The 56,883-nt window shown below is 59.3% G+C and carries 55 protein-coding genes and 1 riboswitch (2 of these 56 running past the window's edge); of the genes, 30 read left to right on the top strand and 25 right to left on the bottom strand.

The features are described from left to right. A protein-coding gene (locus ACR0CA_RS04600) for a mechanosensitive ion channel domain-containing protein (protein WP_480897560.1) crosses the window boundary here: on the top strand, window positions 1-1,686 show its 3' portion. It extends 687 nt beyond the left edge of the window; 1,686 of the gene's 2,373 nt are visible here — the last part of the coding sequence; the start codon falls outside the window, past its left edge; it ends in the stop codon at window positions 1,684-1,686. Window positions 1,687-1,774: 88 nt separating this feature from the next. Here ACR0CA_RS04600 and ACR0CA_RS04595 read toward each other — a convergent pair whose 3' ends face one another. From ACR0CA_RS04595 to ACR0CA_RS04575, 5 genes are read right to left on the bottom strand one after another with little or no spacing between them, the layout of a single operon-like run. Beyond that, window positions 1,775-3,130, bottom strand: a complete 1,356-nt coding sequence (locus ACR0CA_RS04595; RefSeq protein WP_480897559.1) for a CoA transferase — start codon at window positions 3,128-3,130, stop codon at window positions 1,775-1,777. Then, window positions 3,127-4,281 (bottom strand): ABC transporter permease, encoded by a 1,155-nt coding sequence (locus ACR0CA_RS04590; RefSeq protein WP_170782950.1) that lies wholly within the window; start codon window positions 4,279-4,281, stop codon window positions 3,127-3,129. Before ACR0CA_RS04590 ends, ACR0CA_RS04595 begins: the two co-directional genes overlap by 4 nt. Then, a complete protein-coding gene (locus tag ACR0CA_RS04585) occupies window positions 4,278-5,306 on the bottom strand; it encodes an ABC transporter permease (RefSeq protein ID WP_170769881.1) in 1,029 nt (342 codons plus the stop codon). The genes ACR0CA_RS04590 and ACR0CA_RS04585 overlap by 4 nt, the downstream gene beginning before the upstream one ends. Before the next feature lie 13 nt (window positions 5,307-5,319). After that, on the bottom strand, window positions 5,320-7,230 hold the full coding sequence (locus tag ACR0CA_RS04580; RefSeq protein ID WP_170769882.1) for an ABC transporter substrate-binding protein: 1,911 nt from the start codon (window positions 7,228-7,230) through the stop codon (window positions 5,320-5,322). Further along, window positions 7,223-8,995: an ABC transporter ATP-binding protein gene (locus ACR0CA_RS04575; RefSeq protein WP_170769883.1), complete on the bottom strand. Its 1,773-nt coding sequence runs from the start codon at window positions 8,993-8,995 to the stop codon at window positions 7,223-7,225. Before ACR0CA_RS04575 ends, ACR0CA_RS04580 begins: the two co-directional genes overlap by 8 nt. Before the next feature lie 233 nt (window positions 8,996-9,228). On the opposite strand from ACR0CA_RS04575, the gene ACR0CA_RS04570 reads away from it, so the two are divergent. The 7 genes from ACR0CA_RS04570 (at window position 9,229) to ACR0CA_RS04540 (ending at window position 17,196) form a co-directional block, all read left to right on the top strand. Continuing rightward, entirely contained in the window at window positions 9,229-9,726 is a 498-nt protein-coding gene (locus tag ACR0CA_RS04570) for a class I SAM-dependent methyltransferase (RefSeq protein WP_331252079.1), read from the top strand. Between the two features lie 11 nt (window positions 9,727-9,737). Next, a complete protein-coding gene (locus ACR0CA_RS04565; protein ID WP_480897558.1) occupies window positions 9,738-10,367 on the top strand; it encodes a glutathione S-transferase family protein in 630 nt (209 codons plus the stop codon). A gap of 111 nt (window positions 10,368-10,478) precedes the next feature. Continuing rightward, window positions 10,479-12,881, top strand: coding sequence for a GcvT family protein (locus tag ACR0CA_RS04560; protein ID WP_480897557.1), 2,403 nt, complete (start codon window positions 10,479-10,481; stop codon window positions 12,879-12,881). 2 nt (window positions 12,882-12,883) lie between these two features. Beyond that, complete coding sequence (locus ACR0CA_RS04555; protein ID WP_480897556.1) at window positions 12,884-14,434, top strand: trimethylamine methyltransferase family protein; 1,551 nt, start codon at window positions 12,884-12,886, stop codon at window positions 14,432-14,434. Next, window positions 14,435-15,109, top strand: coding sequence for a TetR/AcrR family transcriptional regulator (locus ACR0CA_RS04550; RefSeq protein ID WP_480897555.1), 675 nt, complete (start codon window positions 14,435-14,437; stop codon window positions 15,107-15,109). After that, window positions 15,106-16,410, top strand: a complete 1,305-nt coding sequence (locus ACR0CA_RS04545) for an NAD(P)/FAD-dependent oxidoreductase (RefSeq protein ID WP_480897554.1) — start codon at window positions 15,106-15,108, stop codon at window positions 16,408-16,410. Before ACR0CA_RS04550 ends, ACR0CA_RS04545 begins: the two co-directional genes overlap by 4 nt. Before the next feature lie 54 nt (window positions 16,411-16,464). Then, window positions 16,465-17,196, top strand: a complete 732-nt coding sequence (locus ACR0CA_RS04540; protein ID WP_480897553.1) for a hypothetical protein — start codon at window positions 16,465-16,467, stop codon at window positions 17,194-17,196. Here ACR0CA_RS04540 and ACR0CA_RS04535 read toward each other — a convergent pair. Further along, entirely contained in the window at window positions 17,193-17,552 is a 360-nt protein-coding gene (locus ACR0CA_RS04535) for a DUF3307 domain-containing protein (RefSeq protein WP_480897588.1), read from the bottom strand. The genes ACR0CA_RS04540 and ACR0CA_RS04535 overlap by 4 nt on opposite strands. A 244-nt stretch (window positions 17,553-17,796) precedes the next feature. Between ACR0CA_RS04535 and ACR0CA_RS04530 the strand changes: the two genes are divergently transcribed. Further along, entirely contained in the window at window positions 17,797-20,793 is a 2,997-nt protein-coding gene (locus tag ACR0CA_RS04530) for a cyclic nucleotide-binding domain-containing protein (RefSeq protein WP_170790499.1), read from the top strand. Here ACR0CA_RS04530 and ACR0CA_RS04525 read toward each other — a convergent pair. The 9 genes from ACR0CA_RS04525 to ACR0CA_RS04485 form a co-directional block, all read right to left on the bottom strand. After that, the gene (locus tag ACR0CA_RS04525; RefSeq protein WP_170770588.1) at window positions 20,790-21,077 is read right to left on the bottom strand and encodes an ArsR/SmtB family transcription factor; all 288 of its coding nucleotides are present in this window, start codon (window positions 21,075-21,077) and stop codon (window positions 20,790-20,792) included. The genes ACR0CA_RS04530 and ACR0CA_RS04525 overlap by 4 nt on opposite strands. Window positions 21,078-21,186: 109 nt before the next feature. After that, window positions 21,187-22,419 carry a mandelate racemase/muconate lactonizing enzyme family protein gene (locus ACR0CA_RS04520; protein ID WP_480897552.1) on the bottom strand — a complete coding sequence of 411 codons (1,233 nt, stop codon included), beginning with the start codon at window positions 22,417-22,419 and terminating at the stop codon, window positions 21,187-21,189. A 6-nt stretch (window positions 22,420-22,425) separates the two neighbouring features. Then, complete coding sequence (locus tag ACR0CA_RS04515) at window positions 22,426-23,520, bottom strand: Zn-dependent alcohol dehydrogenase (RefSeq protein ID WP_480897551.1); 1,095 nt, start codon at window positions 23,518-23,520, stop codon at window positions 22,426-22,428. 82 nt (window positions 23,521-23,602) lie between these two features. Then, window positions 23,603-24,802 (bottom strand): TCR/Tet family MFS transporter, encoded by a 1,200-nt coding sequence (locus ACR0CA_RS04510; RefSeq protein WP_480859679.1) that lies wholly within the window; start codon window positions 24,800-24,802, stop codon window positions 23,603-23,605. 61 nt (window positions 24,803-24,863) lie between these two features. Next, window positions 24,864-25,598 (bottom strand): alpha/beta fold hydrolase, encoded by a 735-nt coding sequence (locus ACR0CA_RS04505; protein ID WP_480897550.1) that lies wholly within the window; start codon window positions 25,596-25,598, stop codon window positions 24,864-24,866. Window positions 25,599-25,610: 12 nt separating this feature from the next. After that, a complete protein-coding gene (gene pcaD, locus ACR0CA_RS04500) occupies window positions 25,611-26,399 on the bottom strand; it encodes a 3-oxoadipate enol-lactonase (protein WP_480897549.1) in 789 nt (262 codons plus the stop codon). A gap of 59 nt (window positions 26,400-26,458) precedes the next feature. Beyond that, complete coding sequence (locus ACR0CA_RS04495) at window positions 26,459-27,433, bottom strand: threonine ammonia-lyase (RefSeq protein WP_480897548.1); 975 nt, start codon at window positions 27,431-27,433, stop codon at window positions 26,459-26,461. Beyond that, on the bottom strand, window positions 27,430-28,257 hold the full coding sequence (locus ACR0CA_RS04490) for an alpha/beta fold hydrolase (protein WP_480502844.1): 828 nt from the start codon (window positions 28,255-28,257) through the stop codon (window positions 27,430-27,432). Before ACR0CA_RS04490 ends, ACR0CA_RS04495 begins: the two co-directional genes overlap by 4 nt. Next, the gene (locus ACR0CA_RS04485) at window positions 28,254-28,943 is read right to left on the bottom strand and encodes a haloacid dehalogenase type II (RefSeq protein WP_480897547.1); all 690 of its coding nucleotides are present in this window, start codon (window positions 28,941-28,943) and stop codon (window positions 28,254-28,256) included. Before ACR0CA_RS04485 ends, ACR0CA_RS04490 begins: the two co-directional genes overlap by 4 nt. Before the next feature lie 108 nt (window positions 28,944-29,051). Here ACR0CA_RS04485 and ACR0CA_RS04480 point away from each other — a divergent pair, with 108 nt between their 5' ends. Next, a complete protein-coding gene (locus ACR0CA_RS04480; protein WP_480897546.1) occupies window positions 29,052-29,480 on the top strand; it encodes an FKBP-type peptidyl-prolyl cis-trans isomerase in 429 nt (142 codons plus the stop codon). A 17-nt stretch (window positions 29,481-29,497) separates the two neighbouring features. Here ACR0CA_RS04480 and ACR0CA_RS04475 read toward each other — a convergent pair whose 3' ends face one another. From ACR0CA_RS04475 to fabA, 4 genes are read right to left on the bottom strand one after another with little or no spacing between them, the layout of a single operon-like run. Further along, window positions 29,498-29,689 carry a hypothetical protein gene (locus tag ACR0CA_RS04475; RefSeq protein ID WP_480548986.1) on the bottom strand — a complete coding sequence of 64 codons (192 nt, stop codon included), beginning with the start codon at window positions 29,687-29,689 and terminating at the stop codon, window positions 29,498-29,500. A gap of 59 nt (window positions 29,690-29,748) precedes the next feature. Beyond that, entirely contained in the window at window positions 29,749-30,540 is a 792-nt protein-coding gene (locus ACR0CA_RS04470; RefSeq protein WP_170782930.1) for an enoyl-ACP reductase FabI, read from the bottom strand. A 5-nt stretch (window positions 30,541-30,545) separates the two neighbouring features. Then, entirely contained in the window at window positions 30,546-31,775 is a 1,230-nt protein-coding gene (fabB, locus tag ACR0CA_RS04465) for a beta-ketoacyl-ACP synthase I (protein WP_480897545.1), read from the bottom strand. Between the two features lie 31 nt (window positions 31,776-31,806). Next, on the bottom strand, window positions 31,807-32,316 hold the full coding sequence (gene fabA, locus ACR0CA_RS04460) for a bifunctional 3-hydroxydecanoyl-ACP dehydratase/trans-2-decenoyl-ACP isomerase (RefSeq protein WP_170326986.1): 510 nt from the start codon (window positions 32,314-32,316) through the stop codon (window positions 31,807-31,809). 188 nt (window positions 32,317-32,504) lie between these two features. Here fabA and irrA point away from each other — a divergent pair, with 188 nt between their 5' ends. After that, on the top strand, window positions 32,505-32,921 hold the full coding sequence (irrA, locus tag ACR0CA_RS04455) for an iron response transcriptional regulator IrrA (RefSeq protein WP_170769903.1): 417 nt from the start codon (window positions 32,505-32,507) through the stop codon (window positions 32,919-32,921). A 2-nt stretch (window positions 32,922-32,923) separates the two neighbouring features. Here irrA and ACR0CA_RS04450 read toward each other — a convergent pair whose 3' ends face one another. Next, on the bottom strand, window positions 32,924-33,814 hold the full coding sequence (locus ACR0CA_RS04450; RefSeq protein WP_480897544.1) for a LysR family transcriptional regulator: 891 nt from the start codon (window positions 33,812-33,814) through the stop codon (window positions 32,924-32,926). Between the two features lie 86 nt (window positions 33,815-33,900). Here ACR0CA_RS04450 and ACR0CA_RS04445 point away from each other — a divergent pair, with 86 nt between their 5' ends. Next, window positions 33,901-34,698, top strand: a complete 798-nt coding sequence (locus ACR0CA_RS04445; RefSeq protein WP_480897543.1) for a phytanoyl-CoA dioxygenase family protein — start codon at window positions 33,901-33,903, stop codon at window positions 34,696-34,698. Between the two features lie 68 nt (window positions 34,699-34,766). Here the strand turns inward: ACR0CA_RS04445 and ACR0CA_RS04440 are convergent, their stop codons facing one another. Then, window positions 34,767-35,630: a glycosyltransferase family protein gene (locus ACR0CA_RS04440; RefSeq protein ID WP_480877817.1), complete on the bottom strand. Its 864-nt coding sequence runs from the start codon at window positions 35,628-35,630 to the stop codon at window positions 34,767-34,769. Between the two features lie 120 nt (window positions 35,631-35,750). Between ACR0CA_RS04440 and miaB the strand changes: the two genes are divergently transcribed. The 10 genes from miaB (at window position 35,751) to ACR0CA_RS04390 (ending at window position 46,293) form a co-directional block, all read left to right on the top strand. Continuing rightward, window positions 35,751-37,070 (top strand): tRNA (N6-isopentenyl adenosine(37)-C2)-methylthiotransferase MiaB, encoded by a 1,320-nt coding sequence (gene miaB / locus ACR0CA_RS04435; protein ID WP_170769906.1) that lies wholly within the window; start codon window positions 35,751-35,753, stop codon window positions 37,068-37,070. Between the two features lie 218 nt (window positions 37,071-37,288). Further along, a complete protein-coding gene (locus tag ACR0CA_RS04430; RefSeq protein ID WP_237217224.1) occupies window positions 37,289-38,020 on the top strand; it encodes an outer membrane protein in 732 nt (243 codons plus the stop codon). Between the two features lie 156 nt (window positions 38,021-38,176). Next, complete coding sequence (locus tag ACR0CA_RS04425; RefSeq protein WP_480548976.1) at window positions 38,177-39,199, top strand: PhoH family protein; 1,023 nt, start codon at window positions 38,177-38,179, stop codon at window positions 39,197-39,199. 38 nt (window positions 39,200-39,237) lie between these two features. Beyond that, window positions 39,238-39,732 carry an rRNA maturation RNase YbeY gene (gene ybeY / locus ACR0CA_RS04420; RefSeq protein ID WP_170782924.1) on the top strand — a complete coding sequence of 165 codons (495 nt, stop codon included), beginning with the start codon at window positions 39,238-39,240 and terminating at the stop codon, window positions 39,730-39,732. Between the two features lie 36 nt (window positions 39,733-39,768). Further along, on the top strand, window positions 39,769-40,656 hold the full coding sequence (locus tag ACR0CA_RS04415) for a hemolysin family protein (RefSeq protein WP_170769909.1): 888 nt from the start codon (window positions 39,769-39,771) through the stop codon (window positions 40,654-40,656). Then, a complete protein-coding gene (gene lnt, locus ACR0CA_RS04410; protein ID WP_480897542.1) occupies window positions 40,653-42,149 on the top strand; it encodes an apolipoprotein N-acyltransferase in 1,497 nt (498 codons plus the stop codon). Before ACR0CA_RS04415 ends, lnt begins: the two co-directional genes overlap by 4 nt. A 42-nt stretch (window positions 42,150-42,191) precedes the next feature. Further along, window positions 42,192-42,240, top strand: a riboswitch (SAM-SAH riboswitch). A gap of 5 nt (window positions 42,241-42,245) precedes the next feature. Beyond that, window positions 42,246-43,427 (top strand): methionine adenosyltransferase, encoded by a 1,182-nt coding sequence (gene metK / locus ACR0CA_RS04405; RefSeq protein WP_170782922.1) that lies wholly within the window; start codon window positions 42,246-42,248, stop codon window positions 43,425-43,427. A gap of 125 nt (window positions 43,428-43,552) precedes the next feature. Beyond that, a complete protein-coding gene (trmB, locus tag ACR0CA_RS04400) occupies window positions 43,553-44,263 on the top strand; it encodes a tRNA (guanine(46)-N(7))-methyltransferase TrmB (protein ID WP_480502835.1) in 711 nt (236 codons plus the stop codon). Between the two features lie 69 nt (window positions 44,264-44,332). Continuing rightward, on the top strand, window positions 44,333-45,679 hold the full coding sequence (gene aroA, locus ACR0CA_RS04395) for a 3-phosphoshikimate 1-carboxyvinyltransferase (RefSeq protein WP_480897540.1): 1,347 nt from the start codon (window positions 44,333-44,335) through the stop codon (window positions 45,677-45,679). Continuing rightward, window positions 45,676-46,293, top strand: a complete 618-nt coding sequence (locus ACR0CA_RS04390) for a (d)CMP kinase (RefSeq protein WP_480897539.1) — start codon at window positions 45,676-45,678, stop codon at window positions 46,291-46,293. The genes aroA and ACR0CA_RS04390 overlap by 4 nt, the downstream gene beginning before the upstream one ends. A gap of 31 nt (window positions 46,294-46,324) precedes the next feature. On the opposite strand, the gene ACR0CA_RS04385 is transcribed toward ACR0CA_RS04390, so the two are convergent. Continuing rightward, the gene (locus ACR0CA_RS04385) at window positions 46,325-46,804 is read right to left on the bottom strand and encodes a YHS domain-containing (seleno)protein (RefSeq protein WP_170769915.1); all 480 of its coding nucleotides are present in this window, start codon (window positions 46,802-46,804) and stop codon (window positions 46,325-46,327) included. Between the two features lie 218 nt (window positions 46,805-47,022). Between ACR0CA_RS04385 and ACR0CA_RS04380 the strand changes: the two genes are divergently transcribed. The 8 genes from ACR0CA_RS04380 to trpB all read left to right on the top strand — a co-directional run bounded on the left by ACR0CA_RS04380 (window position 47,023) and on the right by trpB (window position 54,569). Then, complete coding sequence (locus tag ACR0CA_RS04380; RefSeq protein ID WP_170790351.1) at window positions 47,023-47,556, top strand: hypothetical protein; 534 nt, start codon at window positions 47,023-47,025, stop codon at window positions 47,554-47,556. A 121-nt stretch (window positions 47,557-47,677) separates the two neighbouring features. Next, window positions 47,678-49,357 (top strand): tryptophan halogenase family protein, encoded by a 1,680-nt coding sequence (locus tag ACR0CA_RS04375; protein ID WP_170769917.1) that lies wholly within the window; start codon window positions 47,678-47,680, stop codon window positions 49,355-49,357. Window positions 49,358-49,498: 141 nt separating this feature from the next. Further along, entirely contained in the window at window positions 49,499-49,792 is a 294-nt protein-coding gene (locus ACR0CA_RS04370; RefSeq protein WP_480897537.1) for a DUF6525 family protein, read from the top strand. 225 nt (window positions 49,793-50,017) lie between these two features. Further along, entirely contained in the window at window positions 50,018-51,694 is a 1,677-nt protein-coding gene (gene rpsA, locus ACR0CA_RS04365) for a 30S ribosomal protein S1 (protein ID WP_170769919.1), read from the top strand. A gap of 270 nt (window positions 51,695-51,964) precedes the next feature. Beyond that, window positions 51,965-52,249, top strand: a complete 285-nt coding sequence (gene ihfB, locus ACR0CA_RS04360) for an integration host factor subunit beta (RefSeq protein WP_050603110.1) — start codon at window positions 51,965-51,967, stop codon at window positions 52,247-52,249. A 6-nt stretch (window positions 52,250-52,255) separates the two neighbouring features. Next, the gene (locus ACR0CA_RS04355; RefSeq protein WP_170770593.1) at window positions 52,256-52,606 is read left to right on the top strand and encodes a LapA family protein; all 351 of its coding nucleotides are present in this window, start codon (window positions 52,256-52,258) and stop codon (window positions 52,604-52,606) included. Window positions 52,607-52,612: 6 nt separating this feature from the next. Beyond that, on the top strand, window positions 52,613-53,254 hold the full coding sequence (locus ACR0CA_RS04350; RefSeq protein ID WP_480897536.1) for a phosphoribosylanthranilate isomerase: 642 nt from the start codon (window positions 52,613-52,615) through the stop codon (window positions 53,252-53,254). Window positions 53,255-53,321: 67 nt separating this feature from the next. Then, window positions 53,322-54,569 (top strand): tryptophan synthase subunit beta, encoded by a 1,248-nt coding sequence (gene trpB / locus ACR0CA_RS04345; protein WP_170790354.1) that lies wholly within the window; start codon window positions 53,322-53,324, stop codon window positions 54,567-54,569. A gap of 120 nt (window positions 54,570-54,689) precedes the next feature. Here the strand turns inward: trpB and ACR0CA_RS04340 are convergent, their stop codons facing one another. From ACR0CA_RS04340 to pth, 3 genes are all read right to left on the bottom strand, one after another. Further along, the gene (locus ACR0CA_RS04340; RefSeq protein WP_170769922.1) at window positions 54,690-55,067 is read right to left on the bottom strand and encodes a DUF2237 family protein; all 378 of its coding nucleotides are present in this window, start codon (window positions 55,065-55,067) and stop codon (window positions 54,690-54,692) included. A 9-nt stretch (window positions 55,068-55,076) separates the two neighbouring features. After that, entirely contained in the window at window positions 55,077-56,240 is a 1,164-nt protein-coding gene (locus ACR0CA_RS04335; RefSeq protein WP_480897535.1) for a serine hydrolase domain-containing protein, read from the bottom strand. 82 nt (window positions 56,241-56,322) lie between these two features. Beyond that, window positions 56,323-56,883: the 3' portion of an aminoacyl-tRNA hydrolase gene (pth, locus tag ACR0CA_RS04330; protein ID WP_480897534.1), read on the bottom strand. 120 nt of this gene lie beyond the right edge of the window; 561 of the gene's 681 nt are visible here — the last part of the coding sequence; its start codon lies beyond the right edge, outside the window; the stop codon is at window positions 56,323-56,325.

The raw sequence follows: 56,883 nt of genomic DNA, 5'->3' as shown, positions 1-56,883 counted from the left end.
GCGATATTCGCGGCCTTCTTCCTGTCGCGCACGGTGTCCGATCTGTGGCGTATGGTGCTGTCGCCCTATCTTAGCCAGTACCGCCTGCCGCCGTTTTCGGACCGGGACGCCAAACGGCTTTATATCTGGGCTTCGGCGATTGCGACCTATGACATCTCGGTCGTGATGTTTTCGACCTGGGTCGCGGATTTCGGGCTGAACTATAACGTTTATGCCATGGTCTATGGCGGCCTGACCATGTTTGGTGCGTTGGGCAATTTGCTGATGATCGCGTTCAATGGGCGTGCCATTTCCCATGCCATCCGGGGCGGACGTACCAAGGAACAAGTGTCGTGGATCCTGCGTTTCATCTCGCTGGCTTGGGCACCTGTGCTGATCGTCTATATCGTGTTCAGCTGGTTCAAACTGGCTGTCGATCTGGTGCTTGAAAACCAGAACTCGATCCCGATCGTGGCCAGTAGCTATGCCATCTTTATGTCGGTGGTGATCGCTTACGGTGCGATGAACTATCTGCTTGAGCGGTATTTCGACCGCAACCGTCAGATGGAGGAGATGAACGCCGAAGACGCCGATGCGCCCGAGGAGGAGTTAATCGAGACCCCTCTGGCCGAAAAACGCGCGCATTCCATCGTGACGTACGAGGATCTGGCGCGCCGTGTGGCTGGTATTCTGGCCTTTGTGGTTGGGCTTTATGCGCTGGTCGTCATCTGGAACCCGGATGCCAGCTGGAGCGAGGAACTGCCTATCGAGCGTTTCCTGGACGTGATGGTGATCATCTTCATTGGCTATGTCCTGTTCCATTTCTTCCGCATCTGGATTGACAGCAAGATTGCTGAAGAGATTGACGATGGCGGGGCCGAGGCCGAGCTGGGCGATGAAGGTGGCGAAGGCGGGCAAAGCCGTCTAGCCACTCTGCTGCCTCTGTTCCGGGGGGCGATCTTGGCGGTGGTTGTCGTAACCATCGCGCTGATCGCGCTGATGGAAATGGGCATCAATGTCAGCCCCCTGTTTGCGGGCGCGGGTGTTGTGGGTCTGGCCGTTGGGTTTGGATCGCAGACGCTGGTGCGGGATATTTTCTCGGGGGCGTTTTTCCTGATGGATGATGCGTTCCGCAAAGGGGAATATATCGACATTGGTGATGTGAAAGGCACTGTCGAGAAAATATCGGTCCGGTCGTTCCAGCTGCGCCACCACTTGGGTGCGCTGAACACCATTCCCTTCGGTGAGATCAAAGTGCTGACCAACTATTCCCGCGACTGGGTGATCATGAAGCTGCCTTTGCGTGTGACTTATGACACCGATGTCGAGAAGGTGCGCAAGCTGATCAAGAAGTTGGGACAGCAATTGCTGAGCGATCCGGTCATCGGCGACAATTTTATCCAGCCGCTCAAGTCGCAGGGTGTGATCGAGATGCAGGATTCAGCGATGATCATCCGCGTCAAGTTCATGACCAAGCCGGGTGATCAGTGGTTGGTGCGCAAAAAGGTCTATCAGGAAATCCGCGAATTGTTCGCCCGCGAAGGTATCCGGTTTGCGCACCGCGAGGTAACGGTGCGTCTGGCCGATGAGAAAGCGCCCGAAGACCTGACGCCGAAACAGCGCGAGGCGGTGACAGGTGCGGTGCAGGCCGCGATTGACGAAGATTATCTGGACGATATCGGCCCCGGCGGAGGGGATGACAGATAGGACGTGCTCCCGCCCCTTTGGGCCGCGTTTCTGACGAAACGCCACCCAAAGCGTTGGGCCGGGCCGCGCGTACCGCGCGGCGGATGCGCTAGGGCTTCAGCGTTGGCCAGACGGGTTGGGACGTGCCCAGTTTCGATGCAGGCAGAGGCCAGTGCATGTCCGTTGTGCTCAACCTCAGGGCCGGTTTTAGACGATGACCGACACCCCAGCCGGATTCCTCGGGTGTGCGGGCATAGTCGGTCGGGTTGGCATTTTCGATATCCTCAGACGTTTCGGACTTGCTGAGAATGGCCAGCAATTCAGCAGTTCGGGCAAGGGACAAGCGGGCCTGCATGATTGAGTTACCTTGGGCGGCCTCGGCCAGAGCAGAAAGCACGGCGGCGGCCATCAGATAGCCGGTTGCGTGGTCCAGCGCCTGCACCGGCAGGGGCGTCGGCTTGTCTGCCTTGGCCCAGATGCGGCCAGTATCGGCGATGCCTGCGCTCATCTGCACAAGGCTGTCAAATCCGCGCCGGTTCGCCCATGGCCCCTGCCAGCCATAGGCGTTCAATGTAACTTCGACCCGGTTGGGCGCAATCGCGTCCCGTTTCGCTTGCGTCAACCCCAGCGCATCCAGCGCGCCTGGGCGATAGCCATGCACGAACACATCCGCCTGAGACAGCAATTCCTGTAATGTCTCCATTCCGTCGGGCGACTTTAAATCCAGATAGGCACAGTGTTTGCCCAGCGAGACATCCGGGATCACGCCGGGTTCGTCCCAGCCGGGCGGATCAATACGCAAAACCTCGGCCCCGACCCCGGCTAGAGTGCGGGTGGCAATGGGGCCTGCCAGAACGCGGGTCAGGTCCAGAACGCGCAGGCCCTGAAGCGGCCGTTTGGCCGTGGCCTTTGGACGGTCGCGCAGCATGATCTGGCGGGGGTTGTGCCAGCCGATCAACGGATCACGCGACACCGCCCGGCCTTGGGGATGCTCCAGCCATTCGGCCCTGCTGCGCATCGCGGCGGTGGCGCCGCCCTCGGCTACGATGGCGGTTTCCAGATCGGCGATAGCCCATGTTTTGAGGGCCTGAGCGACAGCATCGCGGTCTGCATCGACCTTGAGCACGTTCAATGCGGCCTGCCGGTGGCGGGCCAGGTTGGTATGCAGCCTGATCCACCCGTCAGAAGCTTGATAATCCCCGGCGATGGCGTCCCAGAGGCTCGGCATCTCCCACCCTTCGGGCTTGAAGGAAAATCCATACCACAGTGAAGCCAGCCGGTGATCAACCGTGACGTCGGGCGCGCTGGACGTCAGGTTCAGGGACACCATCAATCGCGCCAGCTCTTGCCCCACCGCCGCAAAGCTGGCGGTTGCCAGTTCAGATACCGCAAAGGCGCTGGGCCGCGCTCCGCTTCCGATTACCCGATAGCTTTCCGGGTCAGGAAGCGCCGAAACCAGTGTCATTGCTGATAGGGGTCGAGACTGTCGCGCAGCCCGTCGCCAAGGAAGTTGAAGGCCAGCACCACCACGATGATCGGCAGCATCGGGATTGCCGTCCACGGGTAGATCTCGATCGAGGCGAGGTTCTGTGCATCGTTCAGCATCACGCCCCAACTAACCGCTGGAGCCCGCAGGCCGAGGCCCAGGAAAGACAGCGCCGTTTCCCCCAAGATCATCGCCGGGATCGACAGAGTGGCCGAGGCAATAAGGTGGGACATGAAGTTCGGCAGCAGGTGCTTGCGGATCACACGGCCCGAGCTTGCACCCATCATTTCGGCTGCGCGCACATATTCTTCCTCGCGCAACGACAGGAACTTGGCGCGCACAGATCGGGCAAGGCCGGGCCAGTCGAGTATCCCGAGGATGATCGAGATTATGAAGAACACTGCCACTGGGCTCCAGTTCGAGGGTACCGCTGCAGACAAGGCCAGCCACAATGGCAGTTCGGGCAGTGAGCGTAGAATCTCGATGACGCGGTTGATGACCCAGTCGATCTTGCCGCCGAAATAGCCCGCCATCGACCCGAACAGGATGCCCAGGAAGAACGACACCGAGATGCCGATCAGGCCCACGGTCAGTGACAGTTGCGCGCCATAGAGAATGCGGCTGAAGACATCCCGGCCCAGACGGTCGGACCCCCACAGGAACAGCGTTGCCCCTTCGGGCGCACAGAACAAATGCGTGTCCGACTTGATCAGCCCCGCCAGCCTGTACTCGGCCCCTTCACAAAAGAACTGGAGCGGGCGCGGATCGCTGGTGTCAGTCACGGCTTTCCACTGGAAGGTCTCAAGGTCGGCCTCGATCACCGTCGGGTAGACAAACGGACCGACGAATTCGCCTTCGTGGAACCAGTTGACGCTTTGGGGCGGGGCATAAAGATGCTCGTCATTGCGTTCATTCGCACCATAGGGGGCAATGAACCCGGCAAAGGGCAGCATCAGGTAGCACAGCAGCAAGAAGATACCCGAGATCAAGCCCAGTTTGTGGGTGCGGAATTTGCGCCAGACCAGCAGCCAGTTGGGGGCGTCCAGATCAGCTCGCTCGAGCTGTTGCAGGGCGGCGTCTGGATCGAAGGGGGCATCGTCGACATAGCGACCGTCAGAGCGTTTGGTCATGCTTCACGCCCCTCATACCGAATTCGCGGGTCCAACATGACCAGCAAGATGTCCGAAATCATTGTCCCGATCAGCGTCAGCAGTGCGACGAACATCAGGATGAAGGCAGACAGGAACTGATCCTGCGTCTTCAGCGCGGTCAGCAAGGTCGGGCCGATGGTTTGCAGCCCTAGCACCACCGAGACCAGAACCGACCCCGACACCATTGAGGGCAGCAGGTTGCCGATATCGGCGACAAAGGGGTTGAAGGCCACGCGCAGCGGATATTTGGTCAGCATCCGCGACGGAGCCATGCCTTTTGCGATGGCGGTTTCCACATAGGGTTTACCCAGCTCGTCCAACATATTCGCGCGCAGCCGTTGCATCATCGCCGAGGCGCCCGAGGTACCGATTACAAAGGTTGGCACAATCAGGTGGAGAAGTATGGATTTCATCTTGTCCCAGCTCATCGGCTCACCCTCGTAAATCGGGTCCATGAGCCCGCCGATGGGCAGGTTGAAATATTGGTGGCCGTAGTAGAACAGGATCAGGGCCAGCAGGAAGTTCGGCGTGGCCAGACCCAGATAGCCCACAAAGGCCGAGGTATAGTCGATCCACGTCCGCGACCGCGCCGCCGCAAGGACACCAAGCGGCAAAGCGACCGCGTAGACAAACAGGATTGCGGCAAGGTTCACCACAACGGTCAGCCACAGTGTGTCGCCCACAATCTCGGCCACCGGGCGGTCAAATTCAAAGGACCAGCCGTAATTGCCTTGAATCAGCCCCTCAAACCCATGGGGGCCGGGCCAGAAGCCCATCCAGATCAGGTATTGCTCCCACATCGGACGGTCCAGCGCGTATTCGGTCCGCAGGAATTCGGCCTTGGCCACACCGGCGGATTGCCCTGAGGCCTGAAGCTCGGCGATTTGGTTGCTGAGGTAATCGCCAGGCGGCAGGTTGATGATCACGAAGATTAGAACCGACACCACAAGCAGTGTCAGCAGCATCGTGAAAAAGCGATACACCGCGTAGCGCAGCATTACCATTTAGCTGCTCCTGTCAGTCGGCGAAGTAGAACTCGTCAGGGCGATGGATGCCGAAATGCGCGCCGGGTTCCCATGCCCACATGGCCTGTTCGGGCACGTTGCGCAGGCGGTTGGACACAACGATGGGCTGCGGGGCGCCATTCAGAATGCCGATGGCATAAAGCTGATCGGCGTGGATCTTCAGCATCTCGGACCAGACGGCCTTGCGTTCGTCATCTGATGTGGCGATTTCCCAGTCATGGGCAAGTTCCATCAGGCGCTCGGCCTCGGGCATATCGGGCGCTTCGCCGACATCGCCGCCGGTCTGGTAATACTGCCCCCATTTCGGCCAGGCCAGAAACACCTGATCGGTGGGCGCCAGATAGGCGGGTGAGGTGTGGGCCTGCGGGATACCGTCATCCCAGCCAAACCAGACCGAGGCCATGGTGTTACCCGCAAACACCCGGTTCCGCAGGATGTCCCGGTCCAGCGGGCGCATCACCAGATCGACGCCTATCTCGCGCCATGTGTCGGTAACGATCTGCAAGGCGTTCTCGACCTCTTGCCGCTCACCGGCGGTTTCAATGATCAGCTCCATCGGGCGGCCATCGGGTAGCAAACGAATACCATCCTTGTCGCGCTGATTCAGGCCAGCTTCGTCCAGCAAAGCGTTTGCGGTTTCGATGTCATATTGCGCCCAGGCCTTGGCGTTTTCCTCGTCATAGAAGGGTGAGGCAGGCAGAACCGACATCGCGCCCGGTTGCGCCAGTTTGAAGTACAGCGCCTGATTGATCGTCTTGCGGTCAATGGCCAGCGACAGCGCGCGACGCACGCGCACGTCGCGCAGAACTTCTCGCCATCCGTCATCGGCAAAGTTCAGGTTGGGATAGATCGCAATCTGCGAGGCAACACCGGTTTTCCACAGCAGGGTTTTGTAATTCCCCCCGGCTTCACCCTTTTTCAGGATCGAGGCGTCCCGGAACGCCAGCCCACGCCCTTGCAAATCGGTCTCGCCCGCATTGGTCTTGGCGGCGACCAGACCGGGTGCCACGATCTCCATCTCGACCACGTCGATATAGGGTAGTTGCACACCTTTGCTGTCGATGCGGTGGTAATAGGGGTTGCGGACAAAGTTGTGCCGGATCTTTTTGCCCGAGCTGGCATTCAGCCAAGGTTGCAGCGTCGGCAACTCGTGATTGTCGAACTTATAGAGGTTATCCAGCTTGTTATGTAGCGCCGCCCAGCTTTTGACGCGGGCGTCTTCGACCTGAAAGGCCAGCTCATCGGCGTCAGCGAAGCTCTCGTGATATTGTTTCAGAAACGCGGATGGGCGGTAGATGAACGGCGGGCGTGCCTGTGCCAGTGATTGCAGGAAATCAGGGTTCGGGTCGGCCCATTCGAACACGATGGTCGTTTCATCAGGGAAAGTGACGGTCGGGCTCTTGCCTTCGACAATCAGGAAATCCGGCGGCCCCGACGGGCTGAGCAATTCGTTATTGGCTACGTCCTCCCACCAGTATCGAAAATCTTCGGACGTAAAGGGCGACCCATCGGACCATTTGTGGCCTTCGCGCAGGTTCAGGGTGAATTTGCGGTTGTCTTCATTGGTGAAGGATTCCAGCAGATCAGGGACAATTTCGTAATCTTCGTCAAAACCGACCAGGCGGGCATAGCCATAGACCACCATCTGCCGAATGTCCTTGGATCGCGTCACCATGGTGCGCAACGTGCCGCCCGGCGTTCCGAACTCACGCCCCTTGGCGGCCAGATCGACCACCAGCGGCTCAGCCGGTAGGCGTTCTGCGACGGGAGGCATGTTTCCGGCGGCCACTTCGTCTTCCCAGAACGCGCTTTCCTGAGGGGTGGGGGTCTCTGCCGTGGCGGGCAGAAACCACAGCGCCGACATTGCGGCTGCCAGGATCAGGGGGCGAGTGGTCTTAAACATGGCATCGTACCTTATGGCCGGGCTCCATTTCCACCAATGATGGTATCACGGAGTCGGTAAATCGGAAGGCGTCATCCCAACTGTCGGGCGAACCGGCGCCCAAAGCAACCAAATTCAGGTCGATGGGCCGGTTGATGTCGGGTTCCGGTTGTGCGGCGATCAGCGCCTTTGTGTAGGGGTGGTGCGGGTTGTAGAACAGTGTCTCGGGCGGGGCTTGTTCCACCACAAGGCCCCGGCGCATCACTGCAACTTCGTCTGCGATGCGCGCCACGACGGCAAGGTCGTGCGAGATAAAGAAATAGGACAGTTTCAAGCTGTCTTGCAGGTTTTCCAGCAGCGTCAGGATCTGTTCCTGCACCGAGACATCCAAAGCCGAGGTCGGCTCGTCACAGACAATCAGCTGTGGGTCCAACATCATCGCCCGTGCGATGGAAAGGCGCTGTCGCTGACCGCCTGAAAACGCATGAGGATAGCGTTTCAGCATGTCGGCGTTCAGCCCGACCCGTTGCAGCATCTCGGCCGCTTTGTCCCGTTGTTCAGCGGGCGAGCCGATCTTGTGGATCTCCAACGGCTCGGTCATCGCGTCCTGAATGCGCATCCGCGGGCTGAGCGAGCTGTAGGGGTCCTGAAACACCATCTGCGCCTTGCGCTGAAACGCAGTGCGCTGGGCGCGGGTCATGTGGTGAACCGTGATCGGGTCGGCGTCTGGCGCGGTGCGAAACAGAACCTCTCCGCCCGGATCGGGGGGCTCGGCCCCGAGCGCAATGCGGGCGGCCGTGGTTTTGCCTGATCCGCTTTCGCCGACAATGGCCAGTGTCTTGCCACGTGCTAGATTCAGATCGACACCGCGACAGGCATGGATCAGCCGGTCACCTTGCCACCCTTTGCTGGAGCGCATGGTATAGGTTTTGGAGACACTGTTCATTTGCAGGATTAGGTCCTCGCCGGGCATCGGAATGCCAACAGCTTCCTTGTCGGGAATCTGGGGCGCGGCGTTGAACAATTGCTGGGTGTAGGGATGCGCAGGGGTGGTCAAAATAGGCGCGGCCGCCCCGGATTCCATCACCCTACCCTTGTGCATAACGACCACTTGTTCGGCCATATTGGCAACGACGCCCAGGTCATGGGTCACAAGGATCAGCGCCATGCCCGTCTCGCGCTGCAACTCTTTGATCAACCCCAAAACCTGCGCCTGCGTGGTGACATCCAGCGCGGTGGTTGGCTCATCCGCGATCAGCAGTTCCGGCTTGGCAACCATTGCCATGGCAATCATCGCACGTTGGCGCATGCCGCCGGACAGCTCGAACGGGTAAGAATCATAGGCGCGCTGGGGGTCAGGAAAGCCCACGCGCTCGAACTGGGTCAGAACCTCTTTGCGGGCCTGCGCCTCGGACGCGCCGCGATGCAGCCACAGAACCTCGCTGACCTGATTGCCGATCTTGTGCAAGGGCGACAGCGACCGCATCGGTTCCTGAAAAATCATCGAGACCCGATTGCCGCGAATGTCACGCATCTGGCGCTCACTGATTGCCGTCAGGTCTTCCAATCCTTTGGAATCATTCAGAGTAATGGTGCCGCTGCGTATCTGGGCCGTGCGCGGCAGGATGCGAAGCGCCGCGCGGCACGAGATGGTTTTTCCAGACCCGGACTCGCCCACCAACGCCAAAGTCTGCCCGGCCTCGACGTCGAAACTGACGCCCTGAACCACGGCCTCACCCGCACCGAAGCCGATGCTGAGGTCCCTGACAGACAACAACGCAGTCATGCGGGTTTCCCACCCGTTCGGCCGTCACTCGGCATAGGCTTGATCAACTCCCCGTGTTTTTTGTCGCAGTTTCGCGCGGTTGGGCCTGATTAGTCAAACCCGTTCTTGGGCTGAAATGTCGCGGGAATATGAAACTGAGGCGAAATTGCCTACACAAACCCTTGAGGATTTGTCATCACAGGCGGCGTCGATGCCTGATTAAGCTTCGGCAACTATCAAGGAGAGATTTTCCCGTGCCCGATCCCCAAAGCCGCCTCGATCTGTTCATTGACCGCATGGTCTCGCAACGGGCCTGTCTGGACTATGCCATCGCTCAAACGCAGGGGATGGACGGGCCGGTTTTCGAGCTGGGCTTGGGTAATGGCCGTACTTATCACCACATGGTGCAGTATGTGCGGAACCGCCCGGTCTATGTGTTCGAACGCGCCGTGGCCTCGCACCCGGATTCGACCCCGCCGGAAGATCTGGTGATTTTGGGCGATGTGCGCGAGACGTTGCCCGCATCGCTGGATCGATTCGGCGCTACGGCCAGTTTGATCCATGCCGATCTGGGCGGGCATAACCGCGAAAAGAACGACGCTTTTGCCCGGTTCGTGTCCCCGTTGATCGAGCCGCTTCTGGCCGAGGGCGGATTGATGGTCTCCAGCGATCGGATGTATTTCGATGGGTTGACTGAACTGCCCCTGCCAGACGGAGCAGTTGAAGGGCGTTGTTTCATTTATCGCCGCTGAAGGGGGCTCTAATGCTATTCTACGATTGCTCGACTGCCCCGAACCCACGCCGCGCGCGGATGTTCATTGCTGAAAAAGGGCTGGAGATTGAGACCCGCGATATCTCGATCGCAAAGGGGGAACAGCTGGCTGAGGACTTCCGTGCGATCAACCCCAATGCCACGCTGCCCGTGCTGGTGACAGATGAAGGGACGGTATTGACCGAAAACCTCGGAATCGCGGCCTATCTTGAGGCGCAGTTCCCAGAACCGCCGCTGATGGGGCGTACCCCGGATGAAAAAGGGTTGGTTTTGATGTGGAACAGCATCGTCGAACAGCAAGGCGGTGCCCCTGTGGCCGAGGCGCTGCGCAACGCGCATCCAGCTTTCGAAGGACGAGCGATTCCCGGTCCTGCAAACTATGCCCAAATTCCCGAGCTGGCGCAGCGCGGGGTCGAGCGGGTGGAACGGTTCTTTGCGATGCTTGAAAATCGGCTGAAAGACAGTGCCAATGTGGCTGGGCCAGAGTTTACGCTGGCCGATATCTCGACCTTTGTGTTTGTGGATTTCGCTCGGGTGATCAAGATGCGGATCCCGCAGGAAAATTCGGCGACGCTTGCGTGGTTCGATAAGGTCGCCGGCCGTCACAGCGCCCAGCTTTAAGGCCCATTGAACCCCGAGAGGCGTTCTAAAGTTCAGAACTGTACAGAAATGTCTAGACAGATATGAACAGTGCGTCTAGCGTTCCCCGCGAGCCATGCAGGGGAGGGCAAGATGAAATCTCAGTATCGCGTAGTGGTCATTGGGGGCGGCGTCGTGGGGGCGTCTGTATTGTATCATCTGGCCAAGTTTGGCTGGTCGGATGTGGTTATGCTGGAGCGGCGGCGGTTGGCCTCGGGGTCGTCTTGGCATGCGGCGGGCGGTATCCATGCGTTGAACGCCGATCCCAACATGGCGGCGTTGCAAGCCTATACAATCGACCTGCTGAGCGAGATCGAGAAAGAATCCGGCCAGAATATCGGCCTGCACATGACTGGTGGTCTGACTTTGGCTGGTACACCCGAGCGTTGGGAGTGGTTGCAGGCCAATTACCGCATCTTCCAGTCCATCGGTATTGATGATTGCGAGTTGCTGACCCCGGAAGAGGCGCAGAGGCGTTGTCCGATCATGTCGACCGAGGGCGTGTTGGGCGCAATGTGGGCTGATCGCGAGGGATATATCGACACAACCGGCACGGTGCAGGCCTATGCGACAGCAGCCAAAAAGCGCGGTGCGGAATATTACGAGGAAACCAAGGTCGAAAGCCTGACGCAGACGGCCGATGGTTGGTTAGTTGTCACCGACAAAGGCACCATCACCTGCGAGCATGTGGTCAACGCAGCGGGTCTGTGGGCCAAACAGGTGGGGCGCATGGCCGGAGTCGAATTGCCGGTCTCGCCGCTGAAACACCACTACCTGATCACCGACACGGTACCCGAGGTCGCGCAAGCGGATTTCGAGATGCCGATGACCGTGGACCTAGAAGGGTTCACCTATATGCGGCAGGACCAGAAAGGCGTTCTGGTCGGTATTTATGAAGTTGAGCATGAACACTGGGCGATGGATGGCGCGCCGTGGAACTATGGCGAGGAACTGTTTCAGGAACAGCTGGATCGGATCGAGAATGAGCTGACGCTGGGCTTTGAGCGGTATCCGTCGATCCAGAATGTGGGCATCAAGACCTGGGTGAACGGCGCGTTTACCTTTGCGCCGGATGGCAACCCTCTGGTCGGGCCGGTGCCCGGCAAGCGCGGCTATTGGTCGGCCTGTGCGGTGATGGCCGGGTTCTTGCAGGGCGGCGGCGTTGGCAAAACACTGGCCGAGTGGATGATCCATGGCGAGCCCGAGGCGGATGCGTGGCCGATGGATGTGGCGCGTTTCGGGGATTTTGCGCAGAACAAGCGGTATATCCGCGAAACCACGGGGCAGTTCTATTCGCGCCGCTTCGTGATGACCTATCCGAACGAGCAACTGCCCGCAGGCCGCCCGCTGAAAATGGCCCCCGCGCACGACGCGATGACCGAGGCCGGGTGCAAGTGGGGCGTCAGTTGGGATCTTGAGGTGCCGCTCTATTTCGCGCCGAAAGGGTTCGAGGAAACGCCGACGCTCAAACGGTCAAACGCGCATGACATTGTGGCCGAGGAATGCAAGGTGATCCGCGAAGGTGCGGGTCTTTTGGATATTTCCGGCTTTTCGCGTTTCGAGGTCAGCGGCCCCAATGCGCAGCTTTGGCTGGACAAGGTCATGGCTTCGAAACTGCCTGCGCCGGGGCGTGCCAAGCTTGCCCCGATGCTGGGCGAGAACGGGCGGCTCAAAGGTGATCTGACTGTCCTTAACTGGGGCGACGGAACGTGGTGGATCATGGGTAGCTACTACCTGCGGGCCTGGCACATGCGCTGGTTCGATGACCACATGATTGACGGTGTCTCGGTCCGCGATCTTGGTGAGGAATATTGCGGATTCGCCGTGGTTGGACCGAAGTCGCAGGCGGTGGTCGAGAAACTGGCCGAGCAGGATATCGCAAGCCTTCCTTTCATGGGCTGTGGGGATTTCGACATCGGTCTGGTCCGCGCGCGCGTGGCCCGCATGTCGGTGACGGGCGAGAAAGGCTATGAGATCAATTGCCGCTATGGTGATCACATCAAACTGCGCCGAATTTTGCTTGAGGCCGGGGCTGACGAAGGCATCCGCGAATGCGGTTTTAACGCGATGCTGTCTACGCGACTTGAGAAAAGCTTTGGGATCTGGTCGGCTGAATTTACTCAGGCGTACACGCCGGGCATGACCGGGATGGATCGTTGGATCGACTGGGACAAATCCTTTGTGGGCAAAGAGGCCGCCATGGCCGAACGCGACGGCAACGGACCAGCGCAGGTTCAGGTCACGCTAGAGGTCGATGCGCTGGATGCGGATGCCAGCGGGTATGAACCGATCTGGTCGAGTGATGAGCGGGTGGGTTTTGTGACCTCGGGCGGCTACGGGCACTACACCGGCAAATCTCTGGCGATGGCCCTGGTTAACCGCGACAAGGCCGAGCCGGGGACCGAGTTGTCCGTGCATGTGGTTGGCGTCGAGCGTCCCGCGCGGGTCATTTCTGCTTCGCCCTACGATCCGCAGGGCAAAGCGATGCGGGGTTGAACATGAACGCGCAAACGTCTGAACGGGGCCGAAGACGGCGTGGGCGCGGTGGGGACACCGCGCCACCGCCCAGTCGCGACGTCAACTACCGCCAGCTCAGAAATCCCTTTCCGCAGATGGAAGTGTTCCCTGCAGATCAGATCGCGGACATTCACAACACTGCGCTGCGCATCCTGCAAGAACTTGGGGTCAAGGTCCTGCTGCCGGAGGCACGTCGTATCTATGCCGCTGCTGGAGCGCGCGTGGATGAAGGCAGTGAAATGGTTTTTATCGGTCGCGACATGGTTGAGGCCGCCGTCGCCTCGGCCCCCAAGTCGATTGCCTGCCGTGCCGGGTCACGTGGTCGCGATTTCACGCTGGAGCTGGGCTCATTGGTGTTTCAGCCAGGGGCGGGGGCGCCAAACGCCACCGATCTGGAAAGGGGTCGCCGCCCTGCGACGGGGCAGGATTATCTGGATTTCCTGAAGCTGACGCATCATTTCGATGTGTTCCAGATGATCTCACCCCAGGTAGAGCCGCAGGATGTGCCGACCAATTTGCGGCACTATTTCACCACGCAGGCGCAAATGGAACTGACAGACAAGTTCCCCTTCTTCTTCTCGCGCGGAACGCCGCAGGTGATGGATTGTTTCGAAATGCTCTCGACCGCGCGGGGGCTAAGCGATGACGAATTCCGTACAAACCCGCATTGTTACACGATCATCAATACCAACAGCCCGCGCACGCTGGATATCCCCATGGCACAGGGGCTGATCGATTTTGCGCTGCATGGGCAGATGTCGATTATCACGCCGTTTACCCTGATGGGAGCAATGGCCCCGATCACCGTGGCGGGCGCGATTACACTGTCCCATGCCGAGGCTCTGGCGGCATTGACCCTGACCCAACTGACCAAACCCGGCGCGCCAGTTTGCTATGGCACGTTCACCAGCAACGTGGACATGAAATCGGGCGCCCCTGCTTTCGGGACGCCCTCGCATTTTCAAGCGTCACTGGCTGCAGGGCAACTCGCGCGGCATTTGGGCTTGCCATGGCGATCCGCTGCGGGATCGGCTTCAAACATTAACGATGTGCAGGCGGCGAATGAGAACCAGTTTGGCCTGTGGGGCTGTCTAATGGCCGGGGCCACCGTGATCATACACGCGGCAGGATGGTTGGAGGGCGGGCTGTCCGTTTCATTCGAAAAGCTTGTCTGTGACGCCGAGGTGCTGAACATGGTGGCCGAGCTTTGCGCAGGCGCTCAGGCCGGCGCTGCCGAGATCGGTTTTGACACCGCGCTGAGCGAGGTCGACCCTAGCGGGCATTTCTTTGCCTCAACCCAGACTATGGAACGGTACAACACCGAATTCTATCAGCCCCATGTCCATGACTACGCCAATTTCGGGACGTGGACCGAGCGTGGCTCGGTCGATGCCAATCACCGCGCCACCGAAGTTTGGAAGGGTATCCTTAATGATTTCAAGCCCCCCAGCAGCAACAGCGACCAGCTGGGTGCCTTGCAGGATTTCATCGCGCGCAGGACCGCCGAGGGCGGCGCGCCGCCGGAGAGTTGAATGAACACCAAACCCATTCTTCACCGTGATGATCCGGATGCCGAACCTTTGGTCGGCAATATCAAGGTCACGCGGGACGACTGGCTGAATGTCGCGATGGACGTGCTGATCTCGGACGGGGTCGAGCAGGTCAAGGTGATGAACCTGGCCGAGCGTATGGCCGTGTCGCGGTCGTCTTTCTATTGGTATTTCAAGTCCCGGCAGGAGCTTTTGGATGCGTTGCTCGCCAAATGGCAGGCGACCAATACGGCGGCCCTGATCGCCCAATCCGAACTCCCTGCCGCAACGATCACCGCCGCTGTTTGCAATGTGCAGCGTTGTGTCGTGAACTCTGAGCTCTTCGATACCGCGCTGGATTTTGCCGTGCGCGACTGGGCGCGGCGGTCGGGCAAGGTACGGCGAATGCTGGATCAGTCGGATGCACGGCGGCTGGCGGCGCTGCGGGCAATGTTCATCCGCTATGACTATGATGAGACCGAGGCCGAGACGCGGGCGCGCGTGCTCTACTACATGCAGATCGGGTACGATTTGGCGCAGCTAAATGAGCCGATGTCGCTGCGGCTGTCGCTGGTCTCTCACTACCTGTTTGTTTTCACTGGTGTTGAACCGCTCGACGAAGAGATCGACGAGTTCAGCGCCTATTCGCGGTTTTACTGGGAGAAGAACACGTCATGAGCCAACCTGACGCAATCATCATCGGCACCGGAGTGATCGGGGCTGCCGTCGCATTCGAGATGGCCAAGGCAGGATGGAAAACCCTGTCACTGGACCGCAACGCTCAGGTCGGGCATGGGTCCACGGCCGGGTCCTGCGCCATCATTCGAATGCACTATTCGACCTTCGACGGCACTGCGTTCGCGTGGGAGGGGTATCACTATTGGCGCGACTGGGCTGCCTATCTGGGCCTGCCCGCTGATGCCAATCTGGCGCAGTTCCGCGAGACGGGGTGTCTGGTGATGAAGACCGATGCCAACGGGATGCTGGTCAAGCATATGAAAAACAGTGCTGATCTGGATTGCCCTTTTGAGGAATGGTCGCCTGAGAAGATCACCGAGCGCTTGCCTGTCTATTCGCTGGACAGTTTCACGCCGCCCAAACGCATGGATGACCCGGAATTTGGCCAGCCCAACGGGGGCAAGATGCAAGGCGGGGTGTTCTGGCCGCAAGCGGGCTACGTTACCGACCCGGCACTGTCGGCGCAGAACCTAATGGACGCGGCCAAATTGAACGGGGCCGAAGTACGCACCGGGGCCGAAGTGGTCAAGATTCTGACCGAGGACGGGCGCGTGGCCGGGGTCAAGCTGGCCTCGGGCGAGGAAATCCGTGCCAAGGTGGTGGTGAATGTGGCCGGACCGGGCTCGGCGATCATCAACGGTATGGCAGGTGTGCTGGATGATATGACCATCGAAACCCGCCCCCTGCGGCAAGAGGTGGTGCACGTCCCCGCGCCCGAAGGGTTTGATTTCGAAAATGACGGCACCATCGTGTCGGACAGCGATATCGCGCTTTACTGCCGTCCGGAACATGGCAACCACATCCTTGTCGGCTCGGAAGATCCGGAATGCGATCCACATCAGTGGTGCGAAGATGACGTGCACTACAACCGCGACTTCACCGATCAGTGGACCACGCAGGCGATGCGCTATGCACAACGGGTGCCCAGCCTCGGCATTCCCTCGAAAACGCGCGGCGTGGTGGACTTGTATGATGCGTCGACCGACTGGATTCCGATCTACGACAAATCCAGCCTGCCGGGGTTCTACATGGCCTGCGGGACCAGCGGGAACCAGTACAAGAACGCGCCAATTGCCGGCAAGATGATGGCCGCGCTGATCAACTATTGCGAGGGCGGTGCAGATCACGACGCGCAACCGCTGCGATTCGAACTGCCCTATATCAAGCGAATGATCGACGTGGGGTTCTATTCTCGTAAGCGCCCCATTAACGAAGAAAGCAGTTTTTCGGTTCTGGGCTAGCCGTCAGGCTGAATCGCTCTAGAATTCCGGGAGCAGAATGGGACGGAGCCCAGAATGACCGAACCGAGGAACCGAGTTCTGATACTGGGCAGCGCCCCAAGCGCAGTGGCCGCCCGACAGTGGCCCCGCGCGCCCTTTACCCATATAGTCGCCATCAATAATGCCTGGCGTGTCCGACCGGATTGGGATGTGTTGATTCACCCCGAGGATTTTCCGGTCGATAACAGACCTGCCGCGTCAGATCCGGGTCAGCGCATTGTCGAGGCCTCGGAGTATGTTCCGCTGCAAAATGCTTATGGCGGTTTCGTCTATGCGGGCGGGACGATGGCCTTGACGGCTGGGTATTGGGCTTTGGCATCGCTGCGCCCGGCGGTTCTAGCCTACTTTGGCTGCGACATGATTTACCCGAAAGTAGGCAAGACGCATTTCTACGGTCGCGGGGCCGCCGATCCCTTGCGTGATGATGTCACGCTTAGATCGCTCGAGGCCAAGTCCGCGCGTCTGGGCTTGTTCGGGGCTGCGCAGGGCTGCCGGGTCGTGCGGCTGTCGCAAGGGTGCAGCAGGTTGGTCTACCCCTCAGTTTCCACGACCTCTTTGATGTCACCTCAGTTGCCATCGACGGATGGGATGGACAACGTTTTGCGGTGCGAACGGGATCTGGGATATTATGTTCCGAGTGGTCGGTATTGGGAACATGCAGACAATTTTGACGTTGAGAAGCTGGATGTGCTGGATGACATGTGGTTGTCGATCTACAGTCGAACCGGCCTTGTTAACGTGGCCTAACCCGCAAATTTTACCCAAGCCCAGACCATAGCGACATACGTCAGATTGTGCAGGCATTGGTCTAGACCGGCAGCACGCCAGAAGGCCGATTGCGTCGGTACCAATTGCTTTTTGTCGGAATAACTGGCCTTGGCGAAATCAATGTTGAAATGAACGATCCATTCCAGCGCGGCGATGATCAGAATAAAGGCCCAGGGCGCGCCGAACAGCAAAAACACAAGGACAGAGCCCACTACATGCACCGCTGCATGTTGTGCCCGTCCCATGTGAAAATATTCTCCGCGTCCCGCCAGCATTTTTGGCGTTTGGAGGTAGTAGTCCGCAAACATATGTTTGATCTGCAATAAGCAGAGCATCAAAAACACTGCGCCTAAACTGGCATGCAAATGAATCCTCCCGACATCGTCCTGATGCAAAGTCTAGGCGCTAACTTGTGGTTGCGCAAATGAACTTGTTCACATTCGGCAAAAATCTGATCAAATTGGAAACTGTTTGCGTCGCTGGTCTCGATTGCGGTAAATTCAAAGCAACGGTTGTGCGGCGATGCTGTTCAGGCCGGGTCCATGAACCGTAGCAGGGGCAGGTTCCATAGAACGCACGATCTTCCGCTTTATTTGGAAATATTCGAAGCGCGACCAGTTAATCCTGCTGGCTGTGACTTCGACGCTGTTTCCCTTGCTGTATCTCACGCTGGAGTTGCCTAAGCGGATCATCAATGACGCCATCGGGGCCGGAAGCTCGGTGGTGAATGTGCTTGGCTACCAACTGCCGCAAACCACATTTCTGATCATCCTGTGTTTTGCTTTCCTTGCCGCAGTTTTGGCTCATGGCCTGATGAAAATGCGGATCAACACGATGAAAGGTGTGCTGAGCGAGCGGATGCTGCGCCGCTTTCGTTATCAGTTAATCAGCCGTGCCCTTCGGTTCCCTCAACCCTATTTTGAACGGGTCAGTCAGGGTGAGATGGTGTCGATGATCACCGCCGAAAGCGAGCCGATGGGCGGGCTGATGGGCGATGCGATCAGTCAGCCGGTGTTGCAGGCAGGACAGATGATTACCATCCTGTCCTTCCTGTTTTTGCAAAGCGTCTGGTTCGGCCTGGCCGCTGTTGCGTTGATCCCGGTGCAGGCGTGGCTGATCCCCAAGCTTCAACGCCAGATCAACCTGCTGAACAAGAAGCGTATTCAGGAAGTCCGCGTTCTGGCCGCCCAGATCGGTGAAAACGCGGCTGGTGCCTCGACCCTGCGCACCAATGGCGGATGGCGGTATCGGCGGGCGATGGTCTCGGATCAGTTGGGGCGCCTGTTCGGTATCCGGTTCGAGATCTACCAGAAAAAGTTCTTTATGAAGTTCATCAACAACTTCATCTCGCAACTGACCCCGTTCATGTTCTATCTGGTCGGTGGTTTGCTGGTACTTCAGGGTTCGGTCTCGCTGGGGGCGCTGGTGGCGGCGCTGGCGGCGTATAAGGACCTCAGCTCGCCCTGGAAGGAATTGCTGACCTACTACAACCAGACTCAGGACATGTCATTGAGATGGGAGGTGGTCGTCGAGCGATTTGCCCCACCGGGCATGCTGGACGAAAAGCTGTTCGAGGGTGAGCCCGAAAAACAACCGCGTCTGCGGGGCGATATCGTGCTGGATCATGTCTCGGTCCGGGATATGGACGGCAATCAGGTGCTGGATGATCTGAACCTCAGCTTTCCGGCGGGTAAGACTATCGGGATCGCGGCACCCAGCGAGGAAGATCGCCGCGCCATTGCCGAGCTGCTAACGCGCGAGATGCTGCCCAGTGCCGGGCGAGTATCGATAGGGACGCAGGATATTGCGAGCCTGCATCAGGGAGTCGTCGCGGCGCGTATCGGCTATGCTTCGTCTCGCCCGGTGATGTTTCAGGGCACGCTGGGCGACAACGTAATGATGCCGATCCGGTTCAAACCGCTAAGCGCGTCCACAGACGATCCCGGATTTGCCGAAACTCGACGGGCGGGCAACAGCGATGACCCGTTGCAGGCCCAATGGCTGGACCCGTCGCGTGCGGATCTGGACAGCCCCGAGGCGCTACGCGACTGGTGGTTGCACCTGATTGACGGGATGGGCTCGGGTGGGGCGTTGTTCCAGCGCGGGGCGGAACAGGCGTTTGATCCGGACACGCACCAAAATCTGGCGGGAAAACTGATTGAGCTGCGCCCGGTGGTGCAGCAGGCCGTGCGTGATGCCGGGCTGGAGCAACAGGCGCTGGTCTTTGATCGCTGCTGCTACAACGCGGCCCTGCCGGTGGCCGAGAACCTGCTGTTTGCCACCCCGCGCGTTCCGGTGACGCAGGCCCTGTTGGCACAGCAGACCGTTTTCCTTGGCCAGCTTCGGGAATTGGGGCTGGATGAAACGCTGGTGCACCTGACCCGCGACGTAATCGAAATGCTGCGCCAGATTTTCGGTCTGGACGGAACCGATCACCCTTTGTTCCGAAAGCTTGGGCTTGAGGCGCAAACCTATGAAAAGGCCATCGAACTTTTGGAACGCACGCGGGACGAAGGCGTGTCAGGTCTGGATGATGAACAGCTTGCCACGCTTCTGGCCGTGCCTGTTGTGATCTCGGCCGAGCAGATCGGGCCTGCGTTCACCGATGAGCTGAAGGATCGGATTCTGGAACTGCGCCACAGTCACTCGCAAAAGCTGCTGGAAACGCTGCACGATGTGTTTGTGCCACTGAACGCAGATGCTTTTGCACCGGGTTTGACGGTGATGGAGAATGCGCTGTTCGGAAAAGTCAGCCAGATCGGTGGCGCGCGCTCGGACGAGGTGCGCAAGCTGATCGTGGATGTGCTGGATCAGAACGGCGCACGGCCTTTAGTGGTCGAGTTGATATATGACGTGCCGGTGGCGTTGGGCGGGCAGAACCTGCCTGCGGTTTTTGCCGAACCGCTTTCCTTTACCCGTGCGACGATCAAGAAACCCGATATCCTGATCCTCGATAGTGCGCTCGCCAGCTATGACATGTCCACGCAGGTTGCGGTCTATAAGAACCTGCGATCGCTGCTACCCGAGACGACTGTCATCTATCTGAACGACCAGTTCGACAACCCCGGCGTATTCGACATGTTTGTCGAAATACGGCAAGGTCGTGTGGTTTCAGACGAAGGACCTACGGACGTGGAAGAAGACAGTGCTGCATCGGCCGACCTCGCGCGCAAACTGCGCGCGTTGGAGCAGACGCCGCTGTTTTCTGGCCTCGACCGTCGCCAACTTCGCCTGCTGGCATTTGGTGCCCGCTGGTTCGACGCCAAACCGGGCGAGATTGTTTTCCTCAAAGATGACCAGCCTACCGACGGGGCCTATGTAGTTCTGGAAGGGGAGGCTGGGCTGTACTTGCCGCAGCCCGACGGACCGGATCAGTTGATCACCACTGTAGGCGCAGGGGCGTTGGTGGGCGAACTGGGACTGATCCGCAAAGAACCGCGCGCGCTGAGCATGATCGCCGAGACAGAGCTGTCCTGTCTGCGCGTGGGCGAAGAGGAATTCCTGGCCGTTGTGGAAAATGACGCCGCGACGGCGTTTAAGCTGATGCAGGTGATTGCGGGCTACGTGTCGAACTAATCCTGCGGCTTGCAGAACAGATCGTAAAGCAGGCCGATCACCTGCTCGGTATTGCCGTCTTTCAACGAGTAATAGATCGTCTTGCCATCGCGACGGGTTGAAACCAGCCCCTCGGCCCGCAAACGCGCCAGCATCTGGCTGACGGCGGCCTGACGGATTTCCAGCAGCCTTTCCAACTCACCCACCGATTTTTCGCCCGTTCCCAAATGGCATAGGATCATCAGTCGGCCTTCATGGGCCAGAGCTTTGAGAAAAGCCGCCGCCTGCGCGGCGCTTTCCTTCATATCTGTTACGGCACCATCTGCCGTTTGCGTGTCGTTTTCCATGAGTGTCATGGGTGGCCTGTCTGAAACTAGGGGGTTCATGCAATATGCCGCAAAACCCTGCGGTTTGTCACCCCTCGGTTGCAGGCGCGCCGCCCTGAAACGCATTTCCGTTGACATAGTCGCAAGGTTCTTCCTGCATCTGTAAATGCAGACCCGTTCCGTCAAAGGGATGCGCGCGGGCCAATTCCTCGTCTACTTCAATTCCCAACCCCGGCGCGGTGGGCGCGGTGACAAACCCGTCCTCAACCCGAAGGCTGCCCTTGATCAGCGCGTCATGGAACGGGGTTTCGATCGTCTCAAGCAGAAGTAGGTTCGGGATTGAGGACGCCAGATGGATATTCGCGGCCCACTCGATCGGCCCGGCATAAAGATGCGGTGCCATCTGGGCGTTGAAAACCTCGGCCATGGCGGCGACCTTTTTCATCTCCCATATCCCGCCAGCACGTCCCAATGCGGGCTGCAGGATCTCAGCCGCACCCGCGCGCAGGACCGCGCCGAATTCGGCCTTGGTCGTCATTCGTTCACCGGTTGCCACCGGGATGCGGACATTTCGGGCGACGCGGGCCATGTCCTCGACCATGTCGGGCGGCGTCGGTTCTTCGAACCATAGCGGAGAATATGGTTCCAGCGCTTGTCCCAGACGGATCGCGCCTGCGGTGTTGAACTGGCCGTGGGTTCCGAACAACAGGTCGGCTTTGTCGCCAACCGCCTCGCGGATCGCTTTGCAGAAGGCCACGGACATTGAGATATCGGACATCGCGGGCATGTGCCCGCCCCGGATCGTGTAAGGCCCGGCGGGGTCGAATTTGACGGCTGTAAAGCCGCGCCGCACCATCTCGGCCGCGCATTCCCCGGCCTGTTCGGGCGAAGTCCAGAAGTCGGTCAGGTTATGCTGGGGTAGGGGATAGAGGTACGTATAGGCGCGAATGCGGTTATTCATCAGCCCACCCAACAAGGCATAGACCGGGCGGTCGCGGTCTTTGCCCAGAATGTCCCAGCAAGCGATCTCGAGCCCCGAAAACGCGCCCATCACCGTCAGGTCGGGGCGCTGCGTGAAGCCGCTGGAATAGGCGCGGCGGAACATGAGTTCGATGTTCTCGGGGTTCTCGCCCAGCATATGCCGCTCGAACACGTCGCGGATGACGTGGCGCATCGCCTCGGGTCCGACGGAGGATGCATAGCATTCCCCCCAGCCGGTAATCCCGGTATCGGTCGTGAGCTTCACCAGTATCCAATAACGCCCGCCCCAGCCCGGCGCAGGCGGGGCGGTGACGATGATGTCGAGATCTTGCAGTTTCATGCGCGGCTAGCCTCGGTCAAACAGGATCACGTTGCGTTTGGCCGATCCGGTCTTGGTGTCGGCAATGGCCTCGTTGATTTGATCCAGTGACCAGCGGCCCGAGATCAGCTCATCCAGTTTCAGCCGCCCTTGTTCATAGAGGTCGATCATCCATGGGATATCCCGCTGAATGACCACATCGCCCATTTTCGACCCGATCACGCCTTGGCCCAAAGCGGCCAGCATAACCGGTTCATAGGTCGACATATCCCCGGAATGCGGCATCCCGATCATGATCGCCTTGCCGCCGCGTCCCAGATAGCGCGGGGCTTGATCATAGGCCGGGATGGCGCCGACGGTAATCAGTACCGCATCCGCGCCGCGCCCGCCCAAAGCCTTGTAGGATTCCTTCCAAGGGGCTTTGGCCGTTGCCAGAACGCCATGGGTCGCACCGAATTCTTTCGCGATCTCAAGCTTCTCTTCGGTCATGTCGACAGCCACGATACGGCGGGCCCCGGCTATACGAGCGCCTTGAATTGCGTTCAGGCCCACCCCACCCGCGCCGATCACGACGACGTCCTGACCGGCCCGCAAACCAGCGGCGTTGACGGCAGCACCTACACCGGTGATCACACCGCAGGACAGCAGGCTGGCAACGTCCTTGGGCATGGTTTCGGGGATTTTCACGATCTGCCTATGGCTGACGACGACCTTTTCGGCAAAGGCACCACAGGCCATGGCCTGATCCAGCGGTTCATCGTCCGAGGTCCGCAAGGGCCCCTTCACTGTGTTATGGGGCGTTTCGCAAATGGTCGGTTGCCCACCCGCGCAGGACGGACAGGACCCGCATGCGCGGATCAGAGTGACCACGACCGGATCCCCGACCTGAAACCCGTCGGTTGCAGCGCCCACGGCGGAGATCACGCCCGCGGCCTCGTGCCCATAGACCGCAGGCAGGAACCCGCCCCATGCGCCGCTGGCGTAAGAGATGTCCGAGTGACAGATCGCCACCGCATCCAGGGTCACTTCGACCTCGCCCGTTCCCGGTGGTGCCAGTTGCACGTCCTCGATGACCAGAGGTTCGTTAAACGCCCGGCATACGGCGGCTTTGATGGTTTGCATGGTTTGCCCTCGTCCTTTTCCGGTCACGGTGACGCGGACGGGCGCGCGACGCAAGGCGGAAACCGTCACAAAAGTGTCGTTGTCAGGTCATGACCTTAGGTGACCGGAAGAAAAGGACAAAGCCCACAACCATCAACAGCATGGCCAGAAAAAACGGTGCCCCCGGCAGATAGAGCACGGCATCCGGGCGCGCAAACTGCGCAAAGACGCTGGTCATCACCAAAGGCGATATTACCATCGACAAGGCATGCAGTGAGGTGAGGACGCCCTGCAACTCTCCTTGCTGGGAATCCGGCGTGGCGCGGGATGTCATCGCTTGCAACGCCGGGGTGACGATTGCACCAATGGCGGTGATCGGGATCAGCATCAGGGCGATGAAGCCGTTGGTCAGAAATCCCAGTATGATAAAGCTGACGATCTCGAAGCCCATGCCGTAGATGATGGTCTTGCGCTCACCAAAATACCGCATGGCCGGTCGGATCAACCCGCCCTGAACCGCGGCCATTCCGATGCCGTAGACGCCCAGCGACAGGCCGATCATCTGCGGCGACCAGCCAAAGCGCTCTGTGGTGAAATAGGCCCAGATTGCCGGATAGACGTAGATCGACACGGAATAGAGGAAATAAACCCACAACAACGGGCGAATTCCGGGCAGGCTGGCTATGGCGCGCAAAGAGTTGACCGGATTGGCGCGGCGCAGGCTGAACGCGCGGCGGGTTTTGTCGGTAACGGTCTCGGGCATGACAAAGACACCGATGGCGAATGCGAGGGTTGAAAGCCCAGCGGCAGCCCAGAAGGGCGCGCGGGTTCCGTATTCGCTGAGCAATCCACCGATTACGGGGCCAAGGACAAAGCCGATGCCAAAAGCCGCGCCCAGCAGGCCGAAATTGGCTGCCTTGTCTTTCGGTTTCGAGACATCGGCCATGAAGGCGGCAGCGGTGGCATGGGTGGCTGCTGTGATACCTCCGACAAGGCGCCCAATCAGCAAGAGCCAAATGCTGCCTGCCAGTGCCATCACGACATAGTCCAGCGCCATCACGAACAGCGAGACCAGCAAAACGACCCGCCGTCCATACGCGTCCGAGAGGTTGCCCAGGATCGGGCCGAATACAAATTGCATGGCCGCGAATGTTGTGCTGAGCACGCCGCCCCAGATAGCGGCGCTTGCGAGGGTGCCGCCCTGAACCTCGACAATGAGCTCTGGCATGATTGGCAGAACAAGGCCGATGCCCATCGCGTCGATCATCACGGTCAGCAGGACAAAGAGGAAGGGCAGGCGCATCGTCAGCAATCACCCAAGTGGTCCGGCGGGCGCTGGTCCCTCGGTGATTGGACGAAAAGCGTCAACACGGACGACCGGATGGAAAGGTTTGTTCGGCGATGGCGTTCAGAATTCCGGCCAATGTGTCAGGCTGCGAGAAGAACGGAGAGTGCGAACTGTCGATGTCAAAGCGCATATCTGGCGGCACCGACAGGCTCATTTGTGCCTGATATTCTGGCGGAATGGTGCGGTCGTCGGTCGCGCGGATATAAGCCCTTGGAACTTGATCCCACCTGTCGGTGAGGGGCAGGGGCGTGTCCTGCGGCGCGATGGGTTGCGGGCACAAGCGAGCCAACGCGCAGCGCACAGATTGTGACGGGCAGTCGTGATAGAATAGGTCCTGCACGCAATCCGGCTTGACGATGTAGGACAAACCATCGGTTGATTTCTCGACCGCGTCTGCGATGGTCTGGCGCGGCGATTTACGGCGCATCTCGACCATCGACATACCATCCTTGGGCACATAAGCGCACAGATAGACTAGCGCCTTCATGGCCGAAGGATTGGCCTCAGCCGCGGCGCTGATCGGGTAGCCGCCCCAGGAATGTCCGACGATGATCGTTTCAGGGGTCGAAGCGGCCAACACCGCATCCCGGCACCCGGTCAGCGTGACTTGCGCAATGGGCGTCGGATCCGAGCCATGGCTGGGCATGTCAATCGCGCGGGCCGTGTGGCCCAAAGCCTGAAGCGCCGGGATCAGGTCGCGCCAGCACCACGCGCCGTGGCAGGAGCCGTGTACCAACAGAAAATCCGCCATATCAGCCCTCCTTCAGATATGACCGATATCGGTCAGGAAACGGTGCAGCAGGTTTGCATATTCTTCGGGCTGCTCGACGCAGGGCAGATGCCCGGCCCTGCGGATCAACTCGAACTTTGATCCCGGGATCAGTTCGATGGTCTCACGCACCAGATCGGGCGGGGTCGAGCCATCCTCGCTGCCCGCAATGCCCAGCGTGGGCAGGCGCAAGCCGCTTGTGGGGGTGTAAAAATCCGTGCCCGAAATGGCCGCACAACACCCAATATACCCTTCGGCAGGCTGGCGTTCCATCATGTTCCGCCACAGCAGCATATCGGGCGTGGCGCGAAACACGCGCGAGAACCAGCGCTCCATCGTGGCGTCGGCCAGCGCCTCGATCCCATCCTTGCGGATGGCGTCGATCCGGTCCTGCCACATGGTGGGCGTGCCGATCTTGGCCGCCGTGTTCGACAGCACCAGTGCGCGCACCTGATCCATGCGTTTAACGGCCAAGCCTTGCGCAATCAGCCCGCCGATAGACAGGCCCACAAACACGCAGTCGCGCACATTCAGAAGATCTAGCAACGCTTCGGCATCCCGCACCAGCGCCCCCATCGAATAGGGACCCGTTGGGCACGACGACAGGCCGTGCCCGCGTTTGTCATATCGAATGATCCGAAGACCAGCGGGCAGATGGGGCAGCACGGCGTCCCACAGGCGCAGATCAGTGCCAAGCGAGTTCGCAAACACCACGGGCGGCCCGTCGGGGTCGCCGTCAATCCGGTAGTGAAGCTGGACATCCCCAAGATCAGCGATCTGCATGACTGTTTCCCCGTTCATCCCATTTGGAACCGACTAATACCCAAATCGCGTAGGGTTTGTCAGGTCAGGAACTCCAGCGCCTTGGCAAAGACATCCGGGTCCGTGTTTCCGCCCGAGGCGACGACGATCACCGCATCACCCTCGATCTCGTCGCGCCGAAACAGGGCCGAGGCCAGCGATACCGCTCCGCCCGGTTCCAGAACAATCTTGAGGCGCAAGAAGGCCAGCGCCATGGCGTGCATGGCTTCATCTTCGGACACAGCCAGGCCGGGGCCGCACAGGCGGTTGAGGATCGGGAAGGTGATATCCCCCGGTTGCGGGGTCAGGATAGCGTCGCAGATATTGCCGCTGGTTGCCGCGTTGCTTTGGATTTGCCCCGTCGCTAAAGAGCGTTTCACGTCGTCAAACCCCTCGGGTTCGCAGGGGCGGGGACGCAGGCCGGGAGCGTGTTCTTCAAGCGCCAGCGCAATGCCCGAGGTCAGCCCGCCGCCACCGCAGCACACCAGCACATCTGCGTGTTTCACGCCCAAATCCGCAACTTGCCGGGCGATCTCTAGACCAGTGGTGCCTTGCCCGGCAATCACTTGCGGTTCGTCATAGGGGCGGATCAGGGTCAGGCCACGCTCGGCGGCCAAAGCTTCGCCAATTTCTTCGCGGCTTTCCGTGGCGCGGTCGTACAGAACCACCTCGCCCCCCAGAGCGCGGGTGTTGTTGATTTTCAACTGGGGCGCGTCCGAGGGCATGATGATCACCGACGCGATACCGTGACGGGTTGCGGCGTGGGCCACGCCCTGCGCGTGATTGCCCGAGGAAAAAGCGATCACCCCGCGGCTGCGCTCGGCTTCGCTGAGCGCTGAAATCGCCGACCAAGCTCCGCGAAACTTGAAGCTGCCGGTATGTTGCAGGCATTCGGGTTTGACCAGCACCCGGCGGCCCGCAATCTCGTCCAGAAACGGGGAGGTCAGGATCGGTGTTTCCCGCACGTTGCCCCGCAACCGTTCTGCGGCCGCTTCAATCATTTGCAATGTGCTCATACGGCGTCCAATACGTTGCGGATCAGCTCCAGGGATTGCGGTTCGTCCAGAAAGGGCGCGTGGCCCCGGTCAGGGACTTCGACTGAGACGAGCCCGGGATGACGTCTATGCATCTCGGCCAGAGTGTCCTTGCCAAGCACATCGGAATTTGCACCCCGAATGACGCCGGTTGGAATATCGCGCAAAGCCTCAAAAAACAGCCACATATCCGGGATCGCCCCGGCGGCGGCCTGTTCCAGCAGAGCAGTACGCAACCCCAGATCATAGCGCAAAGCTAGGCCCTGTTCAGTTTCCTGATTCTGGAATTCAGCCATTTGCCGCCATCGCTCCAGCGGAACTCCGGGGAAATGCTCGGCCATCATATGCTGCAGGGCAAGAGCTGCTTCATCATAGGTTTTGGAAACCGGCTTTTTGCCGACATAGCCCATGATTTTGGCAATCCCTGACGTGTCGATAACCGGCCCGATATCGTTCAGCACGACCGAGGCCAAACGCTCGGGGTGACTGGCGGCGAGCGCCATGGCTATCAACCCGCCGCGCGAAGTGCCGATCACCGAAACCCGCTCAAGCCCAAGATGGTCCAGCAATTCGATCGCGTCATGGGCTTCGCGCAGAACGTTATAGTTGCCGTGGTCGGTGTCATACTCCGACTGGCCGCGCCCTCGGTAGTCCATCGCAATCATCCGATGATCTGCCATATGCGGTGTCAGAAACGAGAAGTCCTGGGTATTACGTGTCAGCCCTGCAAGGCAAAGGACGGGCGAACCTGATCCGTTTTCTTCGAAATACAGGTTCTTTCCATCAGTTGTTGTAAAAAATGTCATTCCAGCCCAGCAAGTTGAGGGATCGTCGTCAGGTCGGACAATACATGCGCGGGTCTCCAGGGCAAGCGGTCCATTGGTTCCTTTGCGCGGTTGACCCATGCGGTGGTAAAACCATAGCCACTGGCACCTGCGGCGTCCCAGCCGTTTGAACTCACGAACAAAATCTCGTTCCGTTCGCCGCCGAACCGTTCCTGCACCAGATCGTAGACGCGTACATGGGGTTTGAAGACCCCGACGCTTTCGACCGACAGGACATCGTCCAGCACATCGCCAATCCCCGCAGATTGCACCGCACCGTCCAACATCGGCGGCGAGCCGTTCGACAGAATCGCGGTCTGCAATCCTCCGGCCTTGAGCGCTTGCAGCATCTGGGGCACTTCGGGGTAGGCCTGCAATTCCCAATAGAGGTCGAGCAGACGTTGCCGTAGTTTTGAATCGCCATCCAGACCGGTGGCCTCCAAAGCCCAATCCAACCCGTCCTGAGTGACATCCCAGAAATCCGCATGTGCGTCCGAGACCGCGCGCAGCCAAGTATATTGCAACTGCTTCAGGCGCCAGTAATTGGCCAGTTCGGGCCATTTCTGCCCCAGTGCTTCAAACCCCGGCTCGGCTGCGGCCTGTCGTGCGGCGGCGGCTACGTCAAACAGCGTCCCGTAAGCGTCGAAGATACATGTTTTGATCGGCATCTGATCCCTCCATCCCTGGGGCGCAGGTTGGCAAAAGAGGAACGGGTTTACAATGGCGTGTCACACTCTAGGGTTGGCCGTTCAACTCTTTAACGGCCGGAGGCCAGAATGACCGCTATCAAACAGGGCGACACGGTTCGCATTCACTATACGGGGACGTTACTGGACGGGAATGTCTTTGACAGCTCGGACGGGCGCGATCCGCTGGAATTCGTGGTGGGATCGGGGCAGATCATTCCGGGGCTCGACAGTGCTATGCCCGGCCTGACGGTGGGTGAGAAGAAGAAGGTCGAAATTGCCTGCGTCGATGCGTACGGGCCGATCAACCCGGCGATGCGGCAAAGCATCCCGCGCGAAGGCATCCCCGATGATATCCCGCTGGAGCCCGGTTCGCGGCTGCAAATGCAGGCACCCGACGGGCAGGTCATGCCGGTGACGGTGGTTGAAGCGGATGAGGCAACGGTGACACTGGACGCCAACCATCCCTTGGCCGGTCAGGACCTCGTGTTTGATATCGAGGTCGTGTCGATCAACTGACCCTGCGCCGATGCGGATCAGCCTGCCAGCAGGCTGGTCCAGGATGCGACTGCGCTTCTGACCTGCGGCTGGGTGAAATACACAAACAGCATCAGCATTGTGGTCAGGCCCAGCAGGGCTATGCGCCCTCGCGCACCCAGAAATCCAGACTTGCGACGGGATCGGGACGTGCGCGCGGTGCTTGCCGCGATATGTTCAGCTTTGCTCATACCCGTATCCCTGCCGGTGAAAGATGGTCAAATCTGGGCACCGGCGGGGAAAATTGGGGTCACATAAAGTCAGGCTGCGGCATGCCCAGAACGTGGAAGCCACCATCTACCTTGATGATCTCGCCCGAGGTGCATGCCCCGGCCTCGGATGCCAAATAAACAGCGGTGCCGCCTACGGCCTCAAGCGTAGCGTTCGAACGCATGGGCGCGTTCTGGTCGCAGAACTTGTAGGTCTTGCGTGCGCCACCGATGGCCGCACCGGCCAGCGTTTTCATCGGACCGGGCGAGATGGCGTTGACGCGAATGCCTTCGGGGCCAAGATCATTGGCCAGATAGCGCGTCGCCGATTCCAGCGCCGCCTTGGCCACACCCATCACGTTGTAGTTCGGAACCACGCGGTTCGAACCCTGATATGTCAGCGTCAGCAGCGTGCCACCATTGTCTTTCATCATCGGATAGGCGCGGCGCGCGACCTCGATGAAGGAATAGGCCGACACGTCCATCGAGTGTTTGAAATTCGCCCGCGTGGTGTTCAGGAAGCGGCCGGTCAGTTCCGACTTGTCCGAATAGGCAATCGCATGAACCACGAAATCAATGGTGGGCCAGCGTTCGCCCAGCTCGCCGAACGCTCGGTCCAGCGAGTCGTCATCGGTGACATCGGCGTCGACCATGAAGTCGCTGCCGAGGCTCTGGGCCAGCGGCTCCAGCCGTTTACCAAAAGCCTCGCCCTGATAGGTGAATGCCAGTTCGGCACCGGCCTCGTGCATGGCTTTGGCGATACCCCACGCGATCGAGCGGTCGTTCGCCACGCCCATGATCAGGCCGCGTTTGCCTTTAAGAAGATCCGACATCACATTCACCCGTTATACTTTGAAAGAACCATGGATCCGTTGGTGCCGCCAAAGCCAAAGCTGTTGGTCATCACCGAGTCGAGTCCCGCATTTTCAACAACTTGCGTTGCAATTTCACCGGGCTGGATGCCTTCGGCGAGCGTTTCGACATTGATCGACGGTGTAATGAAATCATTGTCCAGCATCAGCAAGCAGAAGATCGCCTCTAACGCGCCTGCGGCACCTTGCGCGTGGCCGGTCATCGACTTGGTCGAGGAAATCGGCGGCACGTTGCGTTCACCAAAGATGCGGCGTACGGCTTCAACCTCGCCCACATCGCCGACCGGGGTCGAGGTGCCGTGGGCGTTGATGTATCCAACCTTTCGGCCTTCGGGCAGGGTGGACAGGGCCAGACGCATCGCGCGTTCGCCGCCTTCACCCGAAGGGGCCACCATGTCATGCCCGTCCGAGGTTGCGGCATAACCGGTCACTTCGGCATAGATCTTGGCACCGCGTGCCAACGCGTGATCCAGATCCTCCAGCACGACAATGCCGCCGCCGCCGGAAATCACGAAACCGTCGCGATTCTGGTCAAAGGCGCGCGAGGCTTTGTCCGGCGTGTCATTGTATTTCGAAGACATCGCGCCCATCGCGTCAAACAGGCAGGACAGCGTCCAGTCCAGCTCTTCGCCGCCGCCTGCAAACATCACGTCCTGCTTGCCCAGCATGATCTGTTCCGCCGCGTTGCCGATGCAATGCAGTGAGGTCGAGCAAGCCGAGGTGATCGAGTAGTTAATGCCCTTGATCTTGAACGCGGTCGCAAGGTTGGCCGAAATCGTTGAGCACATGCATTTCGGCACCGCAAACGGCCCGATCCGCTTGGTCGCGCCATTCTTCAGTACGGTTTGGTGCGCAGTCAGCATCGCACTGGTCGAGGGGCCACCCGAGCCGGCCACCAGACCTGTGCGCGGGTTCACCACCTGATCTTCGGTCAGACCGGAATCTGCGATCGCCTGGCTCATCGCGATATGGGCATAAGCCGCGCCGGGACCCATGAAACGCAAGGTGCGCTTGTCCACATACTCGGTCACGTCGATCTTCAGCGACCCTGCAATCTGGCTGCGGAAACCGTGTTCGACCATCTGGTCGTTGGCCTCAATGCCGGATTTGCCAGCTTTAAGTGAGGCCAGAACCTCTTGGGCATTGTTCCCGATGGAGGAGACAATCCCCAAACCGGTGACAACTACTCGACGCATATGCGTGCTCCTTATTTCGGGCCGATCAGGCTCAGGCTTCGGACAGGACGACTTTCATGTCCTTGACGTCGTAAATCATTTCACCGTCCGCTTCGACGATACCATCCGCCACACCCATGGTCAGGCGGCGCGTCTGGATCGCTTTTTTGAAATCAATTTTGTAAGTCAGCATCTTGCGGTCGGGGCGGACCATGCCGGTCAGCTTGACCTCGCCCACGCCAACAGCCATGCCACGCCCCTGCCAGCCGCGCCAGCCCAGGTTAAAGCCGGTCAGCTGCCACAGGCCATCCAGCCCCAGACAACCGGGCATAATCGGGTTGCCGGGGAAGTGGCAGTCAAAGAACCACAGGTCCGGAGTAATGTCGAATTCCGCCAAAACATGACCTTTGCCATGGGCTCCACCATCGGCTGAGATATCGGTAATCCGGTCCATCATCAGCATCGGCGGGGCGGGCAACTGCGCGTTACCGGGGCCGAATAATTCGCCACGGGCGCATTTCAGCAGATCATCCTTGTCAAAGCTGCTCGGGAATTGGGCCATTCTTGCCGCCTCTCCTGCCAGGGGTCCGTTTATCTAATCTGGCCTCGTCTAGCACCCGTATGCAAGGTCCTGCAAGAGCGGTGACATACATCATGACCAGTTCCGTCTGTTCTTGCGAATGAATTTCATTTGAAATTCCTAGGCCTCAGCACTTATATATACACAAGCAACAAATCGGTATCGGATTCATGACACCAGAAAGCCAGAGCATAGCCACTAATTGGTTGGTTCACGCCGGATTGCGCCCGACACGTCAGCGCGTGGCCCTGGCGGAGCTTTTGGTGGGTGACGGAAATCATCGTCATGTCACCGCGGAAAGCCTGTTTGAATCGGCCAAAAAGAACGGCGATGCTGTGTCTTTGGCGACGGTCTACAACACGCTGCGCGCGTTCTGCGAGGCCGGGGTGTTGCAGGAAATCACCGTGGACGGTTCGAAAAGCTATTTCGACACCAACACCCATGACCATCCGCATTTCTTCTGGGAAGACGAAGGCCGCCTGAGCGATGCGCCGTCGGACCAGTTGGTGATTCAGCGCCTGCCTGACGCGCCTGAGGGGGTCGAAATCGCGTCGGTCGATGTGGTGATCCGTCTGCGGAAGAAATAACCTTACGTCGATAATTCAGCCAGGACCTGTTGCGCCCGTTCGGTAAGCGCATCCAGCGGTCCCGTACCGTGCCGCGCCAGCACAACCGGCTCGCGCGCGATCTGGTCAGTGACGGGCAGGCTGACCAGCGGCGTTCCGTCGTAGCTGAGCGGGGCTGGGATGTTGGCATAAGTCATCGCAACCCCTTCTTCATGCGCCGCAAAGCTGCGTTGAATTTCCAGCGATGCTGCCCGGTGGGCAACCTTTGGGGTCTTTCCGGCTGAGCGGAAGAGATTGAGAAAATGTTGTGCCGAAAGCCCTTCATCCGACAGGATCAAGGGATAGGCGGCCACGTCACTTAACGAGACGTGTTCCCGCCCCGCAAGCGGGTGATCCGGAGCCATCACTGCGTTCGGGGAATTTGCAAACAACTGCGTCGTCGAGAAGCCAGCATCCAAAGTCAGGCCGTAGGTGAATGCCAAGTCGATTTCCCCCTGAACCAGGCCCGAAACTAGGCCCTGAAAATCCGCCACGCGGTAGGTCACAGCGACATCTGGGAGTTCCCTGCGCAACAGGCGCAAAGCGCGCGCCAGCAAGAACGGCGCAAGATCTTCGAAACATCCCAAGCGCAGGCGCGCCGCCGCAGGTCCCCCGGCAGATGAATTTTCCAGTTGCGCTGCGCGGGCCAGCAGGGCCTCAGCCTGTTCGATGAACCTGCGCCCTTGTGGGGTCAGGCTCATGGCTGCGCCGCGTTTGCGGGTGAATAGTGGGTGGCCCACTTGTTCTTCGACCCGTGTCAGGGCGTTGGACAGGGCGGGTTGCGACACATTCAGGTACTGCGCTGCCGCCGACAGGCCCCCATGTCGACCGATGGCGCAGACATATTCGTACTGTCGTAGAGAAAGATATAACATGATTTTATATCTACCTTCAAAAGATATGACTTGAACAGAGGGAAATGTCATGCGCAGATCATCGCACAACCGGCTCGGAGACGAACATGACCCACTCCCTTGTGACGCAAGACATGATCGACACTTATCAGCGTGACGGCGTCGTGCTGATCAGGGGGCTGTTTGCCGACTACGTTGATCGCCTGCGCGACGGAGTAGCAGCGAATATGGCGGATCCCGGTCCATATGCCTCGGACAACAAGAAACGGGGCGAAACGGGACTGTTCTTTGACGACTACTGCAACTGGTCGCGAATCGAGCAGTTTCAGGACGTAGTCCACAACTCTCCGGCGGCCGAGGTCGCGGCGGATCTTATGCAATCGCAGACCGTGCAAGTGTTTCACGATCATGTACTGGTGAAAGAGCCGGGGACCTCGATGGCGACGCCCTGGCATCAGGATGGGCCGTATTACTTTGTCGAGGGTCGGCAGACGATCAGCTTTTGGTCCCCGCTGGACTCGGTGACACAGGCAACCTTGCGCTGCGTGGCCGGATCGCATCGGTGGGAGAAAGAGGTATTGCCGACCCGCTGGGTGTCTGAGGAGGGGTTCTTTGCGGATGAGGGCCAGTACATCCCTGTACCTGACCCGGACACCGAAGGGATGAATGTGGTCGAATTCGAAATGCAGCCGGGCGACGCGGTAGCTTTCAACTATCGCACTTTGCACGGCGCACGCGGGAATCACTCAAACAGTCGCCGCCGTGCGTTTTCGTTGCGGTTGGTGGGGGATGATGCGCGCTATGTGGAGCGACCCGGCCGCACCTCACCCCCGTTTCCGGGCCATGACATGGTGCCGGGGCAGCGCCTGCGCGAGGATTGGTTTCCGATGGTGTGGCCGCGATAGGGGGCTCTGCCCCCGGCGCGGCGGGGCCGCACCTCCCCCGGGATATTTTTGGCCAGATGAAGGGCGGATCAGAACCATTGTCCCGGTTCGATCAGGCCCAGGTCCAGCAACTGGTTTGAGGTCCATTCGAACGCGACCGAGTTGCGCCATTGAAAACTAGGGATTTCAAAGGTCGATCCTGCGTTTGATTTCAGAGCCTTTGCCGCACGGAAGGAACAGATCGCAGCCGTCAGGTTATGATGCCAGGGGCAGGAATAGGTGTTGTATTCCTGTGTGTTGAACGTGTGATCTGACCGGAGCGTCAGGCCCTTGCGGGATTTGAACAGACCAATCCGGTCGATGCGGCGGCGTTCATAAGGAATGTGATCTTCAAACCGCCAGCGCAGCCCCCCTGACATGTCCAACTGCCGTTCAACCGGGTGGCCGTCGGGCGTGTGGCGGGTGTGTGCGTAGTACCCGCTTCGGTCCAGCATCGCGCGATCCGGAGCAACCCCGTTGGGGAAAGCCGCCAGATCGTCAGCATAGAGGTCGACCACGTGGGTCAACATTGCATCACGGCGTTCTTCGGTGTGAAAGGCCAGCATCTCGCCGATGGTGCGGGTCTCGCAGAAGGGGAAGAACAGGTATTCGGCGTTGTAGCAATAATACATCCAACGCGTCGGGGCCGATGCGATCATAGTATTGATCGTGTCGAAGACGACTGTGCGCGGGGCGCAGGTCAAAGTGACACGGTGTATGCGCTCGGCCAGATCGTCGGACAAAGTGAATTCGGTGGGCATGAAGGCTACCAGCGCAGCGAAGCCGAGGTTCAGGTGGTGACGGATCGTGCTTTCGACCTCGACCTCATCCTCGGCAAAGATCAGAGCAATTGGGCCTTTTGACAGCGTGGGCATACCAGATCGCAGAAAGGAATTCACCGAGTCGTATTGCATGGCCTGTTCGCGCTCGTCTTGCTGGCGTTTCGGGCCAAAATCGGGTAATCGCGCGGGCATTGCAAGCGGCGTTCGTAAGGTATAGACGACGCCGATCCCGCGAACGCAAAGGCCTTACCCATGTCGGAACCCAAAAAGCTGTACATCAAGACCTATGGTTGCCAGATGAACGTCTATGACAGCGAGCGTATGGCCGAAACGCTGGGCGGTCAGGGATATGTGGAAACCCAAAGCCCCGATGACGCGGATATGATTCTGCTGAATACCTGCCATATCCGCGAAAAGGCGGCTGAGAAGGTCTATTCCGAGTTGGGTCGCTTCAAAGGGCTGAAAGCGGAAAAGCCCGATTTGAAGATCGGTGTGGCCGGTTGTGTTGCACAGGCCGAGGGTGAAGAGATCATGCGTCGTCAGCCTCTGGTCGATCTGGTGGTGGGGCCGCAAAGCTACCACCGTCTGCCCGAGATGGAGGCCAAGACCCGCGAGGGCGCCAAGGCGCTGGACACCGACTTCCCCGAGGAAGACAAGTTCGAAAAGCTCAAGAACCGGCCCAAAGCCAAGCGTGGCCCGACGGCGTTTTTGACCGTTCAGGAAGGCTGCGACAAGTTCTGTGCCTTCTGCGTTGTGCCCTATACCCGCGGGGCCGAGGTTAGCCGCCCGGCGGATCGCATCATCCGTGAGGCGCAGGATCTGGTCGAACGCGGCGTGCGTGAGATCACTTTGCTGGGTCAGAACGTCAACGCCTATCACGGGGCCGGACCCAACGGTGACATGACGCTGGCCGGGCTGATCTGGGAGTTGAACAAGGTTGACGGGCTGGAGCGTATCCGGTTCACCACGTCGCACCCCAACGACATGGCCGATGACCTGATCGAGGCGCACGGAACCTGCGACAAGCTGATGCCCTATTTGCATCTGCCGGTTCAGTCGGGCTCGGATCGAATTCTGAAGCGGATGAACCGCAGCCATACGGCAGACAGCTATTTGCGTCTGATCGAACGTATTCGCGAGGCACGGCCGGATATCATGATGTCAGGCGACTTCATCGTGGGCTTCCCCGAGGAAACCGATGCGGATTTTCAGGCGACATTGGATTTGGTTGAGCAAGTCAGATACGGATACGCGTACTCGTTCAAATATTCGACCCGTCCGGGAACGCCGGCGGCCGAGCGGTCTCAGGTTGATCCTGAGGTGGCGGATGACCGCCTACAGCGCCTGCAGGCCGTGATCACCCGGCATCAACGCGAAATTCAGGATGCGATGGTGGGCCGAAACGTGCGTGTTTTGTTTGAAAAGCCGGGTCGTCTACCGGGGCAGATGGTCGGAAAATCCGAGTATCTTCATTCGGTTCACGTGGCCGACGCGGATTTGGCCATCGGAGAGTTGCGAGACGTACGCATCACCTCGTCGGGCGCGAATTCGCTGGCGGGTGAGCTTGTCTGACACGCGCGCTATCTGTGATGAAAACGCCAAGGGTCAATTTGAACTGAAAATTAACGCTTGATTTATCGCTTCGTTCTATGCTCCGAGAAAAGCCAGATTTTTTAGGGACCTACGACATTTGTAGCCTCTGAATTTTCGGGTTGTGTACTGACGCGGGCAAAGTGTCTGGGCCTTGGAGGGTGCGAGTGGTAGTCGAAAGAAATAAAACAAAGCTTTGTTTGCAGTTTGTTTTGGCGGTGATGGTTTCGCTTTTGGGGCTCTCAGGGGCAGCGATTGCGGGCAATACCGATGCCGCCTTGTCAGACCCTCCGGTATTGGATCCGCAGCGGGTTGATCGCGACGTTAGCGCTTTCTATCTGGGATTGACGGCGGGATACGCAAGTGGCGGAACGGATCAGTTCGGTTTGGCCACACCAGGCGGCACGTTTCCCATTGGCGAATTGGACTTGAACGGGTCATTCGGTGGCGTTCGGGCTGGATGGCGCGGTGTTCTTCCGGCCAAAGGCGGGCGCGACTATGTTTACGGCCTTGAAATCGGGTATGAGTTCGGCTCGATTGACGATGAAACAACCGCGCTGATCAGTGGAACGACAGTCACCGGCGGGTCCGAAGTGTCGGACGTGTTGTCCATCCGATTCCGCAATGGCCTGACAAACAAAAGCGGCTCCATCCTTTATTTTGTGTCCGCTGGTTATGTGCGCGGCGACATCGAAACGACAAACAGCATTACCACCGGCGCAACGACACAGTCATTTCAGGAGAGTGACAGCCGGGATGGATTCTCGCTGAGTATTGGGGCTGAGCACTACCTGAACGACGATTGGTCAATCACCGGCGAATATGAATATGTTCAGTTTCAGGGTGAGGATATCGAATTTGGCAACGGATTCTCGACCCGTTCCACGCCGGAGTATCGCAGTCTTCGGTTTGGTCTGACTTATACGTTCTGATTTGCAGAGGGTGCTCTGTCGAATACCGGGATGATTGGCTGAAATCACAAACAATCGGCGGAATTGTCATCTGATCCGGAAAATTTGAATCTGTGGCTTGCACCTACCGGCAATTGTTGTCACGCTCAGGGTGAAACGCCAAGACAGGAGAACGGATTGGCCATCGGTGCCCTGACCCCACCGCAAGATGAAATGCCCCAGCGTGAGGCGTTTGTTGAATTTCCAGACAACCGGTTGTTGATTGACCTTTGCGGCGAATATGACCGCAATCTGACTAATATTGAAAACAAGCTATCGGTTCAGATCGTGCGCCGTGGCAATCAGCTTGTCGTCATGGGTGACGAGGATGCCCAGAAACAGGCGATTGAGGTGCTCCAGGCGCTTTACACGCGTCTGGAAGGCGGGCGCGAGGTTGAAGCCGCAGATGTGGATCGTGAGTTGCGCATGGGCGGGTCCGAGACCGGAACCGGCAGCCGCGACGGCGATCAGCTTGAGATGTTCAAGGGCGGCACGGTCGAGATCAAGACTCGCAAGAAACTGGTCGAGCCCCGCACGGACGCGCAGAAAGCCTATGTGCAGTCGCTGTTCAACAATGAACTAGCCTTTGGAATCGGGCCGGCAGGCACGGGTAAAACTTATCTTGCCGTTGCTGTTGGTGTGTCGATGTTCATCGGCGGGCATGTGGATCGCATCATCCTCAGCCGTCCGGCGGTCGAGGCGGGCGAGAAGCTGGGATACCTGCCCGGCGATATGAAGGACAAGGTCGATCCCTACATGCAGCCGCTGTATGATGCGCTGAACGACTTTTTGCCCGGCAAGCAATTGGCCAAGCTGATCGAGGAAAAGCGGATCGAAATCGCGCCGCTGGCCTTCATGCGGGGGCGTACCCTTGCGAATGCCTTCGTGGTGCTGGATGAGGCGCAGAACGCCACGACCATGCAGATGAAGATGTTCCTGACCCGTCTGGGTGAAGGTAGCCGGATGGTGATCACCGGTGACCGCTCGCAGGTCGATCTGCCGCGCGGGGTGCAATCGGGGCTGGCAGATGCGGAACGTTTGTTGAAAACGATCCCGAATATCAGCTTCAACTACTTCACTTCCAAAGATGTGGTCCGCCACCCGCTTGTCGCCGCCATTATCGAGGCGTATGAGGCCGACGCGGGGCGTGAAACCGGATAAAGCCCGCGCTGCGGATACCGGGTATTGGGCGAATTGACATGGCTATTGAACTGACGGTCGAAGACCCCCGTTGGAGAGGTCTGGAAGCATTGGTAGACCGTGCCGCTCAGGCGGTGTTCCATCGTTTTGATCTGGATGCAGATCTGTGTGAAGTCAGTGTTCTGGCCTGCGATGATGCCCACATTGCCGCGCTGAACGCCGAGTTTCGGGAAAAACCCAGCCCGACCAACGTGCTGAGTTGGCCCGCCGAGGATCTGTCGCCCGAGGCCGCAGGCGATATCCCTGACCATCCGCAGCCCGATTTTACCGGTGAAATCGCTCTTGGGGATATCGCCATTTCCTTCGATACCTGCACCCGCGAGGCTGCCGAGGCAGGCAAACCCATGGACGATCACGTGACGCATCTGATCATTCACGGATTGTTACATCTGCTGGGCTATGATCACATTCGTGACCCCGACGCCACTTTGATGGAGGGGCTTGAGGTCGAGATACTTGGCAAAATGGGTATTGATAACCCATATATAGTTTAATACGGGCCAGTCAGGCCGATCATTTGGACTAGGATAATGGGCGAAACAGACGGCAGTTCTATGGCGGCGCAAAGCGCGCAACCGCAGAACAGCGGCGAAAACAGCAAAGAGAAGACAGGGTTTTTCTCGCGAATAGTAGATGCGTTCTCAACCCCGACCGAGGGGGAGGCCACTGCGATGAATGGTCATGACACTGAGGCGACACAGCCACGCGGCATGATCAACCTGCGCCGGATGCGGGTTGAAGATGTGGCCATTCCCACGGCAGAAATCGTGTCAGTTCCTTCGACCATCTCCAAAGACGAGCTTGCGCAGGTGTTTCGCGAAAGCGGTCTGTCGCGGATACCTGTTTATGAAGGGACACTGGATACGCCTTTGGGCTTCGTGCACCTTAAGGATTTCGCGCTGACCCATGGGTTCAACGGAACATCATCCGAATTCGATCTGGTCTCGATGTTACGGACTTTGCTGTTTGTTCCGCCCTCGATGCCAATTGGGGTTCTGCTGACCAAGATGCAGACAGAACGTAGGCATATGGCCTTGGTGATCGACGAATATGGTGGTGTTGACGGGTTGCTGACCATCGAAGACCTGATTGAGCAGGTTGTGGGTGAGATTGCAGATGAGCATGACGCTGACGAAAGTCAGCTGTGGGTGCAGGAAAAGCCAGGCTGTTATGTCGTCCAGGCCCGTGTCCCAGTCGAGGAGTTCGAGGCCGAGATTGGAAGGTCTCTGACCAGCCACGAGGATGTGGACGAGGAAGAAATCGACACGTTGGGCGGGTTGGTCTTTATGCTGTCCGGCCGCGTGCCTGCGCGCGGCGAGGTTGTTTTGCATCCCGAAGGCCCTGAGTTTGAGGTGATCGACGCCGACCCGCGTCGTATCAAGCGCCTGCGCGTAATGTTGCCGGATCTTGTTGCATGACCCCTGTGGGGGGCTGGCCATTTTGGCTAATCTTCCTGTCTGCCACAGTGCTTGGTGGCGTGGCCGCCTTTGGCCTTGCTCCGTTCGGGTATTGGTGGGCGACAGTTATCGCGCTGACGCTGCTGGCCCCGGTTTACCTGTCCAGCAAAAGCCGGGGGCAGGCGGCCTGGATCGGTTGGGCCTTCGCGACGGGCTATTTCGCCCATGCCCTAAGCTGGATCGTTGAGCCATTTCTGGTCGACGCGCCGCGCTACGGATGGATGGCGCCTTTTGCGCTGGTATTTATGGCCGGAGGGCTTGCCCTGTTCTGGGCTCTGGCATTTTGGGTGGCACGAAAACCCGGCGCATCGGGGGTGGGGCAAACTGTTTTGCTCGCTCTGATCATCGCGCTGGCAGAAGCGGGGCGTGGCTATGTGCTGACCGGGTTTCCGTGGGCCGGGTTGGCGCAGGTCTGGGTGGACACACCCGTTGCGCAGGTTCTTGCTCTGACCGGGCCCTATGGGTTGGGGGCGTTGACCTTGCTGGCTACTCTGCCGCTGGGCGCGGCGCTGTCGCGGCGCAAGGGGATTTTCCTGCCTTTGTGTCTGTCGGTTGGTTTTGTAGGTCTGGGTTTAGGATACGCCGCGATGCGCCCGGACGTTACCAATACCGAACACATCGTCCGTCTGATCCAGCCGAACGCGCCGCAGCACCAGAAATGGGACCCAGACTATGCTCCGCTTTTCTTTGCCCGCCAGATTGAATTTTCGGCGCAGCAGCCACGCCCGGACCTGATCGTGTGGCCGGAAACCTCGGTTCCCGCTTGGCTGGGTAGCGCGCAGCCTCATCTGGACGCGATTGCCGAAGCCGCGCAGGGAACGCCGGTTTTTCTGGGCATTCAACGGGGGGATGGGCCCCGGATCTACAACTCGATGATCTACCTGAATGAAGATGGGCAGCAGCAGGGCCTGTATGACAAGCACCATCTGGCCCCGTTTGGCGAATACGTTCCGTTTGGGGACGTGATGGCCCGGTTCGGCATTCACGGCATGGCCACGACCACGGGCAACGGCTTCAGCGCCGGTCCGGGCGCTGAGCTGATCGAGGCGGGAAAGCTGGGGCTGGCCCTGCCGTTGATCTGCTATGAGGCGGTGTTCACGCAAGATGTCTTGTCGGCACCGGGGCGCGCGGATTTTCTGATGCAGATCACCAATGATGCTTGGTTTGGCACTCGGTCCGGGCCGTATCAGCACCTCGCCCAAGCCCAAATGCGCGCGGTTGAACAGGGCCTGCCAATGATGCGCGCCGCCAATACTGGTGTCTCGGCGATGATCGACCCTTTGGGGCGGATCACCAAGGCACTGCCACTTGGAGAGGCGGGGTTTATCGACGCGCTTTTGCCTGCCCCGCTGGCTCGGACACTGTATGCGCGGATCGGCGACTATCCGGTCTTTTTTGTGCTATTCGGCCTGACCGCGCTGCTTTGGCGCAACGCCCGGCGGGTAGACGCATAAATACCGATTGACCCCGGCTTTGTGCGGGCGTATCCCCTCGCATGCCCGTCACAACGGCTTCCTGGCGTGATGGGGAAATCTTAATGGAGCACATTCATGTCCCGACAGAACTATACTTTCACTTCGGAATCCGTGTCCGAAGGGCACCCGGATAAGGTCTGCGACCGTATTTCCGATGCTGTACTTGATGCCTTTTTGAACGAAGAACCCGAAGCACGCGTAGCGTGCGAGACGTTTGCCACCACCAACCGGGTTGTCATCGGTGGCGAAGTTGGCCTGTCGGATCAGGACAAGTTGCACGACTACATGGCGCATATCGACGACATCGCGCGCGCCTGTATCAAGGATATCGGCTACGAGCAGGACAAGTTCCACCACGAAACCGTCGAAGTGACGAACCTGCTGCACGAACAATCCGCCCATATCGCGCAGGGTGTCGATGCCGCCGATGACAAGGACGAAGGGGCAGGCGATCAGGGGATCATGTTCGGCTATGCCACGACCGAAACGCCTGCGTTGATGCCGGCTCCGATCCAGTATTCCCACGCGATCCTGCGTCGGCTGGCTGAAGTGCGCAAAAACGGCTCCGAGCCTGCGCTGGGCCCCGATGCCAAGTCGCAGCTTTCGGTTGTCTACCGTGACGGAAAACCTGTCGGTGTCAGCTCGATCGTGCTGTCGACCCAGCATCTGGACGCGGCGCTGAGCTCGGATGACATCCGCGCCATAGTCGAGCCGTATATCCGCGAGACTCTTCCCGAAGGTTGGCTGTCGGCCGAGACCGAATGGCACGTAAACCCGACCGGCAAATTTGTGATCGGCGGCCCCGATGGCGATGCTGGCCTGACTGGTCGCAAGATCATCGTGGACACCTATGGGGGTGCAGCACCTCACGGTGGTGGCGCGTTCTCGGGTAAAGACCCGACCAAAGTGGATCGTTCGGCCGCCTATGCCGCACGCTATCTGGCAAAGAATGTAGTGGCTGCCGGTATGGCTGAGCGTTGCACGATCCAGCTCAGCTATGCGATTGGCGTGTCCAAGCCTCTATCGATCTACGCGGATACGCATGGCACGGGCCAGATCGCAGATGCAGCGATCGAAAAAGCCGTGGGCCAGGTAATGGACCTGACCCCGCGCGGCATCCGCGAGCATCTGCAACTGAACAAGCCGATCTACCAGCGCACTGCAGCCTACGGCCACTTCGGCCGCGAACCCGATGCCGATGGCGGCTTCAGCTGGGAAAGCACTGATCTGGCGGACGCGCTGAAAGCGGCGGTCTGATCTTAGACCAAAGGTGCGCCCATTCGGGCGCGCTCTATTCTGGTGCTTTTTGGGGGCGGCAGGTTTGTTGAGTGGACCGGTCGCCCTCTTGCGTCCGTGGTTTCGGCACAGTATGGGCTCGGCCCATGAGCACCGAGATCCCCCAACGCCCCCGCCGGAACTTTTATGGCCGCTTCAAAGGCAAAACCCTGAAGCAAAGCCAGAAGACCTATCTAAGCGAAGACCTTGATGCGCTGTCCCCGGGTGCGGTCGATTGGGAGAGCAACCCTGAACGCAAGCCGCTGGACTTGCAGGAGCTGTTTGACGGTCGCGACGTCTGGCTTGAGGTCGGCTTTGGTGGTGGTGAGCACCTGGTGCATCAGGCTGCGCGCAATCCTGACATCGGCATCATAGGGGCCGAACCTTACATTAACGGCGTCGCCATGTTGTTGGGTAAAATCCGGCAGGCGGGGGTTGAGAACCTCGCCGTCCATCCCGGCGATGCGCGTGATCTGTTCGATGTGCTGCCCGAGGCCAGCATTTCCCGCGCGTTCCTGCTCTATCCCGATCCGTGGCCCAAGACGCGGCACCATCGCCGCCGCTTTGTGACCCCGGAGCACCTGGAGCCGCTGGCGCGGACGCTGAAACCGGGTTCGATCTTTCGCGTGGCGACGGACATTCCCGACTATGTCCGCCAAACGCTCGAGGAAGCGCCGCGCGCGGGGTTCGAATGGCTGGCGGAGCGCCCCTCTGATTGGCGCGAACCGTGGGACGACTGGATTTCCACCCGCTATGAACAGAAAGCTCTGCGCGAAGGGCGCACGCCGCACTACCTGACCTTCCGCCGCAAGGGCTGATTGCCGCTGGACCATCTGGCCCCAATTCGCTAATCGGCTAAGGCACTGATAGCGAAAACAGGAGCCCCCATGTCCGGACACGGCACGCCCATCCCGATGACCTCGCATCCCTGCGGTCCGCTGACCGGAACGGTAGAGGTGCCCGGCGACAAGTCGATCTCGCACCGGTCGCTGATTTTGGGCGCGATGGCGGTGGGTGAGACGAAGATTTCCGGCCTGCTGGAAGGTGAGGATGTTCTGGATACCGCCAAGGCCATGCGCGCCTTTGGGGCTGAGGTTACGGATCATGGTGGCGGTGAATGGACCGTGCATGGCGTGGGCGTTGGCGGCTTTGCCGAGCCGGATCAGGTGATTGATTGCGGCAATTCGGGCACGGGTGTGCGGCTGATCATGGGCGCGATGGCGACCTGCCCGATCTCAGCCACGTTTACCGGCGATGCCAGCCTGAACAAACGCCCCATGGCGCGGGTGACGGACCCGCTGGCGCTATTTGGGGCGCAGTCGGTTGGCCGCTCGGGCGGGCGTTTGCCGATGACCATTGTAGGTGCCGCCGAACCGGTTCCGGTGCGCTATGAGGTTCCCGTTCCGTCGGCGCAGGTGAAATCCGCCGTGCTGCTGGCCGGTCTGAACGCGCCGGGCAAAACCGTGGTGATCGAGAAAGAAGCCACCCGCGACCATTCCGAACGGATGCTGGCCGGGTTCGGCGCAGAGATCACCGTTGATGATACCGATGAGGGCCGGGTTATCACTCTGACCGGTCGCCCCGAGTTGAAACCGCAGGTTATTGCCGTGCCGCGTGACCCATCCAGCGCGGCCTTTCCGGTTTGCGCGGCGCTGATCACGCCGGGTTCGGATGTGCTGGTGCCGGGGATTGGCCTGAACCCGACCCGCGCGGGGCTGTTTACCACGCTGCGCGAGATGGGTGCGGACCTGACTTATGAGAATGAGCGCGAAGAGGGTGGCGAGCCGGTCGCTGACCTGCGCGCGAAATACTCGCCCAACATGAAGGGCATCAACGTGCCGCCGGAACGCGCGGCCTCGATGATTGACGAATACCCGGTGCTGTCTGTGGTTGCGGCCAATGCCACGGGCACCACGATGATGGGCGGGGTGAAAGAGCTGCGCGTCAAGGAAAGCGACCGGATCGACGCCATGGCCCGCGGGTTGCGTGCCAATGGCGTGACCGTGGATGAGGGCGAGGATTGGTGGTCGATTGACGGTCTGGGCATCGGCAATGTCCCCGGCAGCGGCACCTGCGAGAGCTTTCTGGATCACCGCATCGCCATGTCGTTCATGGTGATGGGAATGGGAGCGAAATCGCCGGTCTCGGTTGATGATGGCGGCCCGATTGCGACTTCGTTCCCGATTTTTGAACCGCTGATGGCTGCGCTGGGCGCCAAGGTCGTACGCACATGAGCTTTACGGTCGCCATAGACGGCCCTGCAGCTGCTGGGAAGGGCACGATCTCGAAAGGGGTTGCGGCACATTTCGGCTTTGCGCATCTGGACACCGGGCTTTTGTACCGCGCGGTGGGGCGGCGGACGCTGGAAGGGATGGAGCCCATCGCGGCGGCCGAGGCCCTGACCGCCGAGGAGTTGCAGCAGGGCGATCTGCGCACGGCCGAGATCGCTCAGGCCGCGTCGAAAGTGGCGGTGATCCCCGAGGTTCGCGCGGCTTTGGTCGATTTCCAGCGCGCCTTTGCCCGACGGGATAGCGGCGCAGTGCTGGACGGGCGTGACATCGGAACCGTGATCTGCCCCGAGGCCGAGGCCAAGCTGTTCGTCACCGCCAGCGCCGAGGTGCGTGCTGAACGGCGGTATCTGGAACTGAGCGCCAAGGGCGACGATGTGACCCGTGAACAGGTCCTTGCTGATGTGCACGAGCGCGATGCCCGCGATGCCGAGCGGAGTACCGCCCCGATGAAACCGGCTGAGGATGCCGTTTTGCTGGATACTTCGGACCTCAGCGTCGAAGAGGCCCTGGCACAGGCCATTACGCTGATCGCAGAACGCAAGCCCGCGATGCCGTAGCGCCGCGGGTGATCGCTGCGAGGTGTCGGGATTACAACTCGCCGACTGCGATGCTTTTGATTTTCGACCACTGACCATCGGCTGTTTTTGCCGTGCCGGGGACGTCTTTCAGGAAGGCGGCGCGGGTTTCTGCATTCAGGAACAGGTACAGCTTGCCATCTGCAATAAGGTACTGATCCGGGTCGCCATCAAATTTCTTCCCGACCGACACACCGAACGAGCAGAAACCGCCATGTTGGGGCAGATACGCCGCCGGGTTGGCCTCGAACGCGGCGAGGTTATCCGCCGAGGTGAAATAGTACGATGCGCCATCATAAGTCGCCGAGTGGTTGGCAAAGCCTTCCACCGGATTGCCATTTGTCACCAGCGCCACCAGGTCGACACCATGCGCGGCCAGTGGAGCGCCCGCTGCTGAAATGCCGTTCGAGACGTTGATTTCGTCTGCTGCAAAGGCCGGTGCAGCAACCAAGGGCAGGGCGGCGATCAGGGTGGTCAGGATCAGAGATTTCATTGCGTTTCCTTACGTGCTTTGGGCTCAGAGCGGTCGGGGTATCCGTCGCTGAAACAAATCTAACAACGCTCAACCGAACGAACTATGACAGAAAGGACTTACAGTTTTGCAGATCGTTCAAAATTGCGGCGCTTCTCGGTGATGCCTTCACTAAGCTTTGTTTGGTCACGTGACCTGCTGCCTTTTATGCTGACACTGAAACCAGCGGGAGCCTCGCCATGATCCGACTAGCCTTTTTCATGATATTTCTGGCCACAGGTCTGGCTGCTCAAGAGGCGCAAGAGACCCCGGTACTGGAACCTCCCATGACCTATGAACGGCTGGGTAAAATTCTGTTTGCATTGGATCCCGAGGCACTGCCGCAAGGTCCGGGTTTTCAACTAACATTGGGCGACGTCCCGGTTTTTGTTGTTACTGATATCAACGCCGACCGGATGCGGGCCATGGTGGCGATTGTCAGTGCGGACGATCTGTCGCCAGCGGATCTGCAGCGCGTGATGCAAGCGAATTTCGACAGTACTTTGGATGCACGCTATGCCATAGCCAATGGTACATTGTGGGCGGCCTACATCCATCCGTTGTCGGCGCTTGAGAAGGATCAGCTGATCTCGGGTCTGGCGCAGACAGTGAATATAGCCAAGACATATGGCACGCTCTATTCCGGTGGTGCGGCCGAGTTTGGGGGCGGTGACAGTCAGGGTTTGCAGCGCGCCCTTATCGAAGAGCTTTTGAAGAAGGGCGAGGAAATCTGAACGCCGATGTCGCGGTGCAGACTTCTGCTATCTGGCAACATTTCCAAAGCACCGGTCATAGGCTCTGGCTAGGTTAGGGAAAGCTGTTATAGTCCCCCAAAACAAGGGGGAGCAGAGCCTAATGAGCAAGCGTTTGAGCAAGATTACCATCGTGGGTGGTGGCACAGCGGGGTGGATGACCGCGTTGATCCTCGAGATGGTGTTTTCCCGCACATCCGCCCCCAAGGACCGCCCCCGCATCTGCCTGATCGAAAGCCCAAATATCTCGACCGTGGGTGTGGGCGAAGCAACCGTGCCGCGTATGCCGGTCACACTGCGTCAGGCAGGCATATCCGAGCGCGATTTCTTCCGCGAAACCAACGCGTCGTTCAAATTGGGTGTGAAGTTCTGCAACTGGAACAAGGACGCCAAGGGCAATCGTATCGACTATATGAACCCATTCGCGCATGGCCAGTTGCTGGAAGGGTTGGAGGCCTCGGAATATTTCCTGCGCTTCGGCAACGGGGATCGGGATTTCACTCAATCCATTGCCCCGCATGATGATCTTGCGCGGCTGTGCAAAGGTGCGCGTCCTTTGGGCGCGCCGGAGTTCGAACAACGGTTCGGCTATGCCTACCATCTGGACGCGGTGAAATTCGCCGGTATGCTGACGAAGGTTTGCACCAAACGTGGCGTCGAGCATATTCAGGATGAGGTTCAGGCGGTTGAACTGGACGAACAGGGCAATGTCAGCCACCTGATGCTTGAACGCAAAGGCCGTCATGACATCGAGATGGTCGTGGATTGCACCGGATTCCGGGGGTTGATCATCAATCAGGCTCTGGGTGAGCCGTTCATGGACTATTCGGACTATCTGCCCAATGACCGGGCCATGGCGTTGCAGGTCGAACATCCCAATCCGGAGAAGATCGAAAGCGCCACGCGCTCGACCGCGTTGGGGGCGGGTTGGACGTGGCGAGTGCCATTGTTCAATCGCGTAGGCACGGGCTATGTATATTCTTCGGCGCATCGGACGGATGATCAGGCAGCCGATGAATATCTTGAGTGGCTGGGTGACAGCGGCAAGGGTCTTACGCCACGTGTGATCCCGATGCGGGTTGGGCGAGTGCGCAATGCCTGGGTCAAGAACTGTGTGGCCATCGGCCTATCGGGCGGCTTTATTGAGCCGCTGGAAAGCACCGCGATCCATATGATCGACCACGCCATCCGTTGGTTCGCGGAACATCTGCCGACGCGTGACATCGAGCCGTCGTTGCGCGCGCGCTATAACCGGCAGATGGACAAGCTCTACAATGAGGTGCTGGAATTCATCTGTCTGCATTACCGGTTGGGCAACCGCACGGATGACCAATACTGGATCGACGCGCGGACCGAGATGAAAATCCCCGATCGTCTGGCTGAGAATCTTGAGCTTTGGCAGCACCGCCTGCCGATGGAGCATGATGTGGAGTTCGCCACCCTGTTCGACCATCGCGTTTTCCAGACGGTACTGTTGGGCAAGCAGGTCTACGACACGGGCTATGGTACAGGTATCCGTGACCGTATCCGACCGCTGAAGAAACCGATTTGGTTCCAGTGGTGGAAGGGTGCGAAGGTAGACCTTGCGCAGATACTCAAATCCATGCCGGACCATAAAACGCTGCTGCGCGATATTCGTGGCGAGCTTGAGAAACCGGCCTTCGGCAAGCCAGCCAAACCGACAGTGGCGATGCCTGGCACGAAACCGGCCCCAGTGGCGGTGCAGAATATGCCGAACTTTGCCGAGATTCAAAGTGGTGCAAAGGATCTGCAACTGTTTTGAGAAGTCTGGGCGCTTTGAGGCGCCGCGTCTTTAGCATGGAAAGGGCGGTGAATTGATCCCGCCCTTTTTGCATTTGGAGTGCTTGTCTAACCAGCCTTGGAATGTAATAACATTACAAAAAATTTTGTGACGAGGTTTGCCATGCGACGAAACAAGACCGGGCGAGGCGGTCGTAATCTTTGCACCGGTCTAAAGCGGCGGCGCAGGGTGTCTCCGATGCGAACCTATGATTCCCTGCCGCCTGAATTGCGCTGCTGGTTGGCAGCGGCATGCCTGCCGTGGAGCCCGGCCTCGGCGCTGAAGATCTGGAACCGGTCGGGCGGATCGACGGATATTGCCGGGGCGCTGTCCCGACTGGATGCCATCGAACGGTCGATGTTGCAGAAGGACGCAGGCATCTGGCACATGAAAGATAGCCGAACAGCCGGTAACTAAGGGCTTTGCTCTTGCACATTACCTGAATTCGGCCTATACGCGCGCTGTCTGAACAAGGGCGGTCAACGTCCGGATGACGTATCTGAGCAGGGCCGGGTTACCTCGGCCCTTTGTGTTTGTGTAATCGGATGCGCACCGGGTCACGCCAGAGGACACCATGAAACAAGACCGGCGGAGACAACCGCTCGGCCAGCAAAATCGTACTGTAAAGGAAAACAACGCCACATGGCTAACGCATCCATGGAGGAATTCGAAGCCCTCCTGAACGAAAGCTTCGAAATGGACACGCCCGAAGAGGGTTCTGTTGTCAAAGGCAAGGTTCTGGCGATCGAAGCCGGCCAAGCCATCATCGACGTCGGCTACAAAATGGAAGGCCGCGTTGATCTGAAAGAATTCGCAAATCCCGGCGAAGCCCCTGAAATCGCTGTAGGCGACGAGGTAGAAGTTTACCTGCGTGCCGCAGAAAACGCCCGTGGCGAAGCCGTCATCTCGCGCGAGATGGCCCGCCGTGAAGAGGCATGGGACCGTCTGGAAAAAGCATATGCCGACGACCAGCGCGTCGAAGGTGCAATCTTTGGTCGCGTCAAAGGTGGCTTCACCGTCGATCTGGGCGGCGCAGTTGCGTTCCTGCCCGGCTCGCAGGTTGATGTTCGCCCCGTGCGCGACGCTGGCCCGCTGATGGGTCTGAAGCAGCCGTTCCAGATTCTGAAAATGGACCGTCGCCGTGGCAACATCGTTGTGTCGCGTCGCGCAATCCTGGAAGAATCGCGTGCCGAACAGCGTGCCGAAGTTATCGGCAACCTGTCCGAAGGTCAGACCGTCGAGGGTGTTGTCAAGAACATCACCGAATACGGTGCATTCGTTGACCTGGGCGGTGTTGACGGCCTGCTGCACGTCACCGACATGGCATGGCGCCGTGTGAACCACCCGTCCGAGATCCTGACGATCGGCGAAACCATCAAGGTTCAGGTCATCAAGATCAACAAAGAGACCCACCGCATCAGCCTGGGCATGAAGCAGTTGCAGGAAGATCCGTGGGATCTGGTTGCTGCGAAATACCCGCTGGGCTCGGTCCATCAGGGTCGCGTCACCAACATCACCGACTACGGCGCGTTCGTCGAGCTGGAAGCCGGTGTCGAAGGTCTGGTGCACGTGTCCGAGATGTCCTGGACCAAGAAAAACGTCCACCCCGGCAAGATCGTTTCGACCAGCCAGGAAGTCGACGTCATGGTTCTGGAAATCGACGGCGCCAAGCGTCGCGTGTCTCTGGGCCTGAAGCAGACTCAGCGCAACCCATGGGAAGTGTTTGCAGAAACGCACCCCGAGGGCACCGAGGTCGAAGGCGAAGTCAAGAACATCACCGAATTCGGTCTGTTCATTGGCCTCGAAGGCGACATCGACGGCATGGTTCACCTGTCGGACCTGTCCTGGGACGAGCGCGGCGAGGATGCGATCCAGAACTACCGCAAAGGCGACATGGTTTCGGCCGTCGTTTCGGAAGTTGACGTCGAAAAAGAGCGTATCTCGCTGTCGATCAAAGCCCTGGGCGGTGACAAGTTCGCCGAAGCCGTGGGTGGCGTGAAGCGTGGCTCGGTCATCACTGTCGAAGTCACTGCGATCGAAGATGGTGGTATCGAGGTGGAATACGAAGGCATGAAATCCTTCATCCGCCGTTCGGACCTGTCGCGTGACCGCGCCGAGCAGCGCCCCGAGCGTTTCTCGACCGGTGACAAGGTCGACGTCCGCGTCACCAACGTTGACAGCAAAACCCGCCGTCTGGGTCTGTCGATCAAGGCGCGCGAAATCGCCGAAGAGAAAGAGGCCGTAGAACAGTACGGTTCGTCGGACTCGGGCGCGTCGCTGGGCGACATCCTGGGTGCAGCGCTGAAGTCGGGCGACTAAGCCCGGACTTCAGTCCAAGCAGAATTTGCGGCCCCGCATGAGAGTGCGGGGCCGTTTTTGTTGCGAATCAACACGTTCCGATTTGCAGGCTTTATTCATCTGTGGTTCACGATTTGCCGGCCAATTCCCCGACAAGTGCAAAAATTCGCGTGAGTTTGACGTAGAATCAAGGTCGCACACACAGAGTCAACGTTCCCCCGAACCAAGTTTTTTTCTATAGTGATCAGAATAATAGACATGGTAATCCGGTCGCCTGGGAGGGTAACGCACATGATCCGTTCAGAACTGATTCAGAAAATCGCCGACGAGAACCCGCATCTCTACCAACGCGACGTCGAGCGGATCGTGAATACTGTGTTCGAAGAAGTGACGGATGCCATGGCCCGCGGGGACCGGGTGGAACTGCGCGGATTTGGCGCGTTTTCCGTCAAAAAGCGCGACGCGCGGGTTGGCCGTAACCCTCGGACAGGTGAGACTGTTCAGGTGGAAGAAAAATGTGTTCCATTTTTCAAGACAGGCAAGTTGCTAAGGGACCGTTTGAACGGTAAAGCCTAAGGCATGATGCGCTACATTCGATATGCTTTTCTGGCGACCCTCGGGATCGTCCTGATTTCGGTTTCGCTGGCCAACCGCGAAGCCGTTGAACTGACCTTGATGCCGCAGGCGATTGCCGATCTGGTTGGGGTTAATTTCAGCATCGCTCTGCCCTTGTTCATTGTGGTTCTGGGTAGCATCGTGGCCGGTCTGGTCATCGGTTTCCTGTGGGAATGGCTGCGCGAGCACAAGCACCGCGCGGATGCGTCGGCCAAGACCGGCGAAGTCCGCAAGCTTGAGCGTGAGGTCAAGAAGCTCAAGAAGAAACAGAACGAAGGCAAGGACGAGGTCCTCGCCATTCTGGATGAGGCCAGCTAAGGCACCATGTCCGGTATTTCGGTCAAAATATGCGGCCTGACCGCCCCTGAGCACGTGCGCGCAGCAGCTGAGGCCGGCGCGCGGTATGTGGGCTTTGTCTTTTTTCCAAAATCGCCCCGGCACCTAGAAATTGAGGCCGCGGCCGCTATGGCCCATCTGGTGCCTGTCGGCGTGGCCAAAGTTGCGCTGACTGTCAATGCCTCGGACGCGGAACTGGACAAGCTTGTCGCGGATGTACCGCTGGACATGTTGCAACTGCATGGCAAGGAAAGCCCCGACCGCGTGGCTGATATCCGGCAGCGTTACGGCCTGCCTGTGATGAAGGCCATAGGTGTGGCCGAGCCCGAAGATCTAATGGCGATTGATCTGTATTCTGAGGTGGCCGACCAATTGCTTATCGACGCTAAGCCGCCTCGCAACGCCGAATTGCCCGGCGGGAACGGTCTGGCCTTTGACTGGCGCCTGCTGGCTGGGCGCAAATACTGGCGGCGTCCGTGGATGTTGGCGGGTGGCCTGACCCCTGAAAACGTGGCCGAGGCTGTCCGCATGACCGGGGCACAACAGGTCGATGTATCCTCGGGTGTCGAAAGCACGCCGGGGGTCAAGGATGCCGGTCTGATCCGCGCATTTGTTGACGCAGCAGGCTGATACGTTTTGCCATGGCAAATCCCGCCGCTACCTCCTATGAACAACGGGAATGACGAGGGAGACACCCATGGCCAACGATCTTTTCAATTCCTTCATGTCCGGCCCGGATGAACAGGGACGTTTCGGCATCTTCGGAGGTCGGTTTGTTAGCGAGACGCTGATGCCGCTGATCCTGTCGCTGGAAGAGGAATATGAGAAGGCCAAAGACGATCCGACCTTCTGGGCCGAGATGGATGATCTGTGGGCGAACTATGTGGGCCGCCCCTCGCCGCTGTATTACGCGGAACGCCTGACCGAACACTTGGGCGGCGCGAAGATCTACCTCAAGCGCGACGAGCTGAACCACACCGGCGCGCACAAGATCAACAACGTGCTGGGGCAGATCATTCTGGCGCGCCGTATGGGCAAGACCCGGATCATCGCCGAAACCGGCGCAGGGCAGCACGGCGTGGCCACCGCCACGGTCTGCGCCAAGTTCGGCTTGAAGTGCATCGTCTATATGGGTGCCCATGACGTGCAGCGTCAGGCCCCCAACGTGTTCCGTATGCGCCTGCTGGGGGCCGAGGTGATTCCGGTCACGTCCGGTCGTGGCACGCTGAAAGACGCGATGAATGACGCGCTGCGCGATTGGGTGACGAATGTGCGCGACACGTTCTACTGTATTGGCACCGTAGCCGGTCCACACCCGTACCCTGCAATGGTCCGCGATTTCCAGTCGATTATCGGCAAGGAAGCCAAGGAACAGATGTTGAAGGCCGAAGGCCGTCTGCCCGACACGATCATTGCCGCCATCGGTGGCGGATCGAACGCGATGGGCCTGTTTTACCCGTTCCTTGACGACAAATCGGTCAATATCATCGGGGTCGAGGCCGGCGGCAAAGGTGTAAACGAGAAGATGGAGCATTGCGCCTCGCTGACCGGCGGTCGTCCTGGCGTGCTGCATGGCAACCGCACCTATCTGCTGCAGGATGATGACGGTCAGATTCTGGAAGGCTATTCGATTTCGGCCGGTCTGGACTATCCCGGTATCGGGCCGGAACATTCGTGGCTGAACGATATTGGCCGCGCGAACTATGTCTCGATCACCGACAAAGAAGCACTCGAGGCGTTCCAGCTCTGCTGCGCTACCGAAGGGATTATCCCGGCGCTGGAACCCAGCCACGCGCTGGCCCACGTGATGAAAATTGCGCCCGACCTGCCCAAGGATCACCTGATCTGCATGAACATGTGCGGGCGGGGCGATAAGGATGTGCAGACCGTGGCCAAGTATCTGAACTTCGATATGTCAGATACCGAAGGGCGTACGGCGGGCTAAGCGCCATAGCGTTAAACGTTTGGAGCCGGCCCCAAAACAGGGCCGGTTTTTTCGACCGCGCCCACAAGAGGGCCCGCGCGGCGGTCTATTGATGTCGCAAACCAGAGGTTCAGCCAGGTCTCAATCACCTGCAGCCGCGTGGTCGCGTAGTATATCCAGCGGCACCACTTCTAAGGCGCGTTGGTGTGTGGCCTCAAGGTGTACCATGGGCGCGCAGCCTTCGTCATGCGCTTGCAGGAACCGCCCGGCGCACAGGCACCAACGATCCCCGGGTTTGAGGCCGGGAAAGTCGAACTCTGGTCGAGGGGTGCTCAGGTCGTTGCCGACATATTTGGAAAAAGCCAGAAACTCGGCCGTCATCACAGCGCAGACGGTGTGGCTGCCCTGATCCTCGGGGCAGGTGTTGCAAGCGCCGTCGCGAAAGAACCCGGTCAGCGGATCGCGGGAACAGGGCGCAAGCACGCCGCCCAGTACATTTATGCTGTCCTGTTTCTGCATAATCCGACTTTACAGGCTTTGCGCGATGCTGCGGAACATTTCTACATTGGCCTCATTCACCCCGTCATCGCGGAATTTACGGTCCGCGCCGGTTGTTACGATCAGAACGCCCCGAGGTTGATCGAAATAGATATATTGGCCATAGACGCCGCGGGCCAGAAACTCACCCTCATGCGCGCCGATGGGAATCCACCACTGATAGCCATACCCGATCTTGCCCGCCTGTGTTGGGGCGCTGGGCAGAACGGATTCGGCGATCCAGTCGGCAGGGACCAGTTGCTGCCCCCCATAGGTGCCATTTTGTAGGATCATTTGCCCAAAGCGGGCGAAATCACGGGTGGTAAAGTTCAGCCCACCCAACACAAAGGCCACTCCGGCACCGTCTGCCACATAGTAACCATCCTGTTCCAGACCTAGCGGCTGAACGATCTTTTCGGTCAACAGATCCGAGACGCTGCGCCCGGTCGCCCCTCGGATCACCATGCCAATGACATGTGTGTCGATGGACACGTATTGCCATTGCTCGCCGGGTTCTACGAAAGTGTCCTGCAACGAGGCCGCGAAATCGTCCAACTCACCACCCAAGGCCACCACGCGACCCATCCGATTGATATCGGAGTTCGGGTCGAAATAGTCTTCGTTAAAGGTGACGCCGCTTGCCATGTTCAGCACGTTGCGGACCGTTGCGCCATCATAGGCCGTTCCCGCCAGCTTGGGCGCATATTGCACCACCGGATCGTCCAGCGACCCGATCGCGCCTTCGGCCAGCAGGATGCCGAACAGGGCCGATAGATAGCTTTTCGCAACCGACCACGAAATCCGGTGATCGTCGGGACCGGTGCCCAGGTAATATTCCTCAAACCGGATTTCGCCATCCTGCATCACCAGCAGGGACGTCACCGCCCGGTCCTCGATCCATTGATCGGTGCCCTCGGGCAGGTCGAATCCAGCGCCATAGGGCAATTCGCTGGTTGGGCCGTTACCACGGGGCAGGGCGACCGTTAGAAACGCCTCATCCATATGAGAGAAATTGTGGACGATCTTTTCTTCTGCAAACAAAGAGTTCACGGCCATGAGCCGCTGAATTTCTTCGCGCTTCCAGACCCCGACAACGATTGCGGCTAGCGCCAGCATCAAGGCGACGCGCAACATCCACTTCAGCAGTGATCTCATATGTCTCCTCCCATAGACGTGCCGCATTGGACCGCGTGCGGCAGCCATCTGCAATCAGGACGTTACGGCAAGAGCTAAGGGGCTATTTGAACTTATCCAGCAGTTTCTGCATCGCCGAGCGGTCATCAACCTGTGGTTCCGGGCTTGGTTGGGGCGCAGGTTTTTGCGCTTTGTCTGCAGTTTTCGACGATCGCGGCGGCGCGGTGCGCATGGCAACCGCGTTCATGAACTTGCCACCGTCACCATCGGCCAGATGCCCTGCACCATCCGAGACACCGCGTAGCACATCATCCAACCAGTCGGTATCAGCCTTGGCGAAGTCGCCCAGAACATAGGGCGAGACCATCTCTTTCCGCCCCGGATGCCCGATCCCAAGGCGCACACGGTCATAGGCCGGGCTGATATGTTCGTGGATTGACCGCAGTCCATTGTGCCCCGCGTGCCCGCCGCCTGCCTTGACGCGCACTTTGCCAGGGGCAAGGTCCAACTCGTCATGGAAAACAGTCACGTCGGTTGAGTCCAGCTTGTAGAACCGCATCGCCTCGCCCACGGACTGGCCCGAGCGGTTCATGAATGTTTGCGGCTTGATCAGCAAAACCTTTTCTCGGCCAAGACGACCTTCGGCAATCTCGGCCTGAAACTT

The organism is Ruegeria sp. F12, from assembly GCF_056533885.1.
Note: the sequence above shows the minus strand (reverse complement) of the source record. Positions and strands in the feature narration are given on the sequence as shown.

Coding starts and splice junctions, on each gene's coding strand:
- rpsA (WP_170769919.1), top strand. CDS start 50,018: ATGGCTAACGCATCCATGGAGGAATTCGAAGCCCTCCTGAACGAAAGC.
- aroA (WP_480897540.1), top strand. CDS start 44,333: ATGTCCGGACACGGCACGCCCATCCCGATGACCTCGCATCCCTGCGGT.
- ACR0CA_RS04495 (WP_480897548.1), bottom strand. CDS start 27,433: ATGAGCACATTGCAAATGATTGAAGCGGCCGCAGAACGGTTGCGGGGC.
- ACR0CA_RS04415 (WP_170769909.1), top strand. CDS start 39,769: ATGGGCGAAACAGACGGCAGTTCTATGGCGGCGCAAAGCGCGCAACCG.
- ACR0CA_RS04580 (WP_170769882.1), bottom strand. CDS start 7,230: ATGTTTAAGACCACTCGCCCCCTGATCCTGGCAGCCGCAATGTCGGCG.
- ACR0CA_RS04545 (WP_480897554.1), top strand. CDS start 15,106: ATGAGCCAACCTGACGCAATCATCATCGGCACCGGAGTGATCGGGGCT.
- ACR0CA_RS04595 (WP_480897559.1), bottom strand. CDS start 3,130: ATGACACTGGTTTCGGCGCTTCCTGACCCGGAAAGCTATCGGGTAATC.
- trpB (WP_170790354.1), top strand. CDS start 53,322: ATGGCCAACGATCTTTTCAATTCCTTCATGTCCGGCCCGGATGAACAG.
- ybeY (WP_170782924.1), top strand. CDS start 39,238: ATGGCTATTGAACTGACGGTCGAAGACCCCCGTTGGAGAGGTCTGGAA.
- ACR0CA_RS04540 (WP_480897553.1), top strand. CDS start 16,465: ATGACCGAACCGAGGAACCGAGTTCTGATACTGGGCAGCGCCCCAAGC.
- ACR0CA_RS04565 (WP_480897558.1), top strand. CDS start 9,738: ATGCTATTCTACGATTGCTCGACTGCCCCGAACCCACGCCGCGCGCGG.
- ACR0CA_RS04520 (WP_480897552.1), bottom strand. CDS start 22,419: ATGAAACTGCAAGATCTCGACATCATCGTCACCGCCCCGCCTGCGCCG.
- ACR0CA_RS04510 (WP_480859679.1), bottom strand. CDS start 24,802: ATGCGCCTGCCCTTCCTCTTTGTCCTGCTGACCGTGATGATCGACGCG.
- ACR0CA_RS04575 (WP_170769883.1), bottom strand. CDS start 8,995: ATGACTGCGTTGTTGTCTGTCAGGGACCTCAGCATCGGCTTCGGTGCG.
- ACR0CA_RS04560 (WP_480897557.1), top strand. CDS start 10,479: ATGAAATCTCAGTATCGCGTAGTGGTCATTGGGGGCGGCGTCGTGGGG.
- ACR0CA_RS04480 (WP_480897546.1), top strand. CDS start 29,052: ATGACCGCTATCAAACAGGGCGACACGGTTCGCATTCACTATACGGGG.
- ACR0CA_RS04385 (WP_170769915.1), bottom strand. CDS start 46,804: ATGAAATCTCTGATCCTGACCACCCTGATCGCCGCCCTGCCCTTGGTT.
- fabB (WP_480897545.1), bottom strand. CDS start 31,775: ATGCGTCGAGTAGTTGTCACCGGTTTGGGGATTGTCTCCTCCATCGGG.
- ACR0CA_RS04485 (WP_480897547.1), bottom strand. CDS start 28,943: ATGCCGATCAAAACATGTATCTTCGACGCTTACGGGACGCTGTTTGAC.
- ACR0CA_RS04550 (WP_480897555.1), top strand. CDS start 14,435: ATGAACACCAAACCCATTCTTCACCGTGATGATCCGGATGCCGAACCT.
- ACR0CA_RS04450 (WP_480897544.1), bottom strand. CDS start 33,814: ATGTTATATCTTTCTCTACGACAGTACGAATATGTCTGCGCCATCGGT.
- ACR0CA_RS04475 (WP_480548986.1), bottom strand. CDS start 29,689: ATGAGCAAAGCTGAACATATCGCGGCAAGCACCGCGCGCACGTCCCGA.
- ACR0CA_RS04515 (WP_480897551.1), bottom strand. CDS start 23,520: ATGCAAACCATCAAAGCCGCCGTATGCCGGGCGTTTAACGAACCTCTG.
- ihfB (WP_050603110.1), top strand. CDS start 51,965: ATGATCCGTTCAGAACTGATTCAGAAAATCGCCGACGAGAACCCGCAT.
- ACR0CA_RS04585 (WP_170769881.1), bottom strand. CDS start 5,306: ATGGTAATGCTGCGCTACGCGGTGTATCGCTTTTTCACGATGCTGCTG.
- fabA (WP_170326986.1), bottom strand. CDS start 32,316: ATGGCCCAATTCCCGAGCAGCTTTGACAAGGATGATCTGCTGAAATGC.
- ACR0CA_RS04440 (WP_480877817.1), bottom strand. CDS start 35,630: ATGCAATACGACTCGGTGAATTCCTTTCTGCGATCTGGTATGCCCACG.
- ACR0CA_RS04445 (WP_480897543.1), top strand. CDS start 33,901: ATGACCCACTCCCTTGTGACGCAAGACATGATCGACACTTATCAGCGT.
- metK (WP_170782922.1), top strand. CDS start 42,246: ATGTCCCGACAGAACTATACTTTCACTTCGGAATCCGTGTCCGAAGGG.
- ACR0CA_RS04335 (WP_480897535.1), bottom strand. CDS start 56,240: ATGAGATCACTGCTGAAGTGGATGTTGCGCGTCGCCTTGATGCTGGCG.
- irrA (WP_170769903.1), top strand. CDS start 32,505: ATGACACCAGAAAGCCAGAGCATAGCCACTAATTGGTTGGTTCACGCC.
- ACR0CA_RS04375 (WP_170769917.1), top strand. CDS start 47,678: ATGAGCAAGCGTTTGAGCAAGATTACCATCGTGGGTGGTGGCACAGCG.
- ACR0CA_RS04470 (WP_170782930.1), bottom strand. CDS start 30,540: ATGTCGGATCTTCTTAAAGGCAAACGCGGCCTGATCATGGGCGTGGCG.
- ACR0CA_RS04355 (WP_170770593.1), top strand. CDS start 52,256: ATGCGCTACATTCGATATGCTTTTCTGGCGACCCTCGGGATCGTCCTG.
- miaB (WP_170769906.1), top strand. CDS start 35,751: ATGTCGGAACCCAAAAAGCTGTACATCAAGACCTATGGTTGCCAGATG.
- pcaD (WP_480897549.1), bottom strand. CDS start 26,399: ATGCAGATCGCTGATCTTGGGGATGTCCAGCTTCACTACCGGATTGAC.
- ACR0CA_RS04535 (WP_480897588.1), bottom strand. CDS start 17,552: ATGCTCTGCTTATTGCAGATCAAACATATGTTTGCGGACTACTACCTC.
- ACR0CA_RS04390 (WP_480897539.1), top strand. CDS start 45,676: ATGAGCTTTACGGTCGCCATAGACGGCCCTGCAGCTGCTGGGAAGGGC.
- ACR0CA_RS04380 (WP_170790351.1), top strand. CDS start 47,023: ATGATCCGACTAGCCTTTTTCATGATATTTCTGGCCACAGGTCTGGCT.
- lnt (WP_480897542.1), top strand. CDS start 40,653: ATGACCCCTGTGGGGGGCTGGCCATTTTGGCTAATCTTCCTGTCTGCC.
- ACR0CA_RS04340 (WP_170769922.1), bottom strand. CDS start 55,067: ATGCAGAAACAGGACAGCATAAATGTACTGGGCGGCGTGCTTGCGCCC.
- ACR0CA_RS04350 (WP_480897536.1), top strand. CDS start 52,613: ATGTCCGGTATTTCGGTCAAAATATGCGGCCTGACCGCCCCTGAGCAC.
- ACR0CA_RS04555 (WP_480897556.1), top strand. CDS start 12,884: ATGAACGCGCAAACGTCTGAACGGGGCCGAAGACGGCGTGGGCGCGGT.
- ACR0CA_RS04505 (WP_480897550.1), bottom strand. CDS start 25,598: ATGGCGGATTTTCTGTTGGTACACGGCTCCTGCCACGGCGCGTGGTGC.
- ACR0CA_RS04590 (WP_170782950.1), bottom strand. CDS start 4,281: ATGACCAAACGCTCTGACGGTCGCTATGTCGACGATGCCCCCTTCGAT.
- ACR0CA_RS04370 (WP_480897537.1), top strand. CDS start 49,499: ATGCGACGAAACAAGACCGGGCGAGGCGGTCGTAATCTTTGCACCGGT.
- ACR0CA_RS04525 (WP_170770588.1), bottom strand. CDS start 21,077: ATGAAGGAAAGCGCCGCGCAGGCGGCGGCTTTTCTCAAAGCTCTGGCC.
- ACR0CA_RS04490 (WP_480502844.1), bottom strand. CDS start 28,257: ATGACATTTTTTACAACAACTGATGGAAAGAACCTGTATTTCGAAGAA.
- trmB (WP_480502835.1), top strand. CDS start 43,553: ATGAGCACCGAGATCCCCCAACGCCCCCGCCGGAACTTTTATGGCCGC.